This is a genomic window from Acinetobacter sp. YH12064 (assembly GCF_013419735.1).
Lineage (GTDB): Bacteria > Pseudomonadota > Gammaproteobacteria > Pseudomonadales > Moraxellaceae > Acinetobacter > Acinetobacter amyesii.
Map to the genome: position 1 here is coordinate 288,357 of NZ_VOZP01000002.1, position 44,468 is coordinate 332,824.

Below are 44,468 nucleotides of genomic sequence, written 5' to 3' on the forward strand. Positions count from 1 at the left end.
GTAAAGTTTCACGACGACGAGCTTGATAGCGAGAAACCCCAGCTGCTTCTTCAATATACACACGCATTTCTTCAGGTTTGGCATCGACCAAACGGTTGATCATGCCCTGTTCAATAATCGCATACGAACGTGGACCTAAACCGGTACCTAAGAAAATATCGGTAATATCACGACGGCGGCATTTGGTGCCGTTGAGGAAATATTCGGATTTACCATCACGATTGACCTGACGACGAACTGCTAGTTCAGTATAGGCATTATAAGCGCCACCTAGCTTGCCATAGGTATTATCAAAACGCAGTTCAACACTCGCCATCCCGACTGGTTTACGCTTTGCCGTTCCGGTAAAAATAACATCTTGCATGGTGCCACCACGCAATTGACGGGCACTGGACTCCCCCATAACCCAGCGAATGGCATCAATCACATTGGATTTACCACAGCCGTTCGGTCCAACAACCGCACTACGGTTGCCTTCAAATTTTAGAGTTGTGCTATCGGCAAAAGATTTGAAGCCGGAAAGTTTTAAACTGCTTAAACGCATAATGTCCTGATCAGCGGCGTGAACGTCTCGCCCACGCTAATTCGATTTGTTTCATCCGTGTTAGTGATTCCAACACAAGGTTGCGTAAGTGTCGACAAAAATCTTCCATAAATAAAGTGGCTTGATGTGATTTTCTGATTAAAACTGCATCAGTCACCAATTTAAACAAATCAAAAGATTCTTGCAGTTCACGTCGTGAAATATTCAGTGTCAGAAAATAACTACGTCTGAGTGATGGCAACAATTCTTGGTAATAACGCATCAGGTAGGTATTTCCCACCATTTCATGCTGACGAGCCATGCCCTGAAAAATCAGATCATAAAACTTTTCAGTATTGCCTTGGCGAGTTTCCACGTCTAATTGTTCAAGTAATAACTGAATACGCTCAGCTTCATGGCTGCGCCACGTTTCCGCCATACGATGCACAATTTGACCCAACAATAATGCTGCAATATCAAATAATGAGCGCACTTGTAAAGCCGACATTTCAGAGACTAAGGCGCCACGGCGTGGGTAGATTTCAATGAGCTGGGTCCGTTCTAAAATCAATAAAGCTTCACGAACAGAGCCACGGCTCACATCCAATTCGGCCGCAATTCTGAGTTCCTGAATACGCTCGCCTTCGACCAACTCACCGCGAATGATTTGTTCACCGATGTGTTTGGCAATTTGTTCTGACAAACTGTCCGCTTCTTGTTGTTGCATACTGTTCCTATCTTTTTTTTATAAGATGCAATGTTCAGATTTACACTCAATCTATTTGCATTAGAAACGATAAGCAACCTAATTGAACATGACATTGTCTGACAATCTTGTGTCAACAAAGCCAATTTTTTCAGTCAAAACGGACAATCATGCGCCAAAGGCTTGCACACCTTGGTAAATAAAATAGCAGCCGACTGTTGTTAATAAACATGCAAAACAACGCTTTAGCATAAATGGCGACAACATATGAGCCACTTTCGCACCCAATTTCGCAGTGATAAAGCTCATTACACTAATCCCGATAAATGCATAAATATGGATATAACCAATGGTATTGGGAACCACGATATCGGCTTGATGACCAAACCACATAAAGCCGAAGGCCCCAGCAATCGCAATTGGTAAACCACATGCAGCAGATGTCGCGACTGCTTTTTGCATAATGACGCCGTTTTTATTCAAATACGGGACGGTTAAGCTACCACCACCAATACCGAAGATCGCAGAAGCAATCCCAATGCCGCCGCCTGCTGCCATTTGCATGGCTTGTGAGGGTAAATGTTTATTCGGATCGACAGGTGTTGCTGCACCTCGAAACATTTTAAAGGCTACCCAGACCGCAAAAAAGCCGATTAACAGTTGCAAACCCTGCCCTGAGAGATAATCAGCAATGCCTGCACCGAGAAATGAACCGATCACCAAACCCGGTGCCAAATTCCGAAAGACATTCCACAGCACAGCACCTTTTTTATGATGCGCCGAAACCGAACTGAGTGAGGTCACAATAATCGTGGCCAAAGACGTGCCTACCGCCATGTGCATAATCACACTGGGGTCATACTGAAGTTGGGTAAAAACGATGAATAAAATCGGCACAATAATCAGACCACCGCCCACACCAAATAGCCCCGCAGCAAAACCAGCGATTGCACCAATCAGTAAATATATGATTAACTCCATCAATATTATTCCACAACTCTCAGATTCAAATGGATTTAGAGACCAGACACTTACAGCAATTGCTGAGCACAGTACCTCAACCGCCTGAAGTTTTATTACTGAAGCCCATTACTACATCGACCAATGACGATGTCCGTGAGATTGCCAAAAAAGGCATTCAACATGTTTTGGTATGCAGTGAAGAGCAAACTCAGGGGCGTGGGCAACGCGATCATCAATGGGTCTCACCCGTTGGTAATATCTATTTAAGCACATTGCTGAATTTACAGACAGCGATAGATGGACGGCTTGCACTCGAAATTGCCTTAAATATCTTGCAAATGCCAAGTTTGCAAAATCTCGCATTACAAGTGAAATGGCCCAATGACCTATATAGCCCACAAGGCAAATGGGGCGGGATTTTGATTGAACCAATTTCGCCACATCAAGCGATTGTCGGCGTGGGCATGAACTTATTTCCGATTCCATCCACAGGAATTGAGCAACGCGCAACGTCGTTATATGAACTCGGACTTCCCTCGCCAAACCGTTTACAGTTAATCGCTGAACTCTATGCAGCGATTCAACTTGCAGGTGAATGGTTCGATCATAACTGCTATAACCTCGCTGCAAGATTCAACCATTATGCTGCATTTATGCAACAGCCTGTTGAGCTTGAACACCTACAAGGCAAAAGCCAAGGTCTCTTTCTCGGTATTGAAAATGATGGTTCGATCAACATCCAAACTTCGCAGCGCTTAGAAAATCATTTCCAAGGTCGCTTACGTTTAGCAGATCAATCATAAACAGGATTGCAAAGGCCTACTGATGAAAAAATTATGGCTCGATGTCGGTAATACTCGGCTGAAATACTGGATTACTGAACACGATCAAATCATAGAACATGCTGCGGAACTGCATTTACAGTCGCCTGCCGAACTCCTACTCGGTTTAATCCAGCACTTTAAAAGTTTGGACTTAGATCAGGTCGGGATTTCCTCGGTACTCGACAAGAAAAATAATGATCGGATTCAAAAAATTCTTAAATTTTTAGCCGTTCCTGTCACCATTGCCAAAGTTCATGCCGAATATGCGGGCTTGCGCTGTGCCTACGAAGATACCAGTAAATTCGGGATCGACCGTTGGCTGCAAATGCTGGCTGTGGTCAAAGACCCTACACAAAAATACTGTGTGATTAGCTGTGGAACAGCACTCACCATTGACTTAACGGATGGATTACAACATTTAGGTGGCTATATTTTGCCAAATTTATATTTGCAACGTGATTCGCTCATCCAAAACACCAAAGGCATTAAAATTCCAGATGCCATCTTTGACGAGCTGTCTCCTGGTAAAAATACCATCGACGCTGTTCATCATGGCATATTGCTCAGTTTGGTCAGCACCATTGAAAAGGTGCTTGATAAATATCCCAGTCGCTTAATTTTAACTGGGGGCGATGCTGCGCTATTTGCCAAATACCTGCAGCGCTTTACGCCTGAAGTCCATAATGATCTGCTTTTAAAAGGCCTGCAAAGCTATATTGGCCAACAACCGTAGATTAAGCCCGGATCAAATACGGCTCCACAGCATCCCAGACTTCGGGCAATTCGGTACAGCCTTCAGAGTCAATAAAATGCCCCTGATGACGCGCTTCAATCACCTGTGCATCTAGGCTTTTTGCCTGAGCCAAGCTGAATTCGGGTTGCACTCGCTCATCGCCTTTTGAATAGATCACTACCCGATGCTCAACCTGCTGTTTTAGCAAGTCAAAATCTATTTTAGCTGCATCAATAAAAGGATTCACCTGCTCTAGACGTCCCAAGCGGCCATTAAAACCGGCCGCAAGCACAAGAGCTTTTATGTTCTGATGCTGCAGTTTTTGCGACAGATAATGCAGTGCAGCGATACACCCCAAACTATGGGCAATTAATATAGAGTTTTCATTTAATGCGTCAATCTGCGCATCCATTTGCTTCATCCACACATTTAAGACGGGTGTTTCGGATGGATCAAGCCGAAGCACCTTGAGGCTGACGCCCGCTTTTTTTGCCTTTTGCGCGATCCACGGAAACCAATTCTCTTCAGGGCTCGCGGTATAGCCATGCACCACAATTACTTGCGCCATTTCATACTCCATTCCTCTTTTTGAATTCAGTCTGAAATAAAAATTAGAGATTGAGGGTAAACAATTGTGAATTTTTGCAAAACTTGACTATTTGCTAGAACACTTTCATGAGCTGATTCAAAATATCCAGCAATTCTGGAAACATTATGAAGCCATAAAAGTCCTGTATTTTCCCTTCAGTGTTCTACCTTTGGATCACTATTGATAACTTCAGCGTGAACGGTGGCGGAACAAAAGGATCATTGCTGGACAGCATGCGCACGGCCAATAGCAAATGCTGATGCAGCATATGACGGTTCAATTTGCATTTTAAAATAAAGCTGCCTAATTCAGAAAAAAATTAAAGGAATACACAAATCCAGAAATAAAAATGTCCGCTTAAATCTTGCCTTACCGCTGGCTGAAATGTGCTGTCAAATAATGCAGCACTGTCAGACAGCCTAAACTGTGCGCAATAACAATTTTATTTTCATCGAGCTTAGGCATTTGCAGGGAAATAAACATCTAACAATGGTCAAGATCTGGTTGTACTGCATTTGCCATGTCAATGCGCCAAGAATAATGTCCTACCCCTTGCTGCTTTTGTCTCAATAAGGAAACTAATACTCATTAGGGGAAGCCTGATGAGCATGAATCAGATAGATGTTTTGGCTTTCTGGCGTATGCGGTGTATTCATGATTTGATTCTTATTTTAGGTGATTATTTTTGGTGAAACCTTCAATTTGCAGTTAGGCAAACTTTCACCTCTGTTTTAGACCTGTCATCTACACGGTCTCAATGTCAATTTGGCATGTTTTTATAATGATTTAGCTCAATTGGTATTTATCAGTTCATATACAAATTCCTTCATCCAGTGCTTACTTATAATTCTCGTAGCAATTTTTTGAATGCGGTCTTATCAAATTTTTGCCATAAAAAAAGGCGCTGAATGCGCCTTTTTTAAGTCCAAATTACTTCGGATCTTTACTGCCGAACAATGGACCCATGCCACCGCCGCCAAATTGTTTTTGCATATTGCCCAATGATTTCATCATTTTTGCCATACCCGTTGGGTTGGCAAATTTCTTCATCATTTTCGCCATTTGCGCATGTTGTTTAATGAGTTTGTTCACTTCTGCAACATCCATACCACAGCCTGCTGCAATACGTTTTTTACGGCTTGGATTCATCAAGTCTGGGTTACGACGTTCTTTAATGGTCATCGATTGAATAATCGCTTCCATTTTCTTCACTTGCTTTTCAGGATTTGCTTGTGCAATTGCATCTTGAATCCCTGAGTTGCTCATGCCTGGAAGTTTATCCAAGAAGCCCATCATGCCGCCCATTTTGTTCATTTGTTCAAACTGCATCAGCATATCTTCAAAGTTGAAGCTACCGCCTTTTTGCAGTTTTTTCGCCATTTTTTCGGCTTTTTCTTTGTCGATTTTACGTTCAACTTCTTCGACCAAAGAAAGTACGTCACCCATACCCAAAATACGCTGTGCGATACGTTCAGGATGGAATGGCTCTAGGGCATCGAGTTTTTCACCCATACCCAAGAATTTAATTGGCTTGCCAGTAATGGCACGAACAGAAAGTGCCGCACCACCACGTGCATCGCCATCTGTTTTTGTCAGGATCACACCCGTCAAAGGCAAGGCATCGTTAAAGGCTTTTGCAGTATTCGCCGCATCCTGACCAGTCATGGCATCAACCACGAACAATGTTTCAGTTGGCTTAATTGCTGCATGTAGCTCTTTAATTTCATCCATCATTTCGTCGTCTACATGTAAACGACCTGCTGTATCGACAATCAAGACATCAGCAAATTGAATTTTTGCTTGCTCAATCGCACGATTTGCGATGGTAATCGGTTTTTCGTCTGCGCTTGATTCAAAGAAAATAGCGCCAACTTCACCTGCAACTGTTTGTAGCTGTTTAATCGCTGCTGGACGATAAACGTCGGCAGATACCATTGCTACTTTTTTCTTTTGACGTTCTTGTAAGAAACGTGCAAGTTTTGCCGCAGTGGTTGTTTTACCCGCACCTTGCAAACCTGCAAGAAGCACAACAACTGGTGGTTTTGCCGCTAGGTCTAGGCTTTCATTCGCCTCACCCATCATTTTGGTCAATTCGTCATGAACGATTTTGACGAAAGCCTGCCCCGGTGATAACTGAGTCATCACTTCTTGGCCCAATGCTTCTTCCTTAACTTTCGCGATGAATTCACGAGTTACAGGTAACGCAACATCGGCTTCAAGAAGTGCCATACGTACTTCGCGTAACGTATCTTTAATATTGTCTTCGGTTAGCTGCCCTGAGCCAGTAACATTTCTTAAACTCTGCGTGAGTCGTTCTGTTAAGGTATCAAACATTGCAAAATCCGCTTAAAATAGCCATGAGCAAAAAATTGTTTCTTAAAATAGAAAATTTATGCATAGAATGCTATAGGATACTTTAGTTCTTGCAGAATTTATATAAATGAATATTCAACATCCTGAAAAAGGTTTGACATGATCAGTCTCCCCTTGGTTTACACGATCCTAGCATTAATCGCTTATACCACGTCTTTTTGGTATTTATTCAGCCATTTAATGTCTAAACGTGCGCCGAACCATTGGTTTATTGGTGTTGTACTTGGTTTAGGCATGTTATTGCATGCAGGTGTTTTATATAACGACATGTTGACACCTATGGGTGTCAACTATGACGTGTTCAACCTGATGTCTTTTACTTCAGGTCTCATGCTATTACTCAGTGTGTTATTTAGTACCTATCGACCTGTGCTTGCAATGAACCTGTTGGGCATTCCTGTGGCAGCGACAGGGTTGATTTTGGGCTTCGCATTTAGTCGACAAAATCAATTTATAGAGCAACATTCACTGGGTTTAGATATCCATATTATTTTGTCGCTTTCCGCGTATGCCGTCCTGCTGATGGCAACTATTCAAGCGGTTATTTTGCGTTTACAAGACCGTGAACTGAAAAACAAGCAGAAAAAACGTGTATGGGTGAGCCTGCTTCCATCCTTTCAAGCCATGGAATCTTTGCTATTTGATTTATTGATTGCTGGATTTGCACTACTGACCGTGGCGCTTGGGTTTGGTTTCTTCACCATCGATAACTTTTTTGCACAGCATTTGGCGCATAAAACTGCCTTTAGCATCATTTCATGGTTCGTCTATGGTGCCTTGCTCATTGGGCATTATCGATTCGGCTGGCGTGGTCAAAAAGCCATTCGCTTTACCATCATTGGTTTTTGTCTCTTGGCAGTGGGCTTTATTGGTTCTAAGTTTATTTTAGAAATGGTTTTGGGCCGCTAAGTCGACGATGAAACGATTTTAAGTTTTATTAAGAAGGGAGCTAAGGCTCTCTTTATTATAGCTTGATTATTCACACAGAAATAACTGGCATAAAAAAAGCGCTATACAGCGCTTTTTTTTCATTACGTCTAAATTATAGAGCAACGATGTTTACAGCATTCGGGCCTTTTTGACCTTGAGCGATGCTGAAAGAAACCTTTTGGCCTTCTTGCAAAGTTTTGAAGCCAGAACCAGTGATTTCGCTAAAGTGAGCAAAAACGTCAGGACCGTTGTCTTGTGCAATAAAACCGAAACCTTTAGTTTCGTTGAACCATTTAACTGTACCAGTAACTGTATTAGACATAATAATACCTATTAATTTGTTGATTTAGCCATTGGATGATGACTGACTATAACTTGGAAAATAATAAAGAATTGAACTTCATTTCTGTAAAAAACGAAGGATTATGACTAACACTGCGATACTTAAAGAAAATTTACGAAACAATACTTTTTTTCTAGTTGCAGCCATCATACATGAAATCTTAAAAGATTCAAGCACAGTATATGTTGTTGATTCCATTAAAAAACAACAGTAAAAGCCATCTTCTTATTATTACTATCCATATGTATTTACTCATTTTATTGTTAAAGTTTTATGTCAGTCAATACTTTACGACTTTGGTCCTAATTTCACCAAATAGTTACATAAAATCTTGTCATTTCGTATTCCGCGTCACCTTAAGCACAAAACCTAGACATCCCTTTCAAAACCACGTATAACTCCGTTTTCAATTTTTGGCTGTATGACCGTGAAACTTGTTCTTGCGCCGATGGAAGGCTTAACCGACCCAATTATGCGAGATGTGTTGACGCATGTGGGGAGTTTTGACTGGTGTGTAACCGAGTTTATCCGTGTCACGGACTCTGTCCTGCCCGATCATATTTATCATAGCTATTGTCCTGAACTAAACAATGAAGGCAAAACTGCAGCAGGAACACCGGTTCATGTGCAGTTCTTAGGTAACAATCCCACTATGCTCGCGGCAAATGCTGTACGCGCGGTAGAACTTGGTGCCCCTGCGATTGATATGAACTTTGGTTGCCCTGCAAAAACCGTCAACCGCCACCGTGGTGGTTCAGTTCTGCTAGATGAGCCTGAAGTGGTGTATGAGTTAGTCAAAGCTGTGCGTGATGCTGTTCCGAGTCATATTCCTGTATCAGCAAAAATGCGTTTGGGTTATATGGACCGTAACTTCACTATGGAAAATGCGCATGCCATCGAAGATGCCGGAGCTGCATGGGTTACAGTCCATGCGCGGACTAAAGCCGATGGTTATACCCCGCCTGCCTTTTGGGATCAGTTGCAACCCATTCGTGAAGCATTGAAAATCAATGTGATTGCCAACGGTGAAATTTGGAACAATGCCGATGCCAAACAGTGCCAACTCGAATCCGGTTGTGAAGACCTAATGATTGGTCGTGCTGCGGTGACCACTCCTGACATTACACAGTGTATCCGTCGTAATACCGATGAACCGCTGATTACATGGCATGAACTACTTGGATTACAAATTCGTTTCTTAAATGGCTCGTATAAAAAAGAAATGAATATGGTCGGTCGTTATAAACAATGGCTCGGTATGATGTCGAAACATTACCCAGAAGCCAAAGTCCTTTGGGATGAAGTAAAACGTGTCAAACCACTCGATGAAATCGTGCAAAAACTCAAAGCCGGTATTTGAGTTTTAAAACACATCGCCCAATGTTAAAACGAAAAAGTGTGAAAACACCTATCTAAGCGTAGCCGCAGAGCCTTTGATTATACCTACAGTGTTCAAAGGCTTTATTGTTTGGCAAACTCTAAAATTGCGTCGATCTCATCTGCCAAGAACTCTTTAGGATGTTCCGAAGTCGGGTTCATCACCAAGCTTGCGCCTTTGGTAATCGCAAATAATTTTTCAGCACTGATCATGACAAACTCTGCATCTGCACCAACATCCTGTTGAAGCATCGCAAGACTCAGAAAAAATGGAATGGCTTGTTCGCCCTGTTCCGTTTCCATCAATTGAAAATGTAAATGCTGCTCTGTATCACGCTCACCCAAACAATATACTTGGCTGGCTAAAAGTTGCTGATAAAAGTCTTGGTATTGCTCAGGATGATCTAAAGTCGATTCATAAAGATGTTGAAGCGTGTCGTTCATTGTTATTGTCCGTCTATTTTTATCAGTCAGATACTGTTCACAATCCACAGCATACAGGAAGTTTATGAATTATGCCGTTGATTTAAATCTTCAACGTGCTGTCGATTTGTTTTCCACGATTTTTCTAAAATTTCTTTTTCTAAACGCAACTGTATTCGTTTAAGTTTCATTTCAGAGATCACGGGTTGCTGAAAGGTTTGAACATAGTCCACCCAAGCTGTACCCCGAAATACATTCGACGGCATCTCTGTTTTAAACACTGCTTCAGGCATAAAAACAATCACAGAATGCATATTGTCTTTATCCACAATATCGCTCAACACCTGTTCTAACACTTTCATATGTTTATAATTTTGGTGAATTGGATTTTGAAATTTAAAACTTTTTTTATAAATTTTTTGCGTCCATTGTTTTTGTCTCTCGCTCCCAAAAATCCAGCCCTTATAGTTTTTAGTTTCAATCACAAACACACCAAATGGGCTTAACAGAAGATGATCAATTTGAGTTGTAGCTCCTTCGCCATCTAGTAAGGTCAAATCATTTAACAATATATAATGGTCTTTCAAATAAAGTTTGACATGAACAGCGACAGCAAACTCCCCCATTTTCCCCTTTAAATAAGGTTTAAATGCTTTGATTGCCCCCACAATCAGTAACAATGGAATTAACCACCACAACGTCGAAATGAGGGGTGCAAAAAATTGAGAAATATTCATCGATTTGATTCATTATTTTAAATAAGTATATTTTCTATTTTATTGTAATTTCTCAATTTTTAACAATATTTCTTTATTTTCTAGACCACCAGCAAAACCCACTAATTTTCCATTTGCGCCCACGACACGATGACAGGGTGCAATAATTGAAATTGGATTTTTACCATTGGCTGCACCGACAGCACGTACGGCTTTGACATTGCCGATCTGCTCTGCAATTTGTTTATAGCTGCGAGTTTCTCCAAAAGGAATCGTCAATAAAGCTTGCCAAACTTGTTGCTGAAATGCGGTACCTTCAAAGTCTAGCGGCAAGTCAAATTGCTGTCTTTTACCCGCAAAATATTCATTTAATTGCTGTGCGGTTTTGAGCAAAATCGGGTGTTGTAGATCTTCAACCAAAGCCGCCAATCGCACACGATTTGGATTTTCATTTTCCCAAAGGACAGCCACCAATGCGGTTTCATGTGCAACAAGTTTTAATTGTCCAACGGGTGAATCTAAAAACTGATAAGAAAGTTGCATGAGATACTCCAAGCTCAAAATCGCAGCACTTCATTATTCAGGAGGACGATAATTTCATCAAGACTAGTCCTGAAATAATCAGGACCGCAGCTAGCATACGCATGGCATTGGCAGGCTCACCCAATACAACGATGCCGAGGATAAATGAACCCACTGCACCAATGCCTGTCCATACTGTATAGGCTGTACCCAGCGGTAAGGATTTCATTGCATAAGACAACAAAGCGAAACTTGCGATCATGAAAACAATGGTCAAAATACTTGGCGTCAGTTTGCTAAAGCCTTCAGAGACTTTCATACAATATGCCCAGACCACCTCAAGCAATCCCGCTACAATTAATAAAACCCAAGCCATATTTTTACCCATAAAAAAAAGCACAAAAGGCTTTTACCTCTGTGCTTTAGAACATATTAACTTGAAGATAATTTCATCAAGATTAGACCAGAAATCATCAGTACTGCGGCTAACATCCGCATGGCAGTTGCAGGCTCACCCAGTATAAAAATACCCACAAGAAATGAGCCAATCGCGCCGATTCCTGTCCAAATGGTATAAGCTGTTCCCAGAGGCAACGTTTTCATGGCATAGGCCAATAAACCAAAGCTCAGGATCATAAAAAATAAAGTAACTAAACTTGGGCCAAGTTTTGTAAAGCCTTCTGAGAGCTTCATCGAATAGGCCCAAACGATTTCAAAAATACCAGCGAATACTAGAACAACCCAGGCCATGATGCCTTCCTCCATATTAGTAGAGTCAGGTCGTCCTGACGATTTTTCTTACTGGCTTTGAACAAAGATGTAAGGGAGGTCGTTCCTCCGAATATTGTCTCAGTATAGCAAATATGCTGAATTTTAGTGCAGTCTTTACATTTTTTGACCAAATTCAGGGCGTTATTCAGTTAATAAAAAAACTTGCACAGATGAATTGCGCCAAAACATGGCATGTCTGTTCAAAGGATAGATTCAGACATAAAAAAAAGGCATCACCAAAACCTATTGATGATGCCCTCTTTATTTGGTCTATTCGCCGATTAGAACTTCAGACGAAGCCCTGCGCCATACCACCATTGTTTTTCACTTCCAGTTTCAGCTTGCCATGCCGTATGCTGATTTCCTTTTTCGTAGCTGTAAGCAACATCGATAAATGGCATCAGCTTTTTATTGATTTCATAGCGTGTTTCTAGCCCTAGCCATACAGAACTGAGTCCTGTTTTTTGTGCATAAGCAGAGTCATCACTCAGCACCACATCTAGGTTCAAATATGGTTTTAAAATCAATTTTTGGGTCAGCAGCAAATCACGTTCGGTTTCTAAAGAAAAACTGACCTGTTTATCTGCACCAAGATATAAATAAGCATCGGTTTCAAAGAAATACGGTGCCAGACCATGCAAACCCACCACAGCATCTAACTGTTCTTTGTCCGTCACTTGATGTTCATCGACCCGATAACGCGCACCAATTTGCGCATCCCAAAAGTCGGAGATCATACGGCTATACATCAATTGAGCCGCATAATCTGCATCTTGAGATTCTGCTTTATCCGCATGTAATTTGATGAAGAGCTTATTTTCATCGGTCCCGATTCGACTCTCAATTTCGGTCTTTAAACTTCCACGGCCATCGGCATTATTGAGCCATCGATTGTCTATCTCAGTCGCTTGATAAATCTGTCCACCATGTTCACGCTTATGATCAACAGGGTGCTGCGCAGAAGCAGCACGTGACGCAATAGATGATGCATTTGCATGTTCTGCATGTTCTGCATGTTCTGCATGTTCTGCATGTTCTGCATGTTCTGCATGTTCTGCATGTTCTGCATGTTCTGCATGTTCTGCAGTATGCTCCATCTTGTTCGATTCGATCCTTGTTTGCATCACTTGATGCGACGAATCATGTGAGGAATGCGACTCATGTTGAGCTAACATCGACATGCTGTGATGTGCATCTTGCGCCATGGTCATTTGAGTGACCGATGCCAAACCTAAACTCAGTACTGTATATGTGCATGATTTAATGATGCGCATGAGACACCTCCTTTTTCGGCACAGATGCTGTTTTAGTATTCTCCGCGACATTTGCGACCACAAGTTTATTCATCATCCCTGCGGACATGTGATACAGCAAGTGACAATGAATCGCCCATTCCCCTAATTCATTAGCCGTTAACAGAGCCGTGACAGTTTTCCCCGGCGGCACAATCACCGTATGCTTATTTGGCATTTCAGAAGATACTTGCCCATTTTCCAATTGCATAAACATGCCATGTAAATGCATCGGATGCGCCATCATGCTGTCATTGACAAATTTCAGTCGGATTCTCTCACCATATTTCACCTTTAGTGGTTCAGCTTCACTGAATTTTTTGCCATTCATGGTCCACATATAGCGTTCCATCGTTCCTCCCAAATGAATGACCAAATCTTGCGTCGGTTCACGTGTATCAGGCTGCGGGGTTAACGCTTTTAGATCACTATATTGCAGTGCCTTATCACCCATAGGTGTTGATGCATTGGCCCAACCCATAACCGTTGCTGAATTTTCAACTGCCTGCTTCTCCTCTTTAGACTGTGCATGCTCCATCGCTGTATGCATATCATGTTTCATGGATGAGTTTATTGAGGAGTGGTTCATAGATGAATGATCCATCACACTATGATCCATATTGGCATGCGCTGAATCAGACATATTCTGTTTATGCATATCTGGATGCTGCATAATAGTATGCGCAGTCACTGGAGAATGGTCCATGTCATGTCCCATAGCTGCATGATCATGAACTTGTTTCGGCTGAATATTTGACGGATTGACAGTATGCGCGCTGTACTCATGAGCATTCGCTTGCTGGATTGCTGAAGTTTGGGTTGAACCTGTAGCCGTATGCTCCATATTGCTATGATCCATACCTGCCATTGAACCATGCCCCATATCTTCCATGGTCAGCAAAGCGCGTGGTCGTGCTTTTGGCATGTGAATGCCTGTGTGCTGAGGCTGAGTTTCATCATGTAATGTACCGATCGCAAATCCTGTCCGATCGATCGACTCAGCCTCTATCTGATAGTGCGCAGATTTAGGCTCTACGATCACATCGTAGGTTTCCGCAGCACCAATTCGGAATTCATCCACAGCGACCGGCTTGACCGCTTGGCCGTCTGCACTGACCACCGTCATTTTGAGCTGAGGAATGCGCACATCAAAAAACGACATGGCCGCAGCATTTACAAAACGAAGTCTGACTTTTTCATTGGGCTTAAACATCCCCGTCCAGTTCTGCTGTGGTGTTTTGCCATTCACTAAAAACGTATAACCCGTGACATCAGACAAATCCGTTTTCAGCATTCGCATCTGATTCCACATCGAACGATCTTGCCAAGTGTTTTTTAAACCTGTTCGTTGAATTTGCGTCCATACATCTGAAACTGTTTCACGCTGATTTTGATAGTATTCGGCAGACTTTTTCAGATTTGCCATAATCTGAGCGCTAGATGATTCATGAAAATCCGACAGCATGACCACATAATCACGTTGCGTCTGTTCATGTGCGGCAAGTGCTTGTTTACCTTTCGGATAAATTACCAAAGCGCCATACAACCCGTCTTGTTCTTGGCCTTTGGAATGCGCGTGATACCAATAGGTTCCGCTTTGACGGACTTTAAATTTGTAAGTAAAGCTACCATCAGGCTGTATTTCATTGAAACCATTAAAGCCGGGTACACCATCCATTAAGCCGGGCAGCAATAGACCATGCCAATGCACTGAGGTATTTTGTTTTTTGAGCTGATTATGCACATGGATGACCGCATCATCGCCTTCTTCAAACTCCAGTAATGGTGCTGGAAACTGACCATTGACGCTGATTTTCTTGACCGCTTTACCAGTCAAATTGATGGTCTTTTCATCAATATTCAGATGATATTCTTTAATGGCTGCAAACGCCCACGTTGGTGACAGCAGACATACCCCGAGCACGAGGCCTGATTTAAATAAATTAGACATGACTTAACCTTTATAAAATAACGAAAAAACGTATTTAAAACTCAGGTTAAGCTTGCGGGGGTCTTAGAATTTCTTGCCAAAAGCCTTTTAAATGCTGTCCAGCAAAAATGAAACGAGGGGGTTCTGCATAGTGATGCACATGGAAGGTCTGCAATGCGACCAAGGCGCTATCGACATAAGAGGTACTGATTTGGCAATGTGCGAGTGTACAGTCCTGACAGTCTGCACTTTGTGTCGTTGAATGATGCGCCTGACCATCTTGCAGTGCAGATGTCGCATCTAAAGATTGATGACAATCCATCATTGAAAAGACTTCTGGTGTCGTCTGCTTACCATGATGTGCTGCATGCTCAGGAACAGCTTGCCGCTGATTTTGATGGCAATTTGCTATATTTGAACGTGAAGGATCAGTATGTGCTGCATGAACTGGTGCCTGATGGGCATTCGCTGTCATCATTTGTTGATGTTGAAAATTTTGCTGTGCACTGACCACACTGCTCCACCCCATGACAAATGCCATGAGCCAAGCAAAGCCAAGATGCTTACGCAAAAAATTAAACAATTTAGTATCCTAATTCAACCCAATGATGCACTGTGACAATATATCCCTATTAACACATCTTTAGAAACATCACGCGATCAGCTCAGCCGAAATCCGCATGAAACACCATGATGATATTATTTACGATTCAAATGCAATCACATGACATTTGTATCAACATGACATGCAGCTCGACCGATTTATCCATCATGAACGATACATTCAGAAATATCTAAAAGCACTATCTAGTGCGATCGATGATGTGTTTTGCCAGTCGCAGCGTATCTCAATAGTTGCTAACAGCATAATTAATTGTGCAGTTATTCACAACAGTTTTAAATTTATTGCGCTGTCATAAAAATCAGCGCATATCTTCCAGTTAAAACATAAAAGTTATTTTTTAAACTGATTAATTATTTACCATAGATTAATAAACATACAGCATTTCAAACACTTTACCCCATAAAAAAAAGGACTCAATTGAGTCCTTTTTATACTTAATACGTCTAATTATTAAACCATTGATGCACAATCGTTTATAATTTACCCAAGTTATCCATATAGTTATCTACACAGATATCCATACAGTTATCCATATAGTTATCCACAAGTGAGGAATAACTTATACCCAAAGGCTTAAGCCTCTTGAGCATGCACTTTTGCCAACTCTGAACGCATGTCATCAATCACAGCTTTATAATCAGGCTTACCAAAAATCGCTGAACCTGCAACAAACATGTCTGCACCGGCTTCAGCAATGTCACGAATATTGGCTGGAGTAACACCACCATCCACTTCTAAGCGAATATCACGACCTGAAGCATCAATAATTTTTCGTGCTTGACGCAGCTTTTCCAAGGTCATTGGAATGAACTTTTGACCACCAAAACCTGGGTTCACACTCATCAACAAGACTTGGTCAACTTTATCTAAAACGTAGTCTAAATAATGCAGAGGTGTCGCAGGGTTAAACACCAAGCCCGCTTGCGCACCGCCAGATTTGATTAACTGTAAAGAGCGGTCAATGTGGTCAGTCGCTTCTGGGTGGAAAGTGATGATATCTGCGCCAGCTTCCAAGAAATCACCAATCATACGGTCTACCGGTGAAACCATTAGATGTACATCAATTGGCGCCTTAATGCCGTATTTTTTCAATGCCTTACAAACGCCCGCACCAAAAGTTAAGTTCGGTACATAATGATTATCCATGACATCGAAATGAACAACATCTGCACCTGCTTCTAGAACGTTTTCAACTTCTTCACCTAAGCGCGCAAAGTCTGCTGACAAAATTGAAGGTGCGATTAAGAATGGCTTGGACATGAAAAACCTAGCTTTGAAAAGGGAGTGATTGACGCATTATAGCAAATTGTCCCCCTATTCGCTGCCCACGCCCTAAGTCGTTTTTTCGATACTGATGATTGATATCTCTATAATAAAAAAACCTAGGATGAACTGATGTTACTTAGTAATATCAGAAGCGAAATTTGATTCAAATAAAAAACGATACGCGGTAACGTCATCCGCAATTGTTTGAGATAGAACGACTTCTCATCAAATTTTTTTTTTGCAATACTTTAAATAAATAGACGCTAGAGAGCGAGTTTTGCGGTGAGGAGCATTGCTCCGCAAGATGGTTTCCTTGCGAAGCTTCGCTTCTCATTTTGCCTAATGAGAAACATCGTTTCGTAAGAGTACCTCCAGCCGAAGGCTAATCCCTTTATTTAAGTCCTAGATGTAAGACTCCGTCGAATTGACTTAAATATCATTTTAAAAAATGCAAAATTATTTTTTGCTTACGTAACATCAGTGATTAATATGGATAAAGATCTCAGGGATAGAAACACAGCGTTGCATATTTAGACTTAACGAGCATCTATGTACTTTGCTAAGTTAAAGGACTGACGGCTTAATAATAAAATTGCATTTATGAAAAGTTCAACACAAATCACCACCGCCCAAGCAGCACGTGTTGCTAAACGCTTAGTCAATCATTGGAAACATAAATTTGAAGTCAATGAACAGCTCATTGGAGAAAATACTGCATTCAAGATTCAACTGCCCTCTGCAGAGGTCAGTCTTTTACCACAAGCTGCTTTTTTAGATGTGGTGATTTCAGCCCAAGATCCAAGTGCAAATCTAGATCTATTGGAACATGTGGTTTTAGATCATTTGATCCGCATGGGGCAAGAAGAACTCAGTGCAACATGGCAACGTGAACCGTAGTCTACGTCGCCATATTGTCAAAGCCTTTCACTCAATGCTGATGTGATTGATAATTTCTAACTGCATCAATACGGGCTTTCGTCGCTGGATGTGACTCAAAGAAGTCTGTCCAAGATCTCTGATCTTTTGCAGTTTCATCCTCTGCACCTTTCTCTTTTGCTGTTTCACCATCAGCTTCATCTTCCATACGTTGTAAGAAGTTTGCAAAATGTGCCGTTGGAATTTGATGTTTTGAAAGTTGTTTTACGGCATATAAATCTGCTTCAGATTCAAAGTCTCGTGAGTAACTCGCACCCACCGCAGCAACCGGTAAACTGGTAAGAATGTCAGAGCCATCCCCTGTGATCATCAACAAAATAATACTGATGCCTAAACCTGACAAACTTTGCTGCAAACTATGGCGTTGAACTAAATGCCCCTGCTCATGTGCAAGCACACCAATTAACTCATAATCATTTTTCGCTAATTTAACCAACTCATCTGTCACGATAATGGTGTTATTGGGTATCGCCAATGCATTTGCACCGATACTGCCACCACCGCGGAATAACAACTTCGCAGGACGATTTTCAGCCACCAATTGTTGATATTCTTGCTTTAACTTGTCTTGACGTGCTTGTGGCAATTTTGTGGGTTCAGTTATATCGATAATATATTTTTCCGCCTGATCCCCCCAACTCTTTAACGCTGTCTCAGGCAGTTGATTGGCCACCACATGTGACGCTGCTGGTATGCCCCATTTAATCAATACAAAAGCAAACGCCACCACGAAAATCACACTAAAAATGATTAAGGAGGGTGAACGCTCCAACTTCCAAATCGAATGCCAACGCGACTTTACGTCGAGATTAAACCACTCTGGCAAGGGTTGATGAAACTCTAAACGAGCATCATCCTTTAACTCAATCACTGGCTGAATATCACCTAAAGCACCGATCAGCGTCATATCTTGATAGGTGTAGTGCTGCGTTTGTTCTAGGTCTTGACCATAACGCACAATCACAGCATGTTCCCCATCTGCGCTGATTTGAGCAACAAAGGGTTTTGACACTTTCCCATCATAATAGGTTGCATTCACTACTGATGTTTTCATGTAATTCACCTACGTTATAAGGAAATATCTAGGTCAAAAATATCGGATAATTCTTCAGCAATCGCATTGTGATCTTGCTGCATTTGATTTTGTAATTGGTCAGGATCATCGACCAACATTAAATGCAAAGATTCTGTCTGATATTTATATAGTCGAACAACTGCCCATGGTGTCAGTAAACCGAGGCTAACCACTTTAGCCAACCAATTACTCAAGACAATCCATGCATAGCGCCATTGATTACAGTCCGTATGAAACTGACTGCGGCTCAACGTAGTGTTATTCCATGTGGTAATAAAAATACGTGCAGCTGTGAGTGGCCAAATAAACATATAGCCAATCAAATACATCCCAAAAATAATGAAGACGTAAGATGCGTCATTTAAACCATCTGAGCTACCAAACAATATCGCAAAGATCACCGCCAGCAATGCACCAAAGCCCATAAACAGAAATAAAGGCACATACATGGCACGCATATAATCGCCCCAAGTATTATTCAGATTAAATTTCAACTGCCCCAGATACAAATGATTCAGACATTCACGTTTATATAGCCAGACCGCAACTGGTGTAAACAAACCAAGGGTAAAGACAACCACCGCAAGACATTTGACAAAACACCAATACGCGCTTTTATTCGTCCCTGAAAAAAAGAATCGGCTATTACTAAATTTACTGTTGCGAGCACGGAAACGAATCGTAGATCGAATAAGCCAAGGAACCGCAAAGAAAATCAGGACAAATCCCGCTAAGAAAGCTTCCCAAGAATACTTTATAGCAAAAGAGAAACCACCATAGACCACTAACGCAATGATTCGTCCAACTAAAATTTTTGTAGGCAAACCAGTAAAATCAAAACGACGCTGAAATACCCAAGTATTACCGTAAAAATAACGTAAACGGCGGACCTTTGCCCAAGGCGCATAAAGTCCAAGCGTGACAATCGTCAGTAAGATATTCACAATCCAAATACCGAAATATTCAGACGCATTACCTTTGAACCTAAAATGATAATTTCGTCCCAAGACATCAGCCTGTTCTGTCTCACCAAATAGACTCGGTGGATTCATCACGGGCAGCTCTGGCGGAAGCGGCGTTTCCATTTGTGAATTTTGCATAAGTACCCTAAATTATTTTTTTTTGGTATGTCGAATTTATTCATCTGCATGGCAATGCTCATCACCATGCTTTATTTATACGTATATCAAAGCAAGTTATGCCTCAATATTTTTAACCACTGGCTTTTAGATTAATGAACTACTGTTTGCAATTGGACAGCGTGAAATTGCAAATGATCGTCCATAAAACTTTGAATAAAATAATAACCATGATCATAGCCTGCATGTTCACGCAGTTCGAGTGGCTGCCCAACTTGCTCACACGCTTGCTGAAACAACGCCGGATTTAACTGGCTATAAAATTGATCATCAATGCCTTGGTCAATCAAAATGGCTTTAAACAAAGCCCCTTTGGTTTGCACTAAAGCTGTAGCATCGTGCTGAAACCATTGCTGACGGTCTGAACCTAGATATTGACTAAAAGCTTTTTCGCCCCATGGACACTGACTCGGCGCACAAATCGGTGCAAAAGCAGAAACCGATTTAAACAGGTCAGGATGTTTCAACGCTAAAGTTAATGCACCATGACCGCCCATACTATGTCCGAATATGCCAATCGCACCTTTTTGTAGCGGAAATACTGCCTGCACTAGCGCGTACAATTCTTCAGTAAGAAAACGTTCCATTTGATAATGCTCGGCCCACGGTTGTTCCGTTGCATTAATATAAAAACCTGCGCCTTGCCCAATATCCCAATGATCACCTTGTGCTACCTGTTCCCCACGTGGAGAAGTATCAGGGCTGATTAAAATCAGGCCGAGCTGCGCAGCTAAACGCTGTGCATGCGCTTTAATGGCAAAGGTTTCTTCAGTACAGGTTAATCCAGCCAAATAAAACAATGCAGGACACGCTTGGCCTTGTAAGGCTGCTTCTGGCAGAAAAATACCAAACTTTGTCGTGGTCTTTAGACTTGAAGAATCCAATTGATAAATGCGCTGCTCACCCGCAAAACAAGTATTTCGTTGTACTAATTCCATGATCTTTATCCTAAACTTTTTTAATCTTTTAAGGCGTAACCGTCGTAGCCGGTGCAGTAGTTGTCGGCGGGAACAATCGTTGTTCTAATTGAGGCAACATTAATGCCATGTTTTTCCCCATCGACCACTGTGGCTCAGAAGGTTCGAAACCTTGCGCGGCTTCCCATTTCGCTACAGTCGCTTTGGTTTCATTAAATGCCGCTTGAATACTGGTCTGCTCACGCATCGCCTGGTCAAAGAACGCACGACCAAAATAGGTGTATTCAGCTTCATTCGAACAGCCAAAAGACTGTCGATCAGCTGCCGATGCTGTAATGATTAAAGTATTATCATTTTGCAGTGCTGGAATAAAACTGCCTGAATAACATGAAGAAATCACAATCACACGCCAACGAATTCCGGATGCATCCAAGGCTTCTTTTAACCATTTAGGATCGACTTGCGCCAAATCCAAAGGTGCATTTTCCATTTCAAAGACATTCGGTAAACCATGTGAGGTCATATATAAAAATAAGACGTCACTTTCTCGGTTCATCTGCTGACCAATACGACGCAGCGCCAACTCCATACTGGTTTTAGATGCCAGCGGAATTTCAGTGCGCGTTGCAGGGTTATTGATAAGCTCAACCGAACGCCCATAGGTGCCAAAACGTGTATCAAACTGTTCTTTAATCCGTTCAATTTCCAGTTTAAAGACATCTTGATAACTCGCACCTGCCACCCCTAAGAAGTACCAATGGGATTGGGCAAATTCACCATATTCCACTGCGTCCAAGGATTTATTGAGTAAACGGCTTTGTGCATAAAATGCATCTTCAGCAAAGCTTGGAGGAACTTCTTCTACTTTCCAAATCGGCTGATCTTTGACTGAGACTTGCCACACGACCAAAGTAAATAGCGTCGCACCCATAATCAGTGCTCGCTCCCACCATGGCCATTTCAGCTCACGTGAAAACACCCAAACGACAGCCAAACTTTGCCAAACAAATAGAATAATGAATAACGTTGGAATGTAGTCATACAGAAAGTATGGGAGAAAATCGAGATCTCCCAAATATTGAATCAAACATTGAAACAACATGATGTGCGTATCAAGCACCAACCAAAGCAATGCAGGGACCAGCATTAACCGTGGATTATTTACACGTTGTGATAGGAAAATCCCCACAATTAAAGCAATAAATGGCCACAATGCATAACTTATAAGACCTTGAGCGTTAAATTCACCAATACGCCCCGTGCTCAGCCAACTAAATAAACTGTTAGCACAACCACCTAAAATCCCCCAAAACACCAATTGTAAAATCGATGGACGAACGATTTGTAAAGAACGACGAGACCCAAAAAATAACCACATCCCCGCAGTTTGGTTGCTTTTAAAATCATGCCAAAAATTGATGGAGGGTTTGAAATCAATCATAGAGTTCTAATGGTGGCCTTGGCTCGCTTAATTGCACAAATAATTTTATGCCTGATGTCGTTTTTAGCAATGCTATTTTTTAACTATATAACAAATCTTTGAACAATATTGAAGCAAATATCATTTTAAGTCACAAGATCATGTTGGAAATATGCATCAAAGCGACAAGCATCACCTTGCCACTGATGTTGCGGCTCTTGATTCGCTAAAAAAACCGCCAATCGTGGACGTTTAACCACGACACGTTTAGCAATTTTTTGTGCTAAATCCAGTAAATTATCACCTAAATCCATTTCACCATCTTCAGGTAACAGTAAATGCAATAATTGCATTTGTTTTTTGACCTGAGCTTGCTTTTTGACGGCTTGCTGGTTTTGATCTCGCTGTGGAAACATCGGATCGAGATAAACCACATCAAAGATTTGATTGATCGTCGATAAATGTTTCAAATAATCTGCCGAATCTGAAAAGACCAATTCAATTCGTGCCACAACCGAACTTAAAAACGCATCTTGCTGCGCACGTTGATGTGAGTCTTCCAATAGGGTAAATAAAATCGGATGACGTTCCACAAGGGTCACATGCGCACCCAAATGGGCCATCAATAGACTGTCGTGCCCTAGCCCTGCGGTTGCATCCACAAGCTGTGGCTTTTCAGCCAAATTACACGCACGTGCAATCATCTCAGACTTTAAGGATGCTCGCTTTAAACGCCCCACTTCTGCTTTCCAATCGGGTTGCATCTTCATGCCATTGGCCGCTAACCACAAACCATCTGCATCGACACACAAACTGAGTTCAGAGTTTAAACGTAAAAAACGCGCGTTTAATTTTTCAATCAATTCAATATTTACAGATACACCACGTGAAGAAAGCACAGCAGAATACTGCTGTGCTTTCTCATGAAACTCTTGTTCTGTGTATAAGCGGATTTCGCTTACCATAATTTCCAGCCTGTAAATGCGAACAATAAAATCAATAAACCTGAAACAATTCGATACCACGCAAAAATCATGAAATCACGTTTTGCCACATAAGCGACAAGCGCACGAATTAAAATCAATGCAGAGACAAATGAAACGATTAAACCAACGGCGATCACAGTCCAATCTTGAGTGCCTTGAAATACATCATAGCTTTGATATAAATCCAGTAAACCTGCACCGACAATAACAGGAATACCCAAAAAGAATGAAAACTCAGTGGCTGCTTTACGGGAAACACCCAAGAACATAGCACCAATAATGGTTGCACCTGAACGTGAAGTCCCTGGAATTAAAGACAAAACTTGAATTAAACCAATCCAAATCGCATCTTTAATGGTTAAATCTTCTACTTCTTTTGCACGCACCTGCGGTGGATTTTTTTCGATCCAAATAATGATCAAACCACCGATAATCAACCCCATAGCAATCGCAATGTTATTGAACAGCAGTTCTTTCACCGTCTGACCAAACGTCAAACCAATCAACACGATTGGAATCGAAGCGAGAATTAAGCCAAAACCTAAACGGCGACCTTTTTCTTCACCAGTCACCATACCGGTTGCTGCGCCCCACAGGCGGCCCCAGTATTCATAAATCACCGCCGCAATCGCACCCATTTGAATTGCGATCACGAAAACATCACTTTTTTCTTTGGTCCAAAAGTTCATTAATTCTGAAGCCAGAATTAAATGCCCTGTACTTGAAATCGGTAAAAATTCGGTAATACCTTCAACAATACCCATGATTGCCGCTTTGAGCAGCAGTAGAAGATCCATATATAACCCTAATTATGGCTTGCCTTGTTCTGAAATTTTCTTCCAGGCGTTATCTCGTAAATATACGGGCAATGCAAGTTCAGCACTCACCCATGCTTTTCTTTGCGCCGCTTCGCGGGCAATAGTAGCAATATCTTGTGCTGTTGCACTTAAGTCTTTGTATTGTGTTTGTTCTGATTGAATGAGCTCACTACCAGAACCCACGACAGTAAATTTGATCTGTGGTGTGGCATCTGCGTAACTTAATAATTGTTCTTCATCTACAGCCTGCATAATGCCATTGGCATCGAGTTGATAGCTTGCGATATACACTTCTTGCATGCGAGCATCAAGGACTGCTGTTACTTCAGTCAAACCATGTAGACGATGCGCCGCTTGAGCCAAAGCTTGCAAAGTCGAGACTGGAACAACAGGTACGTCATTGGCCCATGCCAAAGCCTGTGTTACCGCTGCATTAATACGAACACCACTAAATGAGCCAGGCCCACGACTAAATGCAATTGCATTTAAATCCGCTAACTCAATAGCAGTTTGATTAAGCCCTTGCTCAATCATTGGGAGAATGGTTTGCGTCTGCGCTTTTGCCCGTAAATCGAGTTGAAAATAAAGCTCTTGAGTTTCATCTACAATCGAGACGGAACACTGCTCATTGGCAGTTTCCAATGCCAGTAATTTCATGCGCAACCTTAATTAAATTTAATCTTAAAAAACGTTGAATATGATACTCCACTCCATCGCAGTTCGCGAGATTTTCCACCTCAGACACAGCGCTTTCTATATTTAATCTATAAAAAAAGCCTCGACAAACGTCGAGGCTCTTTTGCTTGCCATATATAGCGTTCTAAAGTTCAGCGACTTCGAGTTGAGTAAAATTTTTAAAATGAGCGGCATAGTGCATGGCACTCATTTTTAGACGTGCTTCGGCTTGTTCATCTAAAGTCTTGACGACTTTACCCGGTGAACCCATCACAACAGAATTATCCGGAATCACCTTCCCTTCTGGAATTAAAGCATTCGCACCAATGATGCAATTTTTACCAATCACAGCATGATTTAGGACCACGGCATTGATTCCGATCAGACTATTATCACCTACGGTACATCCGTGTAGCATGGCTTGATGCCCAATCGTGACATAATCACCAATGATCATTTCAATGCCCGCATCGGTATGCAGCACCGCATTTTCTTGTACATTGGTAAAATCACCCAGTTTGATACGACTGTTGTCCCCTCGAATGACGGCTCCGAACCAGACACTCACTTCTCGGCCTAATTCAACTTGCCCAATGACCGTTGCATTTTCTGCAACCCAACCATCCCAAGGTTGATGCGTGGCTTTCGGGCTATATCCTTGAAATTTGTACAACATGATCAAACATCCTATTTTGACTTTCTAAAAATGATTTATGGCTCACGGCCCAAATGAAATGAAGGAGAATTTAATAAAAAAGGCCATTCTTTTTGATAATTCAGACCATATTGAAATAAGGAAATCAGCATCCGTGCAGTCAAGCCCCATACGATTTCGTTTTCGATTCTTAAACTGGGAAAATAAAGCGATTGCTGGGCAAAACGAACTTCATATGGCGTTGGCGGTGTTTCTAAAAGCTGTCTTAATGATGCAAAAAAAATACGGTCAATTTCAGTGGGTTGAGGTATCAAATTTACGTCAGGCGGGATCAATCCCACGATCGGTTTAACTAACATTCCATTCCGTGCTTTTTGCATTGGTAAATCACCCAAAAGTTGCACATCAAATGGATTTAGAGCGGTTTCTTCTTGAGCTTCTCTTAACGCCACCACGATATTACTGGTGTCTTGGGCATCACGTTTGCCACCGGGAAAGGACACCTCACCGGCATGATTATTCATATAGAGTGAGCGGCGGGTCAATAAAATGCGTGGATTATCTTCTTGGGTAATCGCAATCAATACAGCAGCATGCGCAGGTTGAATACGCTTAGAAAAACGTAAACTTTGCTGCAATCGCTGAGTCAATAAACCCTCATCCATCCACATTACATCCTTATAATTATCTTGTTGTCATCATAGCTGAATTTCGGCCAAGCTGGTTAGAAATGATGCCAAAGTTTTATTTTTAAGTTATTCTGACGGTTCACACAATCCATGACGATGAATATGAACTTTTGCTCAAACTGCGGACAAAAAACAAAAGAAGCGATCCCGCTTGGAGATCATCAGATACGCCGTATTTGTACCGCATGTGGGTTTATTCATTATGTGAATCCTAAAGTCATTTGTGGTGCTTTAGCCGTTTGGGACAATCAAGTTTTACTTTGCCGTCGAGCGATTGAGCCACGCTATGGGCTGTGGACATTACCCGCTGGCTATATGGAACTCTATGAGACAATGGAGCAAGGCGCAGCACGTGAGACTCGCGAAGAAGCCGAAGCAGAAGTCAACATTGAGCAACTGTATTGCATGTATAACATTCCCCGTATTGGGCAAATTTATGCCTTGTTCAAATCTGAACTAATCAATGGAGAGTTTGGTGCGGGTGATGAAACCATTGAATCACGATTATTTAGTGAAGAAGATATTCCTTGGGATGATTTAGCCTTTCCTAGTGTGGAAAGAACGCTGCGGCATTATTTTGCTGACCGCAAAACAGGTCAGTTTGCAATGCATCTCGAAACCCTCGGTACGCGACTCGATCACACAGGTTAATTTACAGATCTCTTAATTAAAAAAGCCCATCATAAGATGGGCTTTTTTATTTTACTCATATTTGATGATTATTTTGCCTTGATGGTGTAACACGGGGCCAACTCTAAAGAAATATCACCACCGCTTAACTTCGCCGTTTGAGCCGCAGCAGTATCATTTGGATTCTTTAAGCTATAAATATAACTAAAGCTGGCCAAACTATTCCCCCACTTCACCACTTTATTATCCGAATCTGTCAAAGCAACGCCAGAGGGACGTGTGCCTGCATTGGCATTAATCATATTGTGTAACTGCACTAAAGCACCGCCTACAACCATTGATGTATCCGCTGAAGTTTTCACACTTGAGTTCATTCCAATCAGCGCGCCATCAAGCGTATGGAAATATGGGTCAGCTAAAATCATACGAATCGAAATGGTATTTGGATTGATATTTCCTTCAGGCGTAAAGGTACGGGTTGTCGTTCCGATACGATATTGCTGTACACCTTTATCATCTTTCATTAACAGTGGGTCAAGCACATCTTTTCCGCTACAGCCTTCCGTCGCGTGTGTAGACAAGTCGACAATTTGGCTATCTTGACGAGTAAATACATCGTCTGGCACGCCAGATTTTATATTTGTGCGAATATCACCATTACGGTCAATCACCACACCCAATTTCACTGTTTTAATCGAAGTATCGGTAAATTTAAAGGTTAAATCTGCATACAACGGGAAGATATAATTTTGTCCAGCAGCAACATTTTCAACAGACTTAAAGACTTTTTTGTCTAAATACGACAGCGGATAAAGCTTGTATAAATCCATCGTGCCTTTAAATTGCACTTGGTTAATGTTTTGCTCCCAAAGACCTAATTTTTTCTTATCATCGGCCGTCAGAACATAATCATCTTTTTTGGCCATTAACGTTTTATATAAACTTCCACCCGTACCGACCACCATTTTGTCGGCAAGTAGCGTCCCTTGTTTAATAATCAGCGGGCCAGAGTTGGTTTCTTCTGCATCAAAACGGAAACCCAGAATGCCAGGTTTATCAATTTGCTTGGTAAGCGGATCGATCCAATTGTCCTGTGGCGTTGCTGTTAAACGTGTTGGTCGAACCTGCGTCAAGAGCAAGACATTCACACCACCAATGGTACTCAACTGTTGATCAACTTTGCCCTTCCACTGTAAACCACTACCAAACGTCATACCTTGGCGGTCCGTCATTAACATGAAATGACCAAATAAATTGACTTTTGAACTATCGGTCGGCAAACATTCATTTTTGTCACAGCCGACCAGTCCATTTGAACCACTGGCATTGGTAATTACGCCATCAGTTGAAAATAACGCAAACTCAGGCTGATATACCGCAGCCGTTGAGATATTCATGAGTTTTGAAACTAAGGTAAATGCATTTTCATTGCTGACTTCGGACAGGTCTAGCCAAGGTGTAAACAGGTCATTAAATTCCGTATCTGAACTGATACTAAAATCTGCTGTCGCGACATTCCGCGTGATTTGATCAATCAATACTTTATCTGCATTGTTGATATAAACCGCTTGGATATCTGTAGCTGTAACTGCGCTGTTATTTTTCAACGCCAAGGCTTGAATAATTTTAGCCAAACGCATGGCCACTTTAACCGTTGCGTCGGTATTTGAAATCGTTGCAGCAGGTTTACCCGCGATGCCAGCTGCCAAATCCAATAAGGTCAAGCGTGGAGGTGTCGTACCACTGGCTACATTGGAAATTTGCTTCAAATCTACTTTACCCAAATCAATTCGACGTGATTTTTCACCTTGGACAAAGAAAGTCACCGTATCACCAATCTTACAAGCACCTGTCGAAACACCTTCTTTTAGATCAAATAAAGTAATGTAGGTATTTTTAACGTCGCTCGAACAATTAAAATTCAGACCTTCAATTGGATAATCTAAAACGAACTCAACACAGCCTTCGGTATTACTTTTACAAGTACCATTGGTTGTACTGGTATCATAAATTTCAGGATTCACATTTGCACTTTCACCGCCACAGCCACTGAGCGCTGCAACCAATGCCGTTAAAGCAAACGGTAATAAAATTTTATTTTTCATCCTAATTCTCTTTTTTATGTCCTTAACGGATTGCTGTTAATTTAAGTTGGCCTTGATTGGTTAATACGCGACCATCGACGTCAATTGCTGTTGCTAAAGGCGTTAAAAATAAATACTGGCTACCTTTAGGCACTTGAATCACGCCTTCAATTTTTTCATGGTAAAGATGATCCGCTTCACCTTGGTTATTTTTGAATCCACCTGCGCCTTCCATGACACATCCATTTTTGTCTAAAAATACCGCAAATGGCCAATAAAATGTAGGATTTTGTACTTTGGATGCAAATGAATGTATACGAATATTTTGTAATGGTGATTTTAGTTTTACGACTTCATAGTCAAATTCGTCTGATAAAGGCGCTCGAGGCCATAAGTTAATATCTTGAGCTAAGTCGAGCTCTTTGGCTTTCTTCATTTTTTTATTCGAAAAACATTGCTGACCTAAACCTTGGATGGTGTCAGCTTGTGAGACTCGATAATACGATGTGGCCAAAGTGATCGGGCCTGTATCTTCGGGTTGATTACGTTTAAATAAATTATCAATGACGGAGCGACTGACACCTTTTTCACGTTCAATGGTTTGCATCCGCGTTTGCCCCATCTTGCTGTCAATAACGCCTTCGGGCATGGTGTAAAAGCGCTTTTTGCCTTCTAAGTTAAACTCTTTATCTTCAAGATATTCATTATTGACATACTTTTCACCAGCCATGGTCGAAAAGCCTTGCTCTTGTTTTGCCTTAGCCGATTGTTTTGAAGGATTATTTTCTAAGTTTTCACCTGAAGATCGTACGGATTGATCAGTACTGACTACTTTCTCAGCAAGGATCTTTTTCTCAACGACAGGTTTATCTTTTTCAGCTAGAACTTTGGGCTGATACGCTTCACGAGGTTGGGTTAGCTCTGATTGCTGTAACTTTTCTGTCCATGCTGTTGAAGGCACCACTTTTGCTGAAATATCTGAAGCTTGTGCTGACTTTTCAGGTTTGGGAACTTTATCCCCTGAGACGTCATTAATTTTATCTACTGTGACAGCTTTAATTTCATCCCGTTTTTCCGGCTCGCGTATACTTAAATGTTGAGAATCCATCGGTCCAACAGCCTGTGCTGTTGGACTCGTTTGATGTGTCATCGGTGTCTTGGTTTGAGACGGACTAATGCTTACGGATGGTTGAATAATTTGTTGTACAGGTTGTTGTACAGGTTGAGAGTCTATCGTTTTAGCAGTTGGACTTTCTTTAGGTTTCTTTGCTGGTTTTTCTTGCACTTGTACCACCATTGGGCGCCCATCAGGCCCAATAATGGTATGAAACGCCCCAGCGTTGGTATACGACACTTGCACCACAGACAGTGCAAGTAACGTTTTTATGAATAAAATCCTTTTCATTCTGTCTACTTATCCTACCAACGAGTTCTGTAATTTAATCCTAGGATGGTGATTTTCGTATCGGTTTTTACATTCAGTCCAGCATATGGGTTTAAAAGTAAGTTATTCACACCGGTTAAGTTTGCAAGACTACTAGTATTCGCTGGAATGTTATCTTTACTGCGTAAAAAGCCGATTGATAAATCTAAATCCGTATCTGCATCAAAACGATATCCAATCCCCATACCAAAGAGCTGCGCACCATTAATTGGGACCATGGTATTTCGCTTACCATCAGGAATAGACGTACTTCGTGGTTCATAGCCTGCACGTAATTTCAAACGATCTGTTGCAGAATATTCAATACCAATACCCCAGTTCCAAGGCGATGTAAATTTCAAAGGTAAGGCCAAAGAATTATCGGTCACATTTTCAGATAATAATTTTGCAATTTTCAGCGCTGAAATTTGACGGTCGAATTCAAAACGGAATTTGTCCCAAGCACGATAATCGGTCCAGCCCACATCAAAATTGATTTGTAAATCAGGCATGACCTTATATTTGATCCCGGCCTGTACGTGCTGTGGATACTCAAAATCCATCGAAACCAAACCCGACTCCGAGTTAGGCACGGCATTTGGGAAACCTAAAATGGCAGCTAAAATTTGACCTGTTGGTGATGACATTAATCCCTTAATCATCTCCTGAGGCGCTTTTGCATTATGAATGCGATAACGGCCTTTCATGCGCATTTTCGCAGCGCTTTGGTACACCATACCAAAACTAAAATCTTCGCGTGGCTCCCACAAAACCCCTAAGTTATAACTTGGGCTCAGTGACTGCTCTAAAGCCAATTCCATCTGACCAAATTTGCCAAATGGATTCATCCCTTCTTCGGTATTACACATTCCCAATAGCAAGATGTCGGTAATAATGTCCGAATTTTCTTTGAATGGCGTACAGACGACTTCATCAATCATCCTTAACATGCCGATCAACTCATTGGGAAATCGCAGGTCAGATTTCAATCCAATGGCTTGATAGGACATCCCTACACCACCACCAATCGATAACTCATCACTAACTTGATAACCCACAGTTGGCGATAGATAAGTAATACGCTCTAGAGCAACTTGTTGCCCCATGAAATTACCTGGGTTGCCATTTTCAGCACCAAAACCCGCAATCAAAGGCGCATAAACGGCTGATGCAAATGTTGCTTTAGAACCTGGTGGATTGTAGGCAATTCCCATCGTTGGCGCGGCAATGGGTTGTCCAGCACCAAAATCCACCATCTTTTTTAAGACAGGTACATATAGGGATGCATATTCAACATCACCAGAAACCTTATCTTTAAAGTCCGTACATATATCTGCCGTTACTTCAGGGCCATCATTACAGACCATTGGGTCATCAGAATAACCAAAGACGTTATAACCCGCAGGGACGGTAAATTCACGTTGAATATCAAAGTTTGCAATGATCCCCTGCATATCGGTTTGCAAACCTTCAATTTTCGTTAATGCTGCAGGGTTAAAATGCACGGCACTAATCCCCGGAGGATCAGCAGTTACTGCATTCCCTAATGCAAGTGACCGTACATCAACTGAAAGGTTGGTACCCAATTGTGCAAAAGCAGCACTAGAACAGCCCGTTAAAACGATCGCACTAAAAAGTGGGCTGAGTCGAATTTTACGCATACGACAGCCCTCTTAACGAAGTTTTTTTCCAAAACCTAGAATATCTAACGGGAAAGAAAGTCCTAAAGACACATCTGGTGCATCTTCAGTTAAACCTAGCCCCACCGTACCGTTCACAATCGTATCCGGAGATACACGTACACCTAAAGAAATCGCGAGAGTTGAGCTGGTTTGGTCTGCAGGTGAATAGGATTCCCCACTGCTATACGTAAATTCTGCGCCGGTATTGAAACTTTGTTGATATGACATGGTAAGGGAAACATCGTAGTTAAACGAGTATGCAAAACCGAATGCAAAACCGCCACTAATTCCCGGTTCAAATTCTTCAATGACACGCGTACCACGACGTTGGTTTAAACCCGTTTCTTTGAAACCATAGTTGGCTGAGACAGATGCAAACAACACAACGGGATCAATATATTTACGTGTACTCGCACCGATACCTGCCGAATAGTAACCTTTACCTGTTGCTAGATCATTTACTGCATTGACTTCGTATGGGCTATCACCTGTTTTCGTAGATAAATTACCAAATAAAATCAGTGGTAAACGACCTTGCTTCAATGGGAAGGGTTCCCAACGTGCGCCTAAAGAAATATCCCCTAAACCCGCGGTTGAAGTATCTTTTAATAAATCAGTTTTCGCCACTAAAGGCACAGATGCAGAGAATGTCAAATTGTCCATTACACCGTATTGCACGGTAAATGTATTGGTCATTGAGTGTGTTGCATTCTCTTGTACACGGAGTTGATACAGTTGGCCTTGTGCCATTTCCATATCAAGTTGAGTATCACGGTAATAGGTATAATCGATATCGTAAAAAGATGATATTTCACCTTTTTTAATCAATGAATACTGACGTTCATTCGAGCTAAATACTTCCTGTAAGTTAGCTTCTTGACTCGCATCACCCTCTTGCTGTTGAAGTGCTGTCGATGCCTTTTCAGTGGCAGTAGCACTTTCTACTTGTGGTGCCTCAGCTTGTACTGGCTCTTCAACAGATTCATACTGTCCAATTTCTGGCTCGGCAGCAGCTTCTTGTGCAGTATCAGCTTGGGTTACAGCAGCAGGAGATACAGACTCTTCTACGACTGTCTCTTGTTCAACCGGATCATATTCTCCAAGGCTTGGCTCTTCAGCTGCATAGGCAACCCCCATCACCACCTGAATACTCATGGCTAGTAGTGTTTTGTTCATCCATTTACGATTCATGTTCCTTCCCACCGTTTTTATTTTTTTAATCCTGACACTTTGTTATACGCATTCATCTAATTATTTACTCTTGTAGTAAAGCCTTAGAAAGTTGTAATTCGATTTACCATATGACTCCGACTCTTCATTCATATTTTTATCAAGTCGTATCGTAGATGCCTTGTCTGCAATTTTTTCCATGTAAAACTGCGGATATTGAATATCAACCAATGCATAACGGTTCACGGTTGCATCTTCAACATGTCGCAAGTCTGAATCTTGCAAAGCCAATAAATTTTTACGTTGCTCAGGCGCAACATTGATTAAGAATAATGTGTTGTTTTCCCATATTTCTTGGAATCTAACTTCATCGAAACTGATATTGCCCAGTGCTGGATCTGCAACATAAACACGCCCATCTTTATAGGCTTTAAAAACCACAAAATGTTTAAAACCAGCATATGAAATGGGAACAATCGCAGGCTGACCTTGCTTAACTAGATCTGAAAACTCACCTTTGTAGCCCCCACTGTCTAGCCCCACAGCAGCGACAAAACGTTTCATGTCTAATAAGGAGAAACTTCGACGTTCGATGATTTTTTCAGTTTCACCAAATTTCAGCAAACCATTCATGGTCTGTTGCTCAGTTAACTGTGTCCCGACATAACCATTTAATAAAGTCGTTAAGGCCGCTGAACCACAACTGTAGTCGTATGCTTGCCGAACGATGCCTCGAAATTGATCTTCTATGGCAGGTTTAATTTTTACAGATTCACGGTGCATCCGAGTAAAGGAATCATTTCGTGAATCCAATGTTTCGGTATAGTGAACTGTTCCGACTGGCTTTTCTTTTAAATCGAAGGACTCTTTGGCAAAGTAATACATCAATGCCGAGCCTACAGCTATCTCTAACATATCTTCTAACTTTTAGTTATCGGCAATGATGTGCCTTTTTTCATTATTTTTTAGAGCTATTGCTCTACATCCATGTATTATGCAAGATACCTTTTTTTTTATAAAAAAACAGCATTTTTTTATGCTTTATTGGGTCATTCCGCACTTTTTTGTAAAAAAAAGCGCGTGATCAACACGCGCCTTATTTTTATTCTAGATTACTTACTAGAAATTGTAATTACAGAACCTTGGTTATATACACCCATAGCTGGGCTGTAGAATGTTTGTAAGCCTTGAACTTCGATATCACCAATTGAACCAGCGTCTTTACTTCCTAAATGAATACCTTTCACATAGTTATCAATTGGACCAGAGTTGCTTACCATTTGAATATAACCATTGTTTGTGCCTTCTTTACCATAAACACGAACATCTTGGTTAATCGTTAAGTCAGTTTTATTAGCATCAGCAACTTTGATGCTTTCGATAAAGATTTCACCTGCTTCGCGTGTAGCCGTTTTAGTTGATGCATCTAGGATACCCAGATCTTTAATTTCTAAGCCACCAACCATTGTCGTACTCAGTTTAATCATTGCACCTTGTGGAGCAGCACCCAACTGAACATTTGCAGTCATTGGACCCGTTTTTAGAGAAAGGCCAGATAAAATTGCATTGTAGTTGTTATCGTCACCACCACGGCGAATGCCTGTAGTACCCGCTGTACCAGATGCTGTTACGCCAATTTCACCGATTTTGATATCTAAACCAGAAACATCAGCTGCGATGTTAATGAATGCACCATTTGCACCAGTACCAGCATCAGTATCAATACGTAAATCAGCTAAATTGCGAGAAGCTAGAAGATAAGCCCCACCGTTATCATAGTTTGCACCAATAACGATACCTTTATTTTCTAAAGGATCACCAGCTTTCTTGTTACCTTGAATAACGATCGCACCAGCAGTACTTGTACCGCCCTTAGCTGTATCCGTTAAACCGTCGTTATCGTGAATGAAAAGTTTTTCAATTTCAATTTTAGAGATACCAATCCCGATGTTAATACCATCTTGACCAGTGGTTGAACTAAGTGCAGCATCGTCCATTGCTTGCATAGCCATAGCATTCGCACTAAATGCGATTGAAGAAACTAGAGCTAATTTAGTGAAATTTTTCATACGGTACTCTCCCAAGAGTATTTATTTTTTTTGATTTTCAACCACTCGATTTATTCAGCTGTAATATTATTTTGTGACAACTGCTAAATCTTTCCTTGAGTTGTTTGCTCGCTCGATTAAATTATATCCAAGCTGAAATTTGTTCAACTGTTGTTGGTCGCAATCTAATTCTTACCGATAAACGGTATTTGCAAACCAAATGAATTAGGAATGGTATAAAATCCATTTTAGTCTTTAAAGTTAATTTTTCTGTTGATGCAAAAACCAATTTCTTTTAAAAAATTTATTCTCAAACAAACTGTTAGTGCTCAAAAAATTTTGCAAGCGCTTGCGCCCTTGTCACATGTGATTTTTTTAGAAGATCAAAACCAACCTGTTATTTGCTTTTTGGCAAATCAATATCAACAATTGAAGAATGATGAACTTAAAGCTTATGTCCGTACCAATTTAGATCAATATGAGGAATCTGATACTCAGCCCTTGCAAAATATTGCCTTCCAAGATTTATGTTCAAACTTAGGCAGCGGGTTTTCTGGGGGCTGGGCTGGTTTTATTAGCTATGATTATGCAGCGCAGCAACAGATTTCCTTGCACGCCAAAGCGCAACCTCGCTTGTTTTTAGGACAATTTTCCAGTTTTTTAAAATTAGAAGATGATGGTTGGTATTTTTATAGTTCAGATCATTCTGCAGCTAAGATTTACGACTACATTGATCAGTTCATTCAAACCGAGATCACTCAAAATCAATTTCAATTAACGCAAAAATGTACTGCAAGATGGTCCAAGTCAGACTACACAAAAGCCTTTGATCAAGTTCAGGAATATATTAAAGCGGGCGATTGCTATCAAATTAATTTAACCCAAGAATTCACAACTGAAGCAAACGGTTCACTCTTAGATACCGCTCAAGAATTTTGGTCACTGACTGATGCACCTTATTCTGGCTACTTACGTATTGATGATTTTGAAATTTTAAGTTGTTCGCCTGAACTTTTTATAGATTTTAAGCCTGAACGCAAAATTATTACTAAGCCAATCAAGGGCACGATGCCTCGCTATGAAGATCCAGTTTTAGATGCGCACTCAAAACAACGATTAAAATCATCTGAAAAAGATATGGCTGAGAATGTCATGATTGTCGATTTACTGCGTAATGATTTGAGTGTTTATGCTGAAACAGGCTCTGTAAAAACACCAAAACTTTTTGATATTGAAAGCTTTAATCAGGTGCATCACATGGTCAGTGAAGTTGAGGCCGTGCTGAAAACCGATGTAAACCCTTTTGAGGTTCTGATGTCAGCACTGCCGGGCGGTTCGATTACCGGCGCGCCTAAAATTCGCGCGATGCAAATCATTGATGAACTTGAAGGTGCTCCTCGCGGCGCCTATTGCGGCTCGATGGGTTATTTTAATCACGATGGCACGGGTTCTTGGAATATTTTGATCCGCTCTATTCAAAAATACCAAGATCAGGTTTCGCTGTGGGCGGGCGGCGGAATCACCATCGCATCAGATTGCGATGCTGAATATCAAGAATGTTTTGATAAAGTTGAAGCGATGCTGAATTTGTTAAATACCTGGCATAAACCTGAATAAAAAAAGCGATTCAATTGAATCGCTTTTTTGATCTATCCCAAGCTCCTTTTTAAAAAGAAGGATTAAGCTAGATTTACATTTCGCTGAGCTTGCAAAGATCAAGCTAAAATATCGTTTTTCAAAGTATCTACAAGGCGTTGATTTTGTTCATCTGTACCAATAGTGATACGTAGGAATTGATTAATCCGCGGCTTATTGAAGTAACGCACAATAATCCCGCGTTCGCGTAATTCAGCAGCCAACTCACCTGCATCTTTATTTGGCAATGAGGCAAAAATAAAGTTTGCCGCAGACGGCAATACCTTAAAGCCCAGCTCAGACAGCTGACCTACAAGTTTTTCACGGCTCGCAATCACCTTGGCATTTTGCGCTTCAAAATAGGCTTGATCCTCAAATGACGCCACGGCTGCTGCAATCGCAAAACGGTCCATCGGATAAGAGTTAAAGCTATTTTTTACCGCCTCAAGCGCTGCGATTAAATGCGGCTGTGCAATCGCGAAACCGACACGCAAACCAGCAAGTGAACGCGACTTAGACGTGGTTTGACAAACTACAAGGTTTTCATATTTGGCAACTAAAGCTACAGCAGATTCCGCACCGAAATCGACATACGCTTCATCAATCACAACCACTGAATTTGGATTGGCTTGCAACACTTCCTCAATTGCAGACAAACCTAAAGCAATGCTGGTTGGTGCATTCGGATTGGTAATAATGATGCCGCCATTCGGCTGTTTATAGTCATCCACCACAATTTCAAAGGCATCATTGAGCGGTAAAATTTTAGTATTGGCCGCAATGCCAAAAAATTGGCTATAAACCGGATAAAAACTGTAGGTAATATCTGGATACAAAACCGGCAGCTCTTGCACAAAAAAGGCTTTAAAAATGTGCGCCAGCACTTCGTCCGAGCCATTGCCGACAAAGACCTGCTCAACAGGTACATGCTGCTGTTTTGCAATCGCTTGCTTTAACTCAGACGCATCTGGATCTGGATATAAACGTAAAACATCAGCAGAATTTGCTAACACTTTTTGTACAGCTTCCACCACTTTTGGCGATGGCGGATATGGGTTTTCATTGGTATTGAGTTTTAAAATATTTTGGATTTTAGGCTGTTCACCCGGTGTGTACGGTTCTAATTCACGTACATCAGGGCTCCAAAAACGCATTTGTTCAGAGGTAATATTTGGCATTCTATTTTGCTCTTTTTCACCCTCTCCTAACCTCTCTTGCACTTTGCTTTAAAGGAATCCTTAAAGCTAGTTCAGGAAGAGGAATATTCATTTTATGAGATTTCCCCTCTCCTTTCAGGAGAGGGTTAGGGAGAGGTTTATAGTTTTGGAAAACTAAGTTTTTCACCTAGTCTATATTTTATTACTGATAACGATAGCGTGCTGATCGCGCATGCGCATCTAAGTTTTCCTGCTGCGCTAATGTATCAGCCGTTTTCGCTAAAGTTTTCACGCCATCTTCAGAACACATGATTAAACTTGAGCGCTTTTGGAAATCATAAACACCGAGCGGTGATGAGAAACGCGCTGTGCCGGAAGTTGGCAACACGTGGTTTGGACCTGCACAATAATCACCAATCGCTTCTGGTGTATAACGCCCCATGAAGATTGCGCCGGCATGGCGGATATCTTCAGCCATTTCCTGCGCTTCATCTAAGCACAGCATCAAATGTTCAGGCGCAACTTGGTTAATCAATTCGGCGCCTTCCGCTCGGTCTTTGACTAAAACCAATGCGCCGCGGTTTTCGATTGAAGTACGTGCAATATCCGCTTTTGGTAACGCTTCTAAATGCTTTTCAATCCATTGCTCAACTTGATCTATAAGATCCGCATCTGGCGTAATGAACACCGCTTGAGCCACTGTGTCATGTTCCGCCTGCGACAATAAATCCATCGCCAGCCATTCAGCGTTGTTTTGACCTTCTGCATAGACCAAAATTTCGGATGGCCCTGCAATCATATCAATGCCAACTTGACCGAATACTGCACGTTTTGCTGCAGCAACAAAACGGTTGCCCGGGCCAGTGATTTTATCCACAGATGGAATGCTTTCTGTGCCGTAAGCCAATGCTGCAACCGCTTGCGCGCCGCCAATGGTAAATACACGGTGTACGCCTGCTAAGTAGGCTGCTGCCAAAACCAATGGATTTAAATCACCATTCGGTGCAGGCACCATCATAATAATTTCAGGCACGCCAGCAACATGCGCAGGTACAGCATTCATCAATACAGAAGACGGATAAGAAGCTAAACCGCCTGGTACATAAATACCTACACGGTCCAACGGTGTGACCTTTTGACCAAGGGTATTTCCTAAAGCATCTACATAAGTCCAGCCATCTTGCTTTTGCGCTTGGTGAAATTCACGAACACGGTTCGCAGCCAGTTCTAAGGCTTCACGCACTTCTGAACTCAAACCCTCAAATGCTGCTTTCAGTTGTGCTTGCGTCAGCTCTAATTCTGAGAATTGATGCGCTGGATGTCGATCGAACTGCTGTGTCAATTTAAGAACATGAGCATCACCATACTGACGAACATCAGCAATGATTTGGTCAACGGTTTTTAAAAGTTCTGGATCATTCACAGTTTCAAAAGCCAACAAGTCAGCAAAAGCTTGCTTGAAGTTTTGATCTTGAGTCGATAAACGTCGCATCAATTTACCCACAAGGTAATCTATTGGAAAAGATTAGTTTACCTGTTTTACAGCAGCTTGTGGACATCTATCGTATGTGTTCATGTGTAGTTTTATTGAAAATAACTTTCGTTAAAATTGGTGAAAATACAGTTTTAACATTATTTTTCAGTTTTCATAAAAAAACCGCCCAAATTTGAGCGGTTTGATCAGCATAGCTAGAAACTTAACAACTTATGCTTTTTTTGCTTGCTCGCGTTCTTCCACGGCTTTTTCTAGCTGTGCAAGAATTGGATTCAACAAAATTTGTTTACGTTTAAAGCTTGCTTTGTTCACGATTAAACGTGATGACACTTTACAGATTTCTTCCAAAGGCTCTAAACCATTGGCACGTAAAGTGTTCCCTGTATCCACAACATCGACGATGTAATCACCTAAACCAACCAAAGGTGCAAGTTCCATAGAACCATACAGTTTGATCACATCAACTTGCTCGCCTAAGCTTGCATAATATTGACGGGTTAAATTGACGTACTTGGTTGCAATCTTTAAACGACCTTTCGGACGAACCATGCCGACTTTACCAGCCGTCATTAACTTACAGTTGGCAATTTTTAAGTCCAATGGTTCATACACATTTTGTGCACCATGCTCCATCAGCACATCTTTACCTGCCACCCCAATATCTGCAGCACCATTTTCAACATAAGTTGGTACATCAGAAGCACGTAAAATTAAAATACGTACGTGCTTATGGGTCGTTGGAAAAATTAACTTACGAGATTTATCCGGATCTTCCAATAAGTTAATGCCAGCTGTTTCTAACAATGGCAAAGTTTCTTTTAAGATACGTCCCTTACTTAATGCTAAAGTTAAACCATGATCAAAATTGCCCATTACGTCAAAATTGGGATCATCGTTTCTCATATCGCTCATTAACTTACTCGCTTAATTTGGGCACCTAAACCTTGTAACTTCGCTTCAACATCTTCATAACCACGGTCAATATGATAGATACGGTCAATCAACGTTTCCCCATCAGCTGCAAGTGCTGCTAAAACCAATGAGAAAGAAGCTCGTAAATCAGTTGCCATCACCGGTGCAGCAGATAATTTCTCTACACCTGTAACAACAGCATCATTACCTTCAACCTGAATATTAGCACCCATACGTGCTAATTCAGGTACATGCATGAAACGGTTTTCAAAAATCGTTTCTGAAATTGTGGCAAAACCACGACCAATTGCATTCACCGCCATCAGCTGTGCTTGCATATCGGTTGGAAATTCTGGGTGTGGTAAAGTTTGGAAACTTACTGCTTTCGGGCGTTTACCCATCATATCCAGTTCAATCCAATCTTCACCGCGCGTAACTTCCGCGCCCATTTCTTCAAATTTATCCAGTACAGACTCCAACAAGTTTGGATCTGTATGCGTGGTTTTGATTTTACCGCCAGTTATTGCCGCAGCAGCAAGATAAGAACCTGTCTCGATACGATCTGCAACAACGGCATATTCACAGCCATGTAAGCTTTCAACACCTGTAACAACCAAAGTATCTGTGTCCAAACCTTCGATTTTTGCACCCATCTTGATCAACATATTAGCAAGATCAGTAATCTCGGGTTCACGAGCCGCGTTACGAATCGTGGTGACACCGTCTGCAAGAACCGCAGCAGTTAGAATATTTTCAGTACCACCAACTGTGACCATATCAAAGACAACTTCGCCACCTTTTAGACGACCATCAACTTTGGCATGCACATAGCCAGCTTCAACTTCAATTTCAGCACCAAGTGCTTCTAAAGCTTTTAAATGTTGATCTACAGGGCGTGAACCAATTGCACATCCACCCGGCAAAGACACTTTTGCATTACCATAGCGCGCCAATAACGGCCCAAGCACCAAAATAGATGCACGCATGGTTTTCACGAGTTCATATGGTGCAAATTGGTTATCTAAGCTAGAAGTATCTGCCTTAACCGTATCACCTTCATAACTGATTTGAACACCTAAACCTGCGATCAATTTCACTAAGGTGTTCACATCTTTTAGATTTGGAACATTGGTTAATGTAATAGGTGTATCCGCAAGGATAGTTGCAGCGAGTAATGGCAATGCAGCATTTTTCGCACCAGAAATACGAACTTCACCTTCGAGCTTAGTACCGCCCTGAATCAGAAATTTATCCATTAATTATTAAGCTCCGAATAAGCTTGCTTTGCGCCATTCTTCTTTGGTCATTGCACGAATTGTTACTGCATGTACTTCACCGTTGGCAATGTAGGAGTTCAAAGGTGCATAAACAGATTGTTGACGAGCAACAGGACGTTTCCCTTCAAATTGATCATCGACGATGCGTAGATCATATTTGCCGCCTTGCCCACTAACTGCAACCTCAGCTTCTGGAAAAGCAGCTTTTAAAATTTCAGTGAGCTGTTCACTATTCATCACAAGACCCCATATAGGACTAACGGTGTAAAACCCGTCATTTTACTATAAATCTAAAAAATAATTCATTAGTCACATACATTATATATATAAAAAAAGAGGTTATAAAAAACCTCTTTTTGTACAATGTACAATCTAAACCGTTAAAGGCATATAAATGAGCTGCATTTTTCGATGTTTATGCAATTGTTTTTTTAATTTTTCAGACAATTTTTTGATCGAGGTATACATATCATCAGCGCAAGCTTGCGCAAAAAGTTCGGTCCCGGGTAATCGTATAATCGCTTCTGCAATGTGATTATCACTGCCTTTTTTTGAACGTTTATCAACTTGATGATCTTTAGTCAACTTAACTTGCATACTATTGACCTGATCTAAATGTTTGGTCATTTCCGCAAATTTAAGACGAATATTTTCTTCTATTGCTGGCGTAATTGTTAAATGGTGGCCACGAATTGTAATCTGCATAATTCTATCCCTCACCTTCTTTCAGGACTGGAAAAGTTCAAGCCGAATTATCCAACTCAATATGCGAAACATACATTTACACGATCAGATCATTTCGGCTATTCCTTATATAAAAAAGAGATTCATTATTTCGTCATAATGAATCTCTAGAATAGTCAGATTTTCAAATTTAGATCAACACTTTTCGCTCTGAAGATGATGGAATATGTAACGATTCACGATACTTCGCAACCGTACGACGAGCAACATCAATACCTTCCGCATTAAGCAAAACTGCAATTGCATTATCAGACAAAGGCTTACGTGTATTTTCTTCTGCAATCAGCTTTTTAATTTTTGCACGAATTGCAGTCGAAGACGCTTCCCCACCCGATGACGTTCCAACATGACTTGAGAAGAAATATTTCAACTCAAATAATCCACGTGGTGTGAGCATATATTTATTTGTGGTTACACGGGAAACTGTGGATTCATGGAGTTCGACTTCTTCGGCAATGTCTCGTAGTACCAAAGGCTTCATTGCCTCAGGACCTTGTTCAAAGAACGCTCGTTGATGCTCAACAATACATGTCGCTACTTTTAATAATGTTTTATGTCGTTCATCAATGCTTTTAATGAAGTTCTTAGCTTCAAGCATTTGATTTCGTAAATATTGATTATCGTCACTTTGATCTGCACGCTTGATCATATTGGCATAAAAAGAATTTACCCGTAGTTTTGGCATTACATCAGGATTTAATTGAACCAACCAATGTTCATTCTTTTTTAAGACCACAACATCTGGTATTTGATAGTCTGAATCTTTATCTTCAAACTCTTGCCCTGGATGCGCTTTTAATGTTTTTAGCAAAGAAATGGCTAGTTTAAGCTGTTCCGTATTTAAACCGGTTTGCTTAATCAACTTGGGTAATTCATTACTAATCAGCAATTCATAATTTTTCAATAATAAAATAGCTTCATATCGATATTCGATATGCTCAGGAAGATTTTCAACTTGTACCATTAGACATTCAGCAAGATTGCGTGAGCCTACCCCCACAGGATCTAGACGCTGAATATGCTTTAAAACCACCAAAACTTCGTCATCTTCGACTTCTTCTTCATAATCCATAGAGTCTAAAAGATGCTGAACCGATTGGGTAATTTCATTTAATTCACAATCTAAAAAACCTTTGTTATCTAATGCATCGATAATACAGTGTGCAATTAATTTATCGATCATAGAAAAGTGTAAAAGATTAACTTGCTCAAGCATATGTGCTTGTAAACTTTGATGACCCTGACGATTATCTTCGCGCTCTTCAAACTCAGCGGCACCTAAACTTGTGGGTTGATGGGTATAAACATCATCCCACTCCGTATCTACCGGTAACTCATCAGGTAAATGATCGGCATTTAATTCATTGGTTAAGTCTTTATTGTCCCTTTCTTGCTCTTGTAAGCTATTCAAACTTTCAACGGTATTTTGTTCTTCTACTTTCTCTAATAGAGGATTACTGTCAAGTTGGATTTGAATTTCTTGTTCCAATTCCAAACTTGAAAGCTGTAATAAACGAATGGCTTGTTGTAATTGAGGTGTTAATGATAAGGAATTGGCAACCTTTAACCCCATCGCTAATTTCATTAATAACTCCCCCTATAATTAACCGCACTTTATAAGCAATTTTTATGCCGTTTTATTTTTTATAGCATAATTTCGAAGAGAACGCCCGATTTTTTGTCTTTTTTAGACTCATTATTCAGCTAATTCATTCTTCTATTAGGAACAATTCGCCTTATAAATTAACTATATAATTAGATTTCTTATTCATTTTACTCCGGCTGTCACTGTATTTTTTGTTTTTCATTGTTCTTATTATTTTTCCCCGCATAAAAAAACACCCCCTGCACGAGTCAGGGGGTGTTTTGAATAATGAGCTGGCGATGACTTACTCTCACATGGGTAACCCCACACTACCATCAGCGCTAAGAGGTTTCACTTCTGAGTTCGGGAAGGGATCAGGTGGTTCACTCTTGCTATTGTCGCCAGCACAA

Annotated in this window: 45 protein-coding genes and 1 rRNA gene (1 of these 46 only partly in view); 7 read left to right on the plus strand and 39 right to left on the minus strand. The window is 41.1% G+C overall.

Annotation, left to right across the window (positions count from 1 at the left end):
- The 3 genes from smc to FTU13_RS03015 form a co-directional block, all read right to left on the minus strand.
- A protein-coding gene (gene smc / locus FTU13_RS03005) for a chromosome segregation protein SMC (RefSeq protein WP_180126115.1) crosses the window boundary here: on the minus strand, positions 1–544 show its 5' end (the start). The gene continues 2,906 nt to the left of window position 1, outside the view; 544 of the gene's 3,450 nt are visible here — the first part of the coding sequence; it begins with the start codon at positions 542–544; its stop codon lies beyond the left edge, outside the window.
- Positions 545–554: 10 nt separating this feature from the next.
- Positions 555–1,250, minus strand: coding sequence for a GntR family transcriptional regulator (locus FTU13_RS03010; protein WP_078191157.1), 696 nt, complete (start codon positions 1,248–1,250; stop codon positions 555–557).
- Between the two features lie 147 nt (positions 1,251–1,397).
- On the minus strand, positions 1,398–2,210 hold the full coding sequence (locus FTU13_RS03015; protein WP_180126113.1) for a sulfite exporter TauE/SafE family protein: 813 nt from the start codon (positions 2,208–2,210) through the stop codon (positions 1,398–1,400).
- Between the two features lie 29 nt (positions 2,211–2,239).
- On the opposite strand from FTU13_RS03015, the gene FTU13_RS03020 reads away from it, so the two are divergent.
- On the plus strand, positions 2,240–2,995 hold the full coding sequence (locus FTU13_RS03020; protein ID WP_180126111.1) for a biotin--[acetyl-CoA-carboxylase] ligase: 756 nt from the start codon (positions 2,240–2,242) through the stop codon (positions 2,993–2,995).
- Between the two features lie 22 nt (positions 2,996–3,017).
- A complete protein-coding gene (locus FTU13_RS03025) occupies positions 3,018–3,749 on the plus strand; it encodes a type III pantothenate kinase (RefSeq protein WP_111884792.1) in 732 nt (243 codons plus the stop codon).
- 1 nt (position 3,750) lies between these two features.
- Here the strand turns inward: FTU13_RS03025 and FTU13_RS03030 are convergent, their stop codons facing one another.
- From FTU13_RS03030 to ffh, 3 genes are all read right to left on the minus strand, one after another.
- Positions 3,751–4,317, minus strand: coding sequence for an alpha/beta hydrolase (locus FTU13_RS03030; RefSeq protein ID WP_111884791.1), 567 nt, complete (start codon positions 4,315–4,317; stop codon positions 3,751–3,753).
- Between the two features lie 390 nt (positions 4,318–4,707).
- Positions 4,708–4,821, minus strand: a complete 114-nt coding sequence (locus tag FTU13_RS17605; RefSeq protein ID WP_180126109.1) for an alpha/beta hydrolase — start codon at positions 4,819–4,821, stop codon at positions 4,708–4,710.
- Between the two features lie 447 nt (positions 4,822–5,268).
- Positions 5,269–6,672: a signal recognition particle protein gene (ffh, locus tag FTU13_RS03040; protein ID WP_078191163.1), complete on the minus strand. Its 1,404-nt coding sequence runs from the start codon at positions 6,670–6,672 to the stop codon at positions 5,269–5,271.
- A 138-nt stretch (positions 6,673–6,810) separates the two neighbouring features.
- Here ffh and FTU13_RS03045 point away from each other — a divergent pair, with 138 nt between their 5' ends.
- Complete coding sequence (locus FTU13_RS03045; RefSeq protein ID WP_078191164.1) at positions 6,811–7,620, plus strand: inner membrane protein YpjD; 810 nt, start codon at positions 6,811–6,813, stop codon at positions 7,618–7,620.
- 133 nt (positions 7,621–7,753) lie between these two features.
- Here the strand turns inward: FTU13_RS03045 and FTU13_RS03050 are convergent, their stop codons facing one another.
- Positions 7,754–7,963: a cold-shock protein gene (locus tag FTU13_RS03050; RefSeq protein WP_067761877.1), complete on the minus strand. Its 210-nt coding sequence runs from the start codon at positions 7,961–7,963 to the stop codon at positions 7,754–7,756.
- 448 nt (positions 7,964–8,411) lie between these two features.
- Here FTU13_RS03050 and FTU13_RS03055 point away from each other — a divergent pair, with 448 nt between their 5' ends.
- Positions 8,412–9,344: a tRNA-dihydrouridine synthase gene (locus tag FTU13_RS03055; RefSeq protein ID WP_180126107.1), complete on the plus strand. Its 933-nt coding sequence runs from the start codon at positions 8,412–8,414 to the stop codon at positions 9,342–9,344.
- Positions 9,345–9,445: 101 nt separating this feature from the next.
- Here FTU13_RS03055 and FTU13_RS03060 read toward each other — a convergent pair whose 3' ends face one another.
- The 9 genes from FTU13_RS03060 to rpe all read right to left on the minus strand — a co-directional run bounded on the left by FTU13_RS03060 (position 9,446) and on the right by rpe (position 16,900).
- The gene (locus FTU13_RS03060; protein ID WP_180126105.1) at positions 9,446–9,805 is read right to left on the minus strand and encodes an SseB family protein; all 360 of its coding nucleotides are present in this window, start codon (positions 9,803–9,805) and stop codon (positions 9,446–9,448) included.
- Between the two features lie 62 nt (positions 9,806–9,867).
- Complete coding sequence (locus FTU13_RS03065) at positions 9,868–10,521, minus strand: nuclease-related domain-containing protein (protein ID WP_180126104.1); 654 nt, start codon at positions 10,519–10,521, stop codon at positions 9,868–9,870.
- A gap of 39 nt (positions 10,522–10,560) precedes the next feature.
- Complete coding sequence (locus FTU13_RS03070) at positions 10,561–11,043, minus strand: methylated-DNA--[protein]-cysteine S-methyltransferase (protein WP_168378519.1); 483 nt, start codon at positions 11,041–11,043, stop codon at positions 10,561–10,563.
- A 37-nt stretch (positions 11,044–11,080) separates the two neighbouring features.
- The gene (gene sugE, locus FTU13_RS03075) at positions 11,081–11,398 is read right to left on the minus strand and encodes a quaternary ammonium compound efflux SMR transporter SugE (protein WP_078191206.1); all 318 of its coding nucleotides are present in this window, start codon (positions 11,396–11,398) and stop codon (positions 11,081–11,083) included.
- Positions 11,399–11,454: 56 nt separating this feature from the next.
- Positions 11,455–11,772, minus strand: a complete 318-nt coding sequence (locus tag FTU13_RS03080) for a multidrug efflux SMR transporter (RefSeq protein ID WP_180126102.1) — start codon at positions 11,770–11,772, stop codon at positions 11,455–11,457.
- A gap of 302 nt (positions 11,773–12,074) precedes the next feature.
- Positions 12,075–13,067: a copper resistance protein B gene (locus FTU13_RS03085; protein ID WP_180134424.1), complete on the minus strand. Its 993-nt coding sequence runs from the start codon at positions 13,065–13,067 to the stop codon at positions 12,075–12,077.
- On the minus strand, positions 13,054–15,036 hold the full coding sequence (locus FTU13_RS03090) for a multicopper oxidase domain-containing protein (protein ID WP_180126099.1): 1,983 nt from the start codon (positions 15,034–15,036) through the stop codon (positions 13,054–13,056). Before FTU13_RS03090 ends, FTU13_RS03085 begins: the two co-directional genes overlap by 14 nt.
- Positions 15,037–15,082: 46 nt before the next feature.
- Positions 15,083–15,598, minus strand: coding sequence for a hypothetical protein (locus tag FTU13_RS03095; protein WP_180126097.1), 516 nt, complete (start codon positions 15,596–15,598; stop codon positions 15,083–15,085).
- A gap of 615 nt (positions 15,599–16,213) precedes the next feature.
- A complete protein-coding gene (gene rpe / locus FTU13_RS03100) occupies positions 16,214–16,900 on the minus strand; it encodes a ribulose-phosphate 3-epimerase (protein WP_078192356.1) in 687 nt (228 codons plus the stop codon).
- A gap of 606 nt (positions 16,901–17,506) precedes the next feature.
- Here rpe and FTU13_RS03105 point away from each other — a divergent pair.
- The gene (locus FTU13_RS03105; RefSeq protein ID WP_180126095.1) at positions 17,507–17,803 is read left to right on the plus strand and encodes a DUF2218 domain-containing protein; all 297 of its coding nucleotides are present in this window, start codon (positions 17,507–17,509) and stop codon (positions 17,801–17,803) included.
- Positions 17,804–17,834: 31 nt separating this feature from the next.
- On the opposite strand, the gene FTU13_RS03110 is transcribed toward FTU13_RS03105, so the two are convergent.
- From FTU13_RS03110 to FTU13_RS03150, 9 genes are all read right to left on the minus strand, one after another.
- Positions 17,835–18,896: a M48 family metallopeptidase gene (locus FTU13_RS03110; protein ID WP_180126093.1), complete on the minus strand. Its 1,062-nt coding sequence runs from the start codon at positions 18,894–18,896 to the stop codon at positions 17,835–17,837.
- A 14-nt stretch (positions 18,897–18,910) separates the two neighbouring features.
- Positions 18,911–20,017, minus strand: coding sequence for a YjgN family protein (locus FTU13_RS03115; protein WP_180126091.1), 1,107 nt, complete (start codon positions 20,015–20,017; stop codon positions 18,911–18,913).
- A gap of 131 nt (positions 20,018–20,148) precedes the next feature.
- The gene (gene fghA, locus FTU13_RS03120) at positions 20,149–20,994 is read right to left on the minus strand and encodes an S-formylglutathione hydrolase (RefSeq protein ID WP_180126089.1); all 846 of its coding nucleotides are present in this window, start codon (positions 20,992–20,994) and stop codon (positions 20,149–20,151) included.
- Between the two features lie 28 nt (positions 20,995–21,022).
- Positions 21,023–22,414 carry a C13 family peptidase gene (locus tag FTU13_RS03125; protein ID WP_180021433.1) on the minus strand — a complete coding sequence of 464 codons (1,392 nt, stop codon included), beginning with the start codon at positions 22,412–22,414 and terminating at the stop codon, positions 21,023–21,025.
- A gap of 125 nt (positions 22,415–22,539) precedes the next feature.
- Complete coding sequence (locus tag FTU13_RS03130) at positions 22,540–23,358, minus strand: class I SAM-dependent methyltransferase (protein ID WP_218955093.1); 819 nt, start codon at positions 23,356–23,358, stop codon at positions 22,540–22,542.
- Entirely contained in the window at positions 23,352–24,176 is an 825-nt protein-coding gene (locus tag FTU13_RS03135) for an undecaprenyl-diphosphate phosphatase (protein WP_078191179.1), read from the minus strand. Before FTU13_RS03135 ends, FTU13_RS03130 begins: the two co-directional genes overlap by 7 nt.
- A 12-nt stretch (positions 24,177–24,188) precedes the next feature.
- A complete protein-coding gene (tsaB, locus tag FTU13_RS03140; protein WP_180023100.1) occupies positions 24,189–24,854 on the minus strand; it encodes a tRNA (adenosine(37)-N6)-threonylcarbamoyltransferase complex dimerization subunit type 1 TsaB in 666 nt (221 codons plus the stop codon).
- A gap of 163 nt (positions 24,855–25,017) precedes the next feature.
- Positions 25,018–25,548, minus strand: coding sequence for a gamma carbonic anhydrase family protein (locus FTU13_RS03145; protein ID WP_180023099.1), 531 nt, complete (start codon positions 25,546–25,548; stop codon positions 25,018–25,020).
- A gap of 35 nt (positions 25,549–25,583) precedes the next feature.
- Positions 25,584–26,192, minus strand: coding sequence for a CoA pyrophosphatase (locus FTU13_RS03150; protein WP_078192365.1), 609 nt, complete (start codon positions 26,190–26,192; stop codon positions 25,584–25,586).
- 126 nt (positions 26,193–26,318) lie between these two features.
- Here FTU13_RS03150 and FTU13_RS03155 point away from each other — a divergent pair, with 126 nt between their 5' ends.
- A complete protein-coding gene (locus tag FTU13_RS03155; protein WP_180126340.1) occupies positions 26,319–26,867 on the plus strand; it encodes an NUDIX hydrolase in 549 nt (182 codons plus the stop codon).
- Positions 26,868–26,935: 68 nt separating this feature from the next.
- On the opposite strand, the gene FTU13_RS03160 is transcribed toward FTU13_RS03155, so the two are convergent.
- The 6 genes from FTU13_RS03160 to FTU13_RS03185 form a co-directional block, all read right to left on the minus strand.
- Positions 26,936–28,951 carry a hypothetical protein gene (locus tag FTU13_RS03160; RefSeq protein ID WP_180126087.1) on the minus strand — a complete coding sequence of 672 codons (2,016 nt, stop codon included), beginning with the start codon at positions 28,949–28,951 and terminating at the stop codon, positions 26,936–26,938.
- Between the two features lie 22 nt (positions 28,952–28,973).
- Positions 28,974–30,335: a putative pilus assembly protein FilE gene (gene filE / locus FTU13_RS03165; RefSeq protein ID WP_180126085.1), complete on the minus strand. Its 1,362-nt coding sequence runs from the start codon at positions 30,333–30,335 to the stop codon at positions 28,974–28,976.
- Between the two features lie 14 nt (positions 30,336–30,349).
- Complete coding sequence (locus FTU13_RS03170) at positions 30,350–32,014, minus strand: OmpP1/FadL family transporter (RefSeq protein ID WP_111884775.1); 1,665 nt, start codon at positions 32,012–32,014, stop codon at positions 30,350–30,352.
- Between the two features lie 12 nt (positions 32,015–32,026).
- Positions 32,027–33,226 (minus strand): hypothetical protein, encoded by a 1,200-nt coding sequence (locus FTU13_RS03175; protein ID WP_078191187.1) that lies wholly within the window; start codon positions 33,224–33,226, stop codon positions 32,027–32,029.
- A gap of 60 nt (positions 33,227–33,286) precedes the next feature.
- Positions 33,287–34,120, minus strand: coding sequence for a C39 family peptidase (locus FTU13_RS03180; RefSeq protein ID WP_111884773.1), 834 nt, complete (start codon positions 34,118–34,120; stop codon positions 33,287–33,289).
- Between the two features lie 197 nt (positions 34,121–34,317).
- On the minus strand, positions 34,318–35,274 hold the full coding sequence (locus tag FTU13_RS03185; protein WP_078192372.1) for a DUF6160 family protein: 957 nt from the start codon (positions 35,272–35,274) through the stop codon (positions 34,318–34,320).
- A 255-nt stretch (positions 35,275–35,529) separates the two neighbouring features.
- Here FTU13_RS03185 and pabB point away from each other — a divergent pair, with 255 nt between their 5' ends.
- Entirely contained in the window at positions 35,530–36,870 is a 1,341-nt protein-coding gene (pabB, locus tag FTU13_RS03190; protein ID WP_180126083.1) for an aminodeoxychorismate synthase component I, read from the plus strand.
- Positions 36,871–36,968: 98 nt separating this feature from the next.
- Here the strand turns inward: pabB and hisC are convergent, their stop codons facing one another.
- From hisC to rrf, 8 genes are all read right to left on the minus strand, one after another.
- Complete coding sequence (gene hisC / locus FTU13_RS03195) at positions 36,969–38,066, minus strand: histidinol-phosphate transaminase (RefSeq protein WP_180113847.1); 1,098 nt, start codon at positions 38,064–38,066, stop codon at positions 36,969–36,971.
- A gap of 181 nt (positions 38,067–38,247) precedes the next feature.
- Positions 38,248–39,549, minus strand: a complete 1,302-nt coding sequence (gene hisD, locus FTU13_RS03200) for a histidinol dehydrogenase (RefSeq protein WP_180126081.1) — start codon at positions 39,547–39,549, stop codon at positions 38,248–38,250.
- Between the two features lie 201 nt (positions 39,550–39,750).
- Complete coding sequence (gene hisG, locus FTU13_RS03205) at positions 39,751–40,452, minus strand: ATP phosphoribosyltransferase (RefSeq protein ID WP_180103104.1); 702 nt, start codon at positions 40,450–40,452, stop codon at positions 39,751–39,753.
- Positions 40,452–41,708 (minus strand): UDP-N-acetylglucosamine 1-carboxyvinyltransferase, encoded by a 1,257-nt coding sequence (gene murA, locus FTU13_RS03210; RefSeq protein ID WP_180094437.1) that lies wholly within the window; start codon positions 41,706–41,708, stop codon positions 40,452–40,454. Before murA ends, hisG begins: the two co-directional genes overlap by 1 nt.
- A 6-nt stretch (positions 41,709–41,714) precedes the next feature.
- Entirely contained in the window at positions 41,715–41,966 is a 252-nt protein-coding gene (gene ibaG, locus FTU13_RS03215; protein WP_180126080.1) for a BolA family iron metabolism protein IbaG, read from the minus strand.
- 135 nt (positions 41,967–42,101) lie between these two features.
- Positions 42,102–42,434 (minus strand): ribosome hibernation-promoting factor, HPF/YfiA family, encoded by a 333-nt coding sequence (gene hpf / locus FTU13_RS03220; RefSeq protein WP_078191195.1) that lies wholly within the window; start codon positions 42,432–42,434, stop codon positions 42,102–42,104.
- 169 nt (positions 42,435–42,603) lie between these two features.
- Positions 42,604–44,058: an RNA polymerase factor sigma-54 gene (locus FTU13_RS03225; protein WP_180107232.1), complete on the minus strand. Its 1,455-nt coding sequence runs from the start codon at positions 44,056–44,058 to the stop codon at positions 42,604–42,606.
- 291 nt (positions 44,059–44,349) lie between these two features.
- A 5S ribosomal RNA gene (gene rrf / locus FTU13_RS03230) occupies positions 44,350–44,464 on the minus strand.
- Positions 44,465–44,468: the final 4 nt, after the last annotated feature.

Bases quoted from the DNA above. Each gene is read 5' to 3' on its own strand.
- FTU13_RS03010 (WP_078191157.1), bottom strand. From the start codon at position 1,250: ATGCAACAACAAGAAGCGGACAGTTTGTCAGAACAAATTGCCAAACAC.
- FTU13_RS03015 (WP_180126113.1), bottom strand. From the start codon at position 2,210: ATGGAGTTAATCATATATTTACTGATTGGTGCAATCGCTGGTTTTGCT.
- FTU13_RS03020 (WP_180126111.1), top strand. From the start codon at position 2,240: ATGGATTTAGAGACCAGACACTTACAGCAATTGCTGAGCACAGTACCT.
- FTU13_RS03025 (WP_111884792.1), top strand. From the start codon at position 3,018: ATGAAAAAATTATGGCTCGATGTCGGTAATACTCGGCTGAAATACTGG.
- FTU13_RS03030 (WP_111884791.1), bottom strand. From the start codon at position 4,317: ATGGCGCAAGTAATTGTGGTGCATGGCTATACCGCGAGCCCTGAAGAG.
- FTU13_RS17605 (WP_180126109.1), bottom strand. From the start codon at position 4,821: ATGTTTATTTCCCTGCAAATGCCTAAGCTCGATGAAAATAAAATTGTT.
- ffh (WP_078191163.1), bottom strand. From the start codon at position 6,672: ATGTTTGATACCTTAACAGAACGACTCACGCAGAGTTTAAGAAATGTT.
- FTU13_RS03045 (WP_078191164.1), top strand. From the start codon at position 6,811: ATGATCAGTCTCCCCTTGGTTTACACGATCCTAGCATTAATCGCTTAT.
- FTU13_RS03050 (WP_067761877.1), bottom strand. From the start codon at position 7,963: ATGTCTAATACAGTTACTGGTACAGTTAAATGGTTCAACGAAACTAAA.
- FTU13_RS03060 (WP_180126105.1), bottom strand. From the start codon at position 9,805: ATGAACGACACGCTTCAACATCTTTATGAATCGACTTTAGATCATCCT.
- FTU13_RS03065 (WP_180126104.1), bottom strand. From the start codon at position 10,521: ATGAATATTTCTCAATTTTTTGCACCCCTCATTTCGACGTTGTGGTGG.
- FTU13_RS03070 (WP_168378519.1), bottom strand. From the start codon at position 11,043: ATGCAACTTTCTTATCAGTTTTTAGATTCACCCGTTGGACAATTAAAA.
- sugE (WP_078191206.1), bottom strand. From the start codon at position 11,398: ATGGCTTGGGTTTTATTAATTGTAGCGGGATTGCTTGAGGTGGTCTGG.
- FTU13_RS03080 (WP_180126102.1), bottom strand. From the start codon at position 11,772: ATGGCCTGGGTTGTTCTAGTATTCGCTGGTATTTTTGAAATCGTTTGG.
- FTU13_RS03085 (WP_180134424.1), bottom strand. From the start codon at position 13,067: ATGCGCATCATTAAATCATGCACATATACAGTACTGAGTTTAGGTTTG.
- FTU13_RS03090 (WP_180126099.1), bottom strand. From the start codon at position 15,036: ATGTCTAATTTATTTAAATCAGGCCTCGTGCTCGGGGTATGTCTGCTG.
- rpe (WP_078192356.1), bottom strand. From the start codon at position 16,900: ATGTCCAAGCCATTCTTAATCGCACCTTCAATTTTGTCAGCAGACTTT.
- FTU13_RS03105 (WP_180126095.1), top strand. From the start codon at position 17,507: ATGAAAAGTTCAACACAAATCACCACCGCCCAAGCAGCACGTGTTGCT.
- FTU13_RS03110 (WP_180126093.1), bottom strand. From the start codon at position 18,896: ATGAAAACATCAGTAGTGAATGCAACCTATTATGATGGGAAAGTGTCA.
- FTU13_RS03115 (WP_180126091.1), bottom strand. From the start codon at position 20,017: ATGCAAAATTCACAAATGGAAACGCCGCTTCCGCCAGAGCTGCCCGTG.
- fghA (WP_180126089.1), bottom strand. From the start codon at position 20,994: ATGGAATTAGTACAACGAAATACTTGTTTTGCGGGTGAGCAGCGCATT.
- FTU13_RS03125 (WP_180021433.1), bottom strand. From the start codon at position 22,414: ATGATTGATTTCAAACCCTCCATCAATTTTTGGCATGATTTTAAAAGC.
- FTU13_RS03130 (WP_218955093.1), bottom strand. From the start codon at position 23,358: ATGGTAAGCGAAATCCGCTTATACACAGAACAAGAGTTTCATGAGAAA.
- FTU13_RS03135 (WP_078191179.1), bottom strand. From the start codon at position 24,176: ATGGATCTTCTACTGCTGCTCAAAGCGGCAATCATGGGTATTGTTGAA.
- tsaB (WP_180023100.1), bottom strand. From the start codon at position 24,854: ATGAAATTACTGGCATTGGAAACTGCCAATGAGCAGTGTTCCGTCTCG.
- FTU13_RS03145 (WP_180023099.1), bottom strand. From the start codon at position 25,548: ATGTTGTACAAATTTCAAGGATATAGCCCGAAAGCCACGCATCAACCT.
- FTU13_RS03150 (WP_078192365.1), bottom strand. From the start codon at position 26,192: ATGGATGAGGGTTTATTGACTCAGCGATTGCAGCAAAGTTTACGTTTT.
- FTU13_RS03155 (WP_180126340.1), top strand. From the start codon at position 26,319: ATGAACTTTTGCTCAAACTGCGGACAAAAAACAAAAGAAGCGATCCCG.
- FTU13_RS03160 (WP_180126087.1), bottom strand. From the start codon at position 28,951: ATGAAAAATAAAATTTTATTACCGTTTGCTTTAACGGCATTGGTTGCA.
- filE (WP_180126085.1), bottom strand. From the start codon at position 30,335: ATGAAAAGGATTTTATTCATAAAAACGTTACTTGCACTGTCTGTGGTG.
- FTU13_RS03170 (WP_111884775.1), bottom strand. From the start codon at position 32,014: ATGCGTAAAATTCGACTCAGCCCACTTTTTAGTGCGATCGTTTTAACG.
- FTU13_RS03175 (WP_078191187.1), bottom strand. From the start codon at position 33,226: ATGAATCGTAAATGGATGAACAAAACACTACTAGCCATGAGTATTCAG.
- FTU13_RS03180 (WP_111884773.1), bottom strand. From the start codon at position 34,120: ATGTTAGAGATAGCTGTAGGCTCGGCATTGATGTATTACTTTGCCAAA.
- FTU13_RS03185 (WP_078192372.1), bottom strand. From the start codon at position 35,274: ATGAAAAATTTCACTAAATTAGCTCTAGTTTCTTCAATCGCATTTAGT.
- pabB (WP_180126083.1), top strand. From the start codon at position 35,530: ATGCAAAAACCAATTTCTTTTAAAAAATTTATTCTCAAACAAACTGTT.
- hisC (WP_180113847.1), bottom strand. From the start codon at position 38,066: ATGCCAAATATTACCTCTGAACAAATGCGTTTTTGGAGCCCTGATGTA.
- hisG (WP_180103104.1), bottom strand. From the start codon at position 40,452: ATGAGCGATATGAGAAACGATGATCCCAATTTTGACGTAATGGGCAAT.
- murA (WP_180094437.1), bottom strand. From the start codon at position 41,708: ATGGATAAATTTCTGATTCAGGGCGGTACTAAGCTCGAAGGTGAAGTT.
- ibaG (WP_180126080.1), bottom strand. From the start codon at position 41,966: ATGAATAGTGAACAGCTCACTGAAATTTTAAAAGCTGCTTTTCCAGAA.
- hpf (WP_078191195.1), bottom strand. From the start codon at position 42,434: ATGCAGATTACAATTCGTGGCCACCATTTAACAATTACGCCAGCAATA.
- FTU13_RS03225 (WP_180107232.1), bottom strand. From the start codon at position 44,058: ATGAAATTAGCGATGGGGTTAAAGGTTGCCAATTCCTTATCATTAACA.